The sequence below is a fragment of the Chlamydia caviae GPIC genome, from assembly GCF_000007605.1.
Lineage (GTDB): Bacteria > Chlamydiota > Chlamydiia > Chlamydiales > Chlamydiaceae > Chlamydia > Chlamydia caviae.
Genome location: NC_003361.3, coordinates 286453 through 344123 on the forward strand (window position 1 = coordinate 286453; position 57671 = coordinate 344123).

Consider the following 57671-nt stretch of genomic DNA (forward strand, 5'->3'; position numbering starts at 1 on the left):
AGTAAATTCTTCTAAGGTTTCTTTAGGAGAAAGTATGGAGATAAAAGCAGGAACTACGTATTTATGGGATTGTTTCCATAAATAAGATAGTTTTCTGATGGTCGAGAGGATTATAAACTCTGAAGATATTTCCTTGCTGATTTCCGGAAGGCAGAGTAATCCTCATAAGTTTTTAGGGATTATTTCTGAAAGTTCTTCACAAGATAGAATTATTCTTTTTCGGCCCGGGGCTCATTTTGTAGCTATAGAACTTCAGGGAAACATCGCGCAGGCGACACACCATCATTCAGGAATATTTTCTCTAGTCACCCCTAAGGGGACTCTCCCTCATGATTACCGCATTTATCACCAAAACGGCTTATTAGCTCACGATCCCTATGCTTTTTCTCCTTTGTGGGGAGAGATGGACTCTTTTTTATTTCATCAGGGGACACACTATAAAATTTATGAGCGTATGGGAGCCATTCCCTGTGATGTTGGGGGCATTTTAGGAGTCCTTTTTGTTGTTTGGGCTCCCCACGCGCAACGTGTTTCTGTAGTTGGAGATTTTAACTATTGGAATGGTTTAGTTAATCCTTTGCGTAAGGTTTCTGATTCTGGAGTGTGGGAGTTGTTTATTCCTGGTCTTGATGAGGGAACGCTATACAAGTGGGAACTCGTTACGGCTTCAGGAGAGGTCCTTATCAAAACCGACCCTTACGGGAAAGGTTTTGATATTCCTCCTCAAGTGACATCGCGAGTTATAAATAGCGATCGCTATACATGGCATGATCAAAAATGGATGGAAAATCGTAAGAATACAAAAGATCAACCCTTAGCTATTTATGAGGTGCATGTTGGCTCTTGGCAATGGGATAATGGTCGCCCTTTAGGTTATCGAGAACTAGCGAAGAGACTAGCGCAATATTGTAAGGAACTCCACTATACGCATGTAGAACTTTTACCGATCACAGAGCATCCTTTAAATGAATCTTGGGGGTATCAGGTAACAGGATATTACGCACCTACATGGCGGTATGGGTCTTTCCAAGATTTTCAGTTTTTTGTAGATCATCTCCACTGTGAAGGCATTGGAGTGATTTTAGATTGGGTGCCGGGTCATTTCCCTACAGATTCTTTTGCTTTAGCATCTTTTGATGGAGAGGCTCTTTATGAGTCTGTAGACCATAAAGACCCTTTACATCCCCATTGGCATACCTATACTTTTGATTATCGCTGTAGTGAGGTTGTCAATTTTCTTATAGGAAGCGCTCTATTTTGGCTAGATAAAATGCATATTGATGGTTTGCGTGTGGATGCTGTGACCTCAATGCTATATTTAGACTATGGGAGAAAAGCAGGTGAGTGGTCCCCAAATATTTACGGGGGAAATGAAAATCTCGATGCTATTGAATTTATCAAACATTTTAACTCTGTAGTACATAGAGAATTTCCCGCAGTATTGACATTCGCAGAAGAGTCTACAGATTTCCCAAAGGTTACAGAGTCTGTAGATTCTGGAGGGTTGGGGTTTGATTATAAATGGAACTTAGGATGGATGCACGATACCTTTCGTTATATCAAAGTCGATCCTATATTCCGTTCTTATCATCATAATGATCTCACGTTCAGCCTGTGGTACGCTTTCAATGAAAGGTACCTGCTCCCTCTTTCTCATGATGAGGTTGTTCATGGTAAAGGCAGCCTATTACAAAAAATTCCCGGAGATACCTGGACGAAATTTGCCCATATGCGTCTGTTACTGAGCTATCAGATATGTCAGCCTGGGAAAAAACTCGTATTTATGGGAGGGGAATTTGCTCAATGGAAAGAGTGGTCTCCAGACAACTCTTTAGATTGGCATTTACTAGACAATCCTTATCACGCTTCTTTGCACAAATGCGTTGCGAAGATGAACGCTTTATATTGCGAGCTACCCTATTTTTGGAAAGGAGATCATAAACAAGAGTCTTTCCTTTGGGTAGATTTTAAAGATACCAAAAATAATGTCATTTCCTATTACAGATTTTCAGGAGAAGATCGTAGTAGCGCCTTACTCTGTATTCATCATTTTAGTTCGGAATATTTTCCTTCTTATGTTCTACATTGCCAAGGCATTAAAACATGTGAGCTGCTCTTTAACAGCGATGATATCTCCTTTGGCGGCTCAGGAAAAGGGAACCGCTTACCCATACTCTGTGTAGATCATAACATCCCCTGGGGAATCGCTATCGAGCTTCCCCCTCTAGCAACTCTAATTTTTCAAGTTAGCTTCTAAAAATAAGACACTTTTATTTCCTTAATTATATTTAAATAATTTTTATTGATTTTGTTGCGTTTTATTTAATTAATTGATCGATGTTTGATATCCGAATTTATGATTATAATTAATTAACAACGAATTTTATTTTTTGTTTTTTAATTTATGTCAGTTTCTAAAATTCCAGGCGATGGTCATAAGCCTTCGGGGGTTGTAAGAGCGGAAGTTCCCTCTCAAGTCTCTCAGGGCAATACTATAGGGGCGCATGTACAACGTCCTGTGTGTATTGAAGATGCGGCTATGGATAAGAGAAGGTTTTCTCATTCTGTAGGGTTGCTTGCGGGATTGATTGTGTTTGCTTTAGCTATGATTATCGTTGTTGTGGCTTTGACGTGTATAGCTCCTGGAGTGCCTCAAAGTATTGTATTGGCGTTAGCTTTATCTGGGATATCTCTCGGTGGCTTTGCCGTGATGAAAAATCTTGTCAATAAGTGTAGGGATCTTTTTGCTCCTAAGATGTCGGAAAAGCAGAGGTTAAAAAGTGCTGCAGGTATAGGACTGGGATTTACAGGATTAGGATTGGCTATGAAGGTGGGGGCAAGTTTTGTTCCCGGAGGGTATGGAGGTGTTGTTGGGAACTTAGGGGGAGTTACGTATTCTAAGGGTAGCCAATCAGGCTTTGCAAGCCTCACGCACTATATATATGTAAAGTTCGCCCGTTCTGAAAAAGCTGCTTCTGGAGAACCTCTATCGCGTATAGAGATTATGCAAGAGGCTGCAAAGCTAGAGCGTATTAGCTTAAGTCTTTTAGCTGTAGGGGGAGGTTTTGTAATTTTAGGAGTTACCCTTGCGATTGTCGGTACTGTTGTTTTAGGAGGAGCGCCTGCTGCGGTTATGATAGTTCTTGCTCCTCCTTTTGTTTCTATAGGGGTGGGATTAATTCTTCAGACGCTATTGCATAGCAGTATTGGCAAGTGGAAGGGCTTTTTAGAAGCGCAAAAAGGTCAGATGCTTTTTGCTGATCCGGGGTTAAAAAACATTCGTAATGAAGATATTGCAGCAAAAGAGCTTGTTGAAGAGCCGTTAACAGTGATCTCTAAGAAAGAAGAAGAGGGACTCTCTAACTCGGGGAATTCTGAAGAGATTTTCGAATATAAAAGAATCTCTTCTGAGGAAATTGATACACGTTTATCTTTAACCCCTAAGCAGAAGGTGATTTTTGCTTTATCTGTCTTACTTGTACTTGCAGGAGTGGCTGCTGTCGTTGCCGCAGGGTTTGCAGGATTGCCGGCATTGCACGTGCTTCTTATTGCTGCTGTAGGCTCTTCGGTTTCTTCTACAGTTTTGCCTATGGCCTCTTCAGGTTTGGTTTATAATGTATTTCAGTGTAAGTCCCGATTAAGCATTGCCAAAATGCGTTGGAAAGAGGCCAGGGCAAAAGCAGAATTTACAAAACATATTATCAATGCTTCTGATCTTTCTAAGGCAGCTATTGATAAAGCCTGGTTGTGTGTTGGTAAAGATACGATTCTTGAAACCGATCGTGCTATTCGTGAAGAAATCGCAGATTTTGAAAAAGGCCGTGGTGTTAACAGCGTGATCACTGCAGGAATTTTTATCGCTGCAGGCGTCAGTGTGATGCTCCTTACCCTCGTTCCTGTTTTAGCTCCGATCATGGCTGGAGTTTTGGCAATAGGCTCCACGTTGTTCACTATCGGCGCTGCTATGTATTTACAAAAGCTCACCGCTTGGCTCTACAATCAGCTGGTTATGCTAAGGGAGCGTTTGCGTTCACGAAGATCCTATTTAAACGATATCTCTGAAAAATTACAAATCCCCACGGAAGATCTCATTGTGGATGCGAGTTTCGATGTTTGGGATGTTGAAGAAGATGATGGCATCTTCGCTGACGCCTTTGAAGACTAAGTCTCTGGATGTCTGCAGTTTGCAGCAAAGCTCCCCAAAGCCTCTCTTGAATTTCTCATTATCATTATAGATAGATGATCCTTTTGACTTTGTTGCTTTTAAAAAATAAATTCTATCTCTTTGTTTTGTTAATTCTTAAAAAGTTGATAAAATTAAAATTATTAATGATGAAATTTTTATATTTAATATAAAAGAGGCACAGATATGGCTGGGGTAAGCGGAATTGGAGGTGGCGGTGGGCCAGGGAAACTCCCTCCTCATGGAAATGATGATGATAAACAATCTAAATCAGCCAGTTTCGGAGGCCATGATATAGTTTTTGGAGATGGGGAGCGCTCTAGATCCGGTAGTGTGAGTAGTGAACACTCAATAGAGGAGAGAACCCGGACGTTAATGGAGGAGGGTTTTCAAGTACGCACTCCTGAAGAGGTAGAGGAAACTCGAAGAGCGTCTATTTCCCCAGAGGAAGCATCTAACCCAGGATTCTTTTCTCGTATATGGTCATCTGTTAAGGGAATATTCACAGGTGGGAAAAAGAGTGATAGAGCTCAAGGACCAGAAATTTCCTCTCCTATCATTGCGGGATATAAACGTCATGGCGTGCGTCTTCCTGATGCGCGCGCTATGCAGGCACATTTGCAAAGTCAAAGTCTCCAAGAGATTTCTGCATCAGACGTTTCAGAAATAGGAGATTTAGATTCTGGGGATACAGATATCACGGATATTTCTGATGAAAGTTCGCTACAGTCGATAGATTTGGATACAGACGATAGAGCCGAAGCTTCTACATCTTCAGGGAGAGGTGTTGGTGGATTGGCGGCTCGTGTTCGTGGTTTGTGGGATTTTGCTACTAGGCAGCAAGAAACTCCTGTTGATGGATTTACGGGGATGACTTTTTCTGAGTTGGTCGATACGGTCCAATTGTATGATCAGATGATTTTAGATGCGGACAATGAGACTGAGCGGCAGGAACTCTTAAAGTATCGCGATATGTATCAAAGCTATGTTAATACGATGTTAGGTGAGGGCAATACCTCACCTACAGATCAGTTCGATGTGAGTGCTTCTGCTGGTATCCCAGGGGCTTCTTCTAGAAGATATAGCGATGGCGTTGGAGAAGCGAGATTTTTAGACATAGATGACGATTTATCCAGTGTGTCGGAAAGTGAGCTTTTAGATGCTATAGAAAGTGGAGAGTATGCCGATCATGTCTTAGAAGAGATCAGCCCTGAAGTAAGAAGAGTTTTAGATGAAGCTAATAACTTGCGTTTACAGTTTGATATGGAAGTTTCTGCAAGTGTAACACCTTCATTAAGAGAGCGTATTCAATTTGCTCTTGTGAGGTTGGAAAGAGGGATTATCCGTATACTTACTTTGATTAGACGTAACCTAGTCGCTCTAGCACGTTTAGTAAGAAGAGGTCTTCGATCCCTTGGGGAGCTTGTAAGACGTTGTTGCGTGCGTGAGAGAGGTGTTTACAGATTTCTTGGTAGAGATCGGGCTTATGCTAGGGAGGCCGAAAGATTTATTCAAAGGCATACCAACTCAGAGAATTTTTACAGTCCAGGAACTCTTACGGTTCCCTATGAGGTTGTAAACGCTTGGGTAAATGGAAGACCTGATGTTGTCTATGTTTCTGATGTTAGAGGTATGTTTGGTCATGAAGTTGTGAGACTTCACGTTGATGATCGTGAGGGTACATATGAGATAATTGGCTCTAGCTGGATTCCTTATGAAAGTGATGGTGGGGATACACCCCCACCTTTACCGGGAAATCATCCTAGTTTAGATTACGCAGATATTAACGATGACTCTGAAGATCTTCCCACAACAGGGGATAGGGATGCTGAGCCGCTATATGCTCAGATGAGACCCCGCCCTCGTGGAAGAGATGAGGGACCGATTTACGATGTCCCAAGTCCTCAAAGTAGAAGGCCCAGAGCAGGTGATGATAGGGATACACCTCCGCCTTTACCGGGAAATCATCCCGGTTTAGATTCTACAGATCTTCCCACAACAGGGGGTAGAGATCCTGAGCTACTATATGCTCAGATGAGACGTCGCCCTCGTGGAAGAGATGAGGGAACGATTTACGATGTTCCAAGTTCTCAAAATAGAAGGCCCGGAACAGGTGATGCTAGGGATTCTATTTACGACACGCCAAGACCTGTCTCTGATGGTATTTACGACGTCCCCAGATCTCCTTCCGAAGATATTTATAATGTGCCAAGATCTGGCCCTCAACTATTTACTGTGCTTCCTGAGGATGGGTATAGGCTTCCAAATCTATCAGGATCTGCTCTTGGAGTGACTCCAGGATTTGGAAATGGTGTTGGGGCAGCTTCTATGGCAGAAGAAATTGATAGGTTTATTGAAGAAACCCATGAAAGAAGAGAGTCGGCAGCGGCAGCGCGTCGTCCTTTACCCCCTCTTCCTCCGTTGCAAACTCCTCCGGAAAGTCCTTATGGAAGTAATCGGATGATGCGGTTGTTGAGACTCATGAACGATAGGGTACAGGAGTACAAAGAGCGTCGTAAGGATAAGCAATAAGATGTTAATTAAGGCTATAAATCTCTTTATAGCCTTATTTCTTTTAAAAGGTGAGTGTACTTCCTGCTTTTAGGTAATGAGAGAAGAAGGAAGAAGAGCCTTCTCCTTGATAGTTTAAGAAGATATTCACGTAAGATAAGATTTGCGTTTCATTTCCTATTTTAAAGGAAAAAGCATTGCGTGCGATTGGCGTTCCTGATGAGTGCCAAGTTCCACTACTTGCCAGTAGTGTTGTCGCTACCTTAGGGTAGTGTCTATAGATAACGGGGTGGTAGGCAAGTTGTATTTGCCAGGTTGTTGGCAAGTGCCCATCATATGCCCATTGTACGATCATTCCCACGGGTAATGCGAGGTTTTGTAAGTGCTTATGCATTGTGAATTTCCGTGCAAAATCTCCTTGTTCTGTAAAACCGGAGAGCATTGCTCTAAAGGCTACAGCCTCTATAAATGGTGCTATAAACGCATTGTTTATTGGGCTGCGATTTAGCGTGAAATTCAGACAGGCTCCGAATGTATGGCTATGGAAATTCCCTTCAGAATCCTTGTTATCTTCTGTATAGAAATGCTTCGCTGTGTGGTCTCCATAATTATAGGCTAGTGATGCTGTTAACCAAGGCAGGCGTAGTTGTACACTTCCGAAGAAGTTTTTCGAAGAGACTTTGTTCGATGTCGTATGTTCTTTTATGTGAGACATTTGCTGAGAAAATGCAAAGGAGATCTTACGATCTATCTTTGTTGCAGCCGATGAGGTGAGTGCATAACCTGAGGATTCCATGCGAAATCCACGAATTCCAGAGCGATTGTGCTGACGAACACCTAGGAGGACTCCCTGACTGCTGAGTTCGAAATGATCGGGATTAGCTACTGGAGAAGGTAGCGTGCGCATTCCTGATAGTGTAGTGTAGACGGATCCCCATAGAGCATTGGCGATGAGAGGAGTTTTGTACTTGGGATTAGGAATATAACCTGTTGGGGTCCAATCTGCATAGAGCAGGCGATGGGAAGTATTTGCTGTTAGCACTGAAGTTGGGTTGGTTATGGTCGTGTATTCTTCCCAATAGGGAGACCAAACCCCTTGATAGCCATAATGGAGATGATCATTAATGGCTTCAACATTTAGAGCATCGATGTTAATTTTCTTTGTGGCGTTATCACAAAGATATAAGAAAGGCACACGTGTAATCCCATGAGAGAGATTTAAAGAGTCGTAGGGATCGTCATTGTAATTATCAAGTAGTTTTAGGGGTCCGGAAATAGTGATGGTCGGGTTGGGATCTTCAGTGTAGTTATTGTTACTTCCTGCGGGATAGACCCAGATTTTAGGAGCTTCAGCACCTTTAGCTAAAATAGAAGGAAGATTTAAAGCGAGTTTAGAGAGTGCCAGCGTGCAGCCATCTGTTGTCTGTGGGGAAGCATTTTGTATAGTAGTAATGACGGCGCCATTTCCTAGGCGTAGAGTTCCTTCAGTTTGTGTAATTTGATAAGCAGCTAATGCTGCGCGATCCTCAATAGCAAGAACGCCGTTATGGATAGTTAGAGGATTTCTTATATAGCTCATGAAGTTATCGTTTAGTTTGAATGAGGGAGGCACGAACACCGAGGAAAATAAAATTGTTCCTTGGTGATAATCTTCATGATTAAATGCTATTAATGGAGATGAGTAAGTGCATTGGATAGGATCATAGAATTTCACACAGCGATTTTTCTTGGCACCAATTTTTAAAGTTGTTCCTGCTGTGCAATGCATAGCATTTCTATACAATTGGTCACTCTTTATTCCACAATTACTATCAAAAATAATGTCCCCATTATCTGCGGATAGCTCACAGGAGCCATTATTTTTAATGAGGAGGGCGCCTCCCCATTTACTTCGGTTATTGATAAATTGGACGAGCCCATTATTTTTAATAGTTAATGTTGAGAACCATAGGGCGCCGCCATTGCGATCCACAATATTATTATCGAAGCAAATGGGCCCAGAATTGTTCTCTATGTTTATCATTGGTGCGGAGATCGCCCCTCCGGAGCTTGTCGCTCCAACGGGTTGATCGCATACACCGGAGTTATTCGAAAATAAAATCAAATTGGAATTATTTTTAATTGCGACGCTGGAAGTAGCGAGGCAACCCCCTCCAATAGGAGAACAGTTAGAAGTGATGCATATAGGTCCAGAATTGTTTGCAATCTCACAATCTCGACAATAAATAGCCCCACCTTGTTCTTTTAAGGCTAAATTGTTCGTGAACAAAATAGGATGCGTATTCTCTCTGATCTTACAATAGGTCTCTGATGCGATAGCGCCACCGCGCTGTCTTGCCACATTATAAGCAAAACAAATAGTCGCACGATTCTTAGATAATTCAAAATCTCCTCTGCAATAGACAACTCCGCCATAGTATGAGGAGTTTGCCGTAGATGCAGAAGCATTAGACTCGTTGCTAATGTAGTATTGTTTTCCTAGGTTTTGAGTAATGGTACAGTTGCCTGGAGTATGGATGACACCGCCTTTTTGCGTTGTTATGTTTGAGATGAACTTTATGTCATTTTGAATGTTTTGTATTGTTACCGAAGCAGCATCGAAAACCCCACCAGGTGTAATAGAGATTTGCTGAGAGCAGATAATATTCTTATAGTTTTCAACAGTAATCCCCCCTGTTGAACGTGTAAGCCCTTCAAGGGTGTTTTGTTCTTCAAGAATATCAAAGAAGAATTCCGGCTTAAGAAGTTGTTCGTATCCAAAAGTTTTCCATGAGTATGGAGCTTCTTTTTCGGAGGCATGCAGGGAAAGAGGTAAACAAGCAAATAAAGATGTCAGAAGATAAGTGCTGAAGAGAGTAGAGAGCTGTATTTCCATAGAAGGTACTTATTTTCTCAGTCTAAAAATTGATTTCACTCGTGATGTTTAGAAAGTTACACAGTGTAGATTTTGAGAAATCTCCACGGTAGTTAATGCTCAGGCTCATCCTATTTAAAGTTGTGGTATTTTTTGCCGAGATGGAGACGGCATGATGATCCACAGGTGTTCCTGATGTGATCCACCTACCTTTACTTACAAGTCTTGTCGTGATGATCTTAGGTTTTTTTCTGTAGATAGTCGGCGTATAGGCAAGCTGCATTTCCCAGCAGGTCTTTAGATGCATTTCGTGTTCTGTATAGCCATAGACTCCTACAGGTAAAGTGACATTAATGAAGGGATCTTTTGCTTGAAAATAGCGGCTGTTTTTTCCGGTTTCTGTGAAGCTTTCTTGAATCGCATGAATACCCAAAGCTTTAATGAAAGGACGGAATTGTACATTCGAGACAGTACCTTCGGGGAACCTACAGAAAAGCTCACTTCCTAACGTATGGCTGTGGAAGTCTCCTTCGGATAAGGCGTTTGTAGTGTGATGTTTTGTTTTTACATGGTTATGAGAATAGGCATAACCCAAAGATGCTGATGTGAGGAGATTTTCATCAAACCAAGGAATGTGTATTTGTGCGCCTGCAAAGTAAGTATTGGCAGAAACTTTGTCTTGCGACTTCGCCTCTTTGATTTCGCTGTAGAATTGAGAGAAGCTTAATGCAAAATGATGATTTGTCTCTGTGGAACGCGAGGCTTGCGTAGAGTAGCCTCTAGAGAATAGTTCAAACCCTGGTTTGGCATTGCGAGTCTTCTGTAAAACATAGGCTACTGACCCTCTTCCAGCCACTCCTAAAGAAGTTCGGGGGGGGGGGGTGCTATGTAAACCTGTGATTGTGTTATATGCGGCTTGCCAGAGGGCATTAGCGACGAGATCGCCACGATACTCTGGATTAGGAATATAACCTGTTGGGGTCCAATCTGCATAGAGCAGGCGATGGGAAGTATTTGCTGTTAGCACTGAAGTTGGGTTGGTTATGGTCGTGTATTCTTCCCAATAGGGAGACCAAATCCCTTGATAGCCATAATGAGCGTTTTGGTTGATTGCCTCGATATTTAGAGCATCAATGTTAATTTTCTTTGTGGCGTTATCACAAAGATATAGGAAAGGCACACGTGTAATCCCTCTAGAGAGATTTAAAGAGTCGTAGGGATCTTCGTTATCATCGTTTAATAGAGATAAATTTCCAGAAAGAGTGATGGTTGGGTTGGGATCTTCGGTGTAGTTATTGCCACTTTCTGTGGGATAGACCCAGATTTTAGGAGCTTCAGCACCTTTAGCTAAAATAGAAGGAAGATTTAAAGCGAGTTTAGAGAGTGCTAGCGTACAGCCAGCTGTTGTCTGTGGGCTAGAAGCATTTTGTATAGTAGTAATGACGGCGCCATTTCCTAGGCGTAGAGTTCCTTCATCTTGTGTGATTTTATATATAGCTAATACGGCTCTATCTTCAACAGCGAGTACACCATGAGCAATTTTTGATACGTTTCTCATTTTGCTCCGGAGATTATTAATATCAGTATTATTTGTAGATACATCAGCACCAGAAAATAATACAGTTCCTAGATGATAGCTTTCTGGATTAAATGTAAGAACAGAGGATAATGGATGTTCATTTTCAATAGGGTCATAAAATTTAATACTATAGCCTTGCCGTGCTCCTATTTGTAGATTTAAGTTAGGCGTCGAGTGGAGCGCATTTCTAGTATATCCCCAAGATTTAATACAAAAGTTCCTTTTAAATACGATGTCTCCATAGTCAGCGGATAGATAAAATTGTCCCCTATCATGATTTTGAAGAGCTCCTCCCCATGTCGCAGAGTTGTTTATAAATAAAATGGGTCCATTATCTTTGATAGTGAGATTTTGAGCAAAGATTACGCCTGCATCACGTTTTGCCGAATTATTCTGAAAAATCAAGCCTTTAGGATTATTCGTAATCGAGCAAGAAGAGCAGTAAATAACTCCTCCTCCAGCTCTCCAGTTACTTGAAGAGTCATATAATTGATCTAAACTACAGTTATTTAAGAATGTTATAGTTTCGGAATTATAAGAGATCGTGCACGTTCTTGTTGCATAGATAGCACCACCACCACCGGATTGATTACTTATAAAGTTTATGGGAGCGTGATTGGAGGTAATAGAGCAGTTCGTACTATGTAGAGCTCCTCCTAGGCTCCGATCTTTTAAACATTTGTTATTCCTTAAAATTATGTCGCCGTAGTTATGAGTAATATTGATGTCATTGTCAGCTAAAATAGCTCCTCCCGATAGAGAAGCTGTATTGTTTAAAAATTGACAACGTCCGACATTATTAGAAATTACAAGGTTGGCACTTTTAATGGCGCCACCAGAGCGAGATGCGAGCAAATCGATAATGACATTGGCCATGTTGTTAACGAAACAGCAGTCTTGTTTATTGTATGTGATGTTGCAATTTGTTGAGAAAATAGCTCCACCGTTGTCATTAGAGACATTTTCTCTAAACACTATAGGTCCAAGGTTCTTCGTGATGTTCAGAGATCTAACAGTAAAGGCTCCTCCGTTCTCTCTATAATATTGATTGTTAATGCAAAGATACTTTCTTCCGGTAATGTCTACATCGGCATTTTGATTATGAAGCTCTCCAGTATAGAAGTTTGACTCTGTGCAAGCAGAACCACTTTCAGGAATTTTATGGAAAGAATAGGGTTTCTTTTCTTTGGCGAAACAGTCGAGTGGCTGTGCGCAAATACTCAGGCTAATTAAACATACTAATGGATAGGCGTAGGGATGCATACTGGGATAACAAAGATCTGAGATCACACTAGCTGCCCCTATACGTGAAGTACTCTGGGATTGTCTAGATTTTTATAAAACAAAGATAGGCAGAGTTGCTAGGTAATGTGTTTTTTTAATTCTAGGACTTAGAGGAGATAGTCAATAAGTCCTATTGTTTGAAAAACATCACCTTACGTATTTTCTCAGTCTAAAATTTGATTTCACCTGTGATATTTAGAAAGTTACACAGTGTAGATTTTGAAAAGTCTCCGTGGTAGTTGATACTTAGGCTCATCCTATTTAAACTTGTCGTATTTTTTATCGAGATAGAGAAAGCATGACGATTAACAGGAGTCCCTGATGTGATCCACGAGCCGTTGCTTACAATGCGTGTTGTGTTGATCTTAGGTTTTTGTCTGTAGATAGTCGGCGTATAGGCAAGTTGCATTTCCCAACTCGTTTTTAAATATACCTCGTGTTCCGCGTAGCCATAGATTCCCAAGGGCAAAGTCATATTGATGAGAGGATCTTTTGTTTTAAAATTGCGGCTGTTTTTTCCTGTTTCTGTGAAGCTTCCTTGAGTAGACCGTACCCACAAAGTTTTGATGAAAGGACGGAATTGTAAATTCAAAATAGCTCGTTCACGGAACATACAGCGAAGCTCACTTCCTAGAGTATGGCTGTGGAAATCTCCTTCGGATAAGGCGTTTGTTGTTTGATTTTTTGTTTTTACATGGTTTTGAGAATACGCATAACCCAAAGATGCTGACGTAAGGAGATTTTCATAAAACCAAGGGATTTGCAGCTGTGCTCCAGCAAAGTAACAATTTGCAGAGACTTTGTCTTTTGACTCTGACTCTTTGATTTCACTATAGAACTGAGAGAAGCTTAATGCGAAGCTACGGTTTGTTTCTGTAGAACGTGAAGCTTGAGTAGCATAGCCTTTAGAAAATAGCTCAAATCCAGGTTTTGCATTGCGAGTTTTCTGCGAGACATAGGCTCCTGACCCACCACCAGCCACTTCTAGAGAGCTTCTGTTGGGGGGGGGGGTGAAGCCATGTAAACCCGTGATTGTGTTATATGCGGCTTGCCAGAGGGCATTAGCGACGAGATCGCCACGATACTCTGGATTAGGAATATAACCTGTTGGGGTCCAGTCTGCATAGAGTACGCGATGGGAAGTATTTGCTGTGAGTGCTGAAGTCGTATCGGGTGTGGTTGTATATTCTTCCCAATAAGGAGACCAAACCCCTTGATAGCCATAATGGAGATGATCATTGATGGCTTCAATATTTAAAGAAGCAACATCAATGACTTTTGTAGCGTTATCGCAAAGATATAGGAAAGGTACACGTGTAATCCCACGAGAGAGATTTACATCATCATAGGGACTATGGCCTTCTTCGTTTGTGAGTATCAGGTCGCCAGAAACAGTGATGGATGCGAGGGTATTTTCTTGAAAAGTATTTCCTGTTGCGGATGGGTAGATCCACAATTTTGCTGTTTCTGCTTTACTTGTAATTAATTGAGGGAGAATTAATCCAAGATTAGTTAATTGAAGAGTGGAATTTTTATTATTGTCCTTTTCTCTTGTTGTTAGTGTCCCTCCCGATCCTAAACAAACCAGGCCTCCAGTTTGTATAAATTTATAAGTGGCAAGCCCCGCATCATTTTCAATGGCTAATACACCGTTTTTAAGTTCGATGGTGTTTTTGCATTTTGAGAATAGGTTATTCTCTGTCTTTAAGTGGCTATCGACAGTAGCTCCTGAAAAGATCACACAACCGTGATCCTCAACATCGGGATTGATGAGCATAGGATTTGTTGCGTTGTGATCATGTTCAATAGGATCATAAAAAAGGATATGTTGTCCTAATTTAGCTCCGACAACAAAATCAGCGTCGCTTGCTATGCAGACAGCATTCCTGTAGATTTTATTTGGGGATATGGATAGGTTGTTATTGAAAACAATATTTCCCTTATCTGCAGATAGTGTGAGGCTACAACCCCCGCCTGCTATCAGTATAGCGCCTCCCTCCTGAGCAGAGTTATTTGTGAAGAAAATATCGTTATTATTGTAAATCGTGCATACCGCGCCTTTAATAGCTCCTCCTCGATATGAGGAAGAGTTATTGTGGAACGATATGATTCCTTTATTATTTGCTATAGCGGTATTTTTTGCATCGATAGCTCCACCATTACCATCGTGCATAGACATGGTTCTATTATTTTTAAAGATGAGGTTTCCCTGATTCTCTGAGAATAGACATGTAGTATTTACAGAGAGAGCCCCGCCACTTTTGGATTGATTGTTGTTGAATACGATATCTCCTAAGTTGTTGATGCAGTTGAAGTCTTGGGCTCGTAAGGCTCCTCCTTGACTATCAACAGCTAAGGTTGCGTTGTCGCAAAAAATACAAGAGGACTTATTGCCGGATAAATCAAATCTCTCTCCTGACATGATCGCGCCACCTTTTGAATAGGCGGCGTTTCTAAGGAAATATATCGGAGCGTTATTATTTTTGATATCGAGAAATCGGGAGTTTATAGTGCCGCCATCAAGTGAACGATTTTGGTCAAGTGCTGTGCTGCGCGCGAGATTATTTGAGAAAACAATCACTTGATTGCTATTGGAAATCTCTAAATCACGATTAGTGTAGATTCCCGTTCCTGAACGTGGTGATATATTGCCTATCAGGATAATGTGACCTTGCGTATCTTGAATGTATAAGTTACTACATTTTACACTTGCTCCTTCTGAATCAGTAGTCATTTGGGAAATAGCAAATATATCTTCGTAATTCTTTAGTGATAACGATTCTGAAGATTGCGTTTGTCCTGTCAAGTTAGTTTTCTGTAAGAGAAACTCTAGAGATTGAGGGATGTAGAGGGAATTCTCAGAAGGTAGGGGAGCCAGAAGAACTACTTCTCTAGCATCTATATTATAAAAATAGGCTAAGGATATTGAGAAAATAAGATTGTAAATAAACTTATGTTTCATGTGAGTTTTCTCAATTTATAATTTTATTAAAATACCACGCGACTTCCAGCATTTATATAATGAGACGTTGTAGATGAAGAGAGGTCCAGATGGTAGTTCAAGAAAGCAACTATATTATGAAATAGATAAGCAGAGTTTCTTCCTTCAACGTGTAAATTATGTCGTGCTACAGCAGTTCCCGAAGATATCCAAGATCCATTGCTTGCCAGCAGTGTTATTAGGACTTTGGGTTTTTGTTCATACACTAAAGGTTGGTAGGCAAGTTCGAATTCCCAGACACTGGGTACGTAGGAGTCTGCATGCCAAGAAGCCAGAATTCCTACGGGCAAGGTGAGAGAAACCAACGGATGTTGGTTAGAGAATTTTCTAGAAAAATCTCCAGTTTCATTGATTTGCGTTTGTTTTGCCCGTACCCCAGCCAATTGAATGAAGGGTGTAACGTGGTGATTCAAAAGAGGAAGTTTTGTATAACAGCCTATACGTGCGCTTAGGACATGGTCGCTAAATTGTGTTTCTGATGTTTTATTTTGTGCATAAAAACTTTGCATATGATGGTCCCCATAACCATAGCCTAAGGAGGCTGTAGTTATAAGATAGTCGTTAAACTGGGGTGTTTGCAAAGTTGCACCTAACAGGTAGCTATGTGAGCTAACTTTATTGTTAGATGTATGTTCTTTTATTTTCCCAATGAGTTGTGAGAATGTGAGTAAGAACTTGTGCTGAGTTTTTGAGGAGAAAAGACATTCTCCGCCATAGCCTAAAGATCGTGAAGAAAATCCTAAAATTTCATTTTGATTTCTTTGACGGGTATGTGATGCTAATCCGTTACCCTCTAGGTAAAAAGACGTAGAGTCGTTTATCAATGCTGGGTAAAAAGCCATGGCATTGCGAGCAGTTTGTCTGAGGGTATTGGCAACAAGGTCTCCACGATGTTGAGGGTTGACTACATAGCCTGTAGGCGTCCAGTTAGCATAAAGGTAGCGATGTTTTGAGTTTGTTGTCTCTAACGATGAGGTTATCGAAGGTGAGGAGACCTCTTCCCAATAAGGAGTCCAAATGCCTTGATGGCCATAATGCTTATGCGCATTTATTGCCTGAACATCGAAATCATCAATGGTTACAGAGTTATTTGCTGGTTCAGAGAGGTGTAAGAGGGGAATTCTATCTATGGGTTGGGAAAGGTCTACACTATCATAGGGATCGCTATAATTTTTATTCCATAAAGATAGGGATCCCGATATCGAAATCCTTGCGTCAGTATTTTCAGTATAGTTGCCTCCGGAGCCTCCTGGGTAAATCCAAACAGTAGGTGGGCTACTATCAGGTTTTAAAATGTCTGTAAGGAGAATGGCAACATTTTTTAATTGTAAGTTACTGTCTTTTTGCGAACTGCTGTTTTCTTGGGTTTGCATGATCGCACGACTTCCTAAACAGAGATGCGTATTATCTTCGGGAGTGAATTTATATAGCCATAGTATAGCGCCATCTTCTACAGAGACAATGCCGTGTTTAATTGTGAGTTCACCCTTATAGCTAATTTGAAGATTTTTGATGCTCTGATTAGCTAGCTTTAATTGAGTGCTCGCTGCTGAGAATACTACCGCTCCTGTATGTTTATCTTCAGGATTAATGATAAAAGAGGATAGACCGCCAGTGTTCATTCTATCAAAGAGATAGATATGTTGGTTGCTGGAAGCCCCTAAAGATAGGGAGTGGTTCGAGCTGAAATGCATAGCGGATCTCCAAACCCCCATTCTATCTATCGCAATATTGTTATCAAAAATTACATCGCCATAATCTGCAGATATGGTGGTAGTTCCGTTATTTGTTTGTCCATAACATGCAGCTCCCCAGCAAGAAGTATTATTTAGAAAGTAGACAGGCCCGTTATTTTGGATAGTGAGGTGTTGATAGGAGAGAGCGCCTCCAGCATGAGCCGAGGAGTTTCCAGAAAATAGCACAGGTTGTTTATTGTTTTCGATGACAATAGTTGGGCTATTAATTGCTCCCCCATTTCCTTGGTTACTGGTGTTAGAAGCAACATTATGAGAAAAGGTGATAGGCGCCTGATTATCAACAATTCTTGTCGAGGTTGTAGAACAAATCGCCCCGCCTTTTCCAGATTTATTCTCACTAAATGTAATTTTTCCACGATTGCGGGCAAATTCACAAGAGACTGCAGAAATCGCTCCTCCAAAGCTGTCTGCATTGGTAGTTCTATTATTATCGAAGTGTATGGATGCAGAATTATTAAAGAACCTGCACATTTCCGTAGAGGCAATGGCTCCTCCTTTTACTTTAGTTAAATTGGAGGAAAAAAGTGTCTCTTTGTTAAGGGAAGCTTCAAAATTTTTCGCTTGTATAGCACCGCCAGTACCACTAGAGCTATTTGTTTGATTGAGAGTGGTGTTTTGATAAAAAATGATACGAGAGTTTTTTGATAGGATTACGCTTTCAGCAGAATAGATTGCTCCACCACACAAGGTTGATTTGTTATCTCCAAAGAAAATAGGTTGGGTATTGTTTATAAGACTACAAGAGCGACAATTGATCACACCGCCATCGGTTGTATTCAATTTGCATATAAACATTTTAGGTTGCTTATCGTTGGCGATAACAATATTTTGAGCGGCGTTGTGCAGTAATCCGTAGTTCTTCTCGAAATCATCTTGATTTACGCGTGTTAATGGAAAATCAAGAGCAGAAAGTAGCTTAGAGATCTCTTCAGGGATTTTAATGTCTTCACTATAGATAATGCTTTGAACACAAGCAGATAGGATCAGAGAGCAGAGAAGAGACCTAGGGAACATATTTAAAAAATGTAGTTGTGATATGATTTTTTCCCCTATAAAGGACTTCTTCTATCTTTGTCTAGAAGTTATAGACGCTGATCTTTAAGAGTGCGTGATAAATGAAAAAGGTTTGTTTTGAATAAAACAAACCTTTTAGGGTGATGTATTTTAAAGAGTTAAAAATACACTGCGAGATTGAGAACCTCCTAAAACCTATCTTAGTGATTTTAGAAAGAGAGTTTTCCTCCAGCGAGCAGGTAATGGCTGCGTGTAGATGAGGATAAATCACATTGATAGTCTACATGCATGTTGAGATATTTGAGTACTTGTGTTTCGTTTCTAAGATTTACAGAAACAGCACGGCGGCTCACATTTGTAGGGGTAGAAACCCAAGTTCCATCATCTGCAACTAATTTGGAACTTACTACAGGGAGTTGACGTTGAGTTGAAGGCTTATAGGCAACTTCTAATTCCCAAATTGATGGGAAACGTCCGTGAAAAGCTAACTGACTATGCAATCCGAAAGGCAGGCTAGTATCAAGAAACTCATCGAATTTTGGAGAGCCTGAGAAAGTGCGTACACGAGCGCCTTGTTCTGTGAATGGATCATGTCTTGAAAGAACAGCCTGAAGGCGGAAAAATGGCATGACAGTTAGACGATCATTTTTAATAGCTTTTAAGGGGAAGTAAAAGGAAAGAGCACTTCCTATTGTTTGACTTTCGAATGAAGCACAGCAAGCTCCTAAAAGTTTGCGGTGCGTATGGTTTAAATAATGCAAACCACGAGAATAGAGACCGTTTCCTGCTAGGATAAATTTCCCTTTAAAGAGATGGACTTCCCAGTAACTTCCGAAGGATAGGTAATCTGATGCTACTTCGTCATGACCGATATTGGCCTTAGCATTGGTTTTTTGCGAAGCAAACTTAAAACCAAGTTTATAAAAGGAAGGCGACCCGACAGAGAGCTCTGTGTAGTATCCCGCACCATCCATATGGAAGCCTGCTTTCTCGGCCATATTTTTTTGATAAAGGCAGAGGCCTAAAGCACCACCTTCAATATCAAAATAGAAAGAGTTATTATTTAAAGAGTCCAAACATACTCTAGATATATTCATTCCAGATGTTGTAGCGTAGGCAGATTGCCAAAAGATATTCGCTACAAAATCACCTTTGCGATCTGTCTTAGTTTCAGGTTTTTCTGTCTGAGTTTCGACTTTTATATCGGCTTGAGTATCGATTTTTGTATCGGTTTCTTTAGTTGTTGGATGTGTCGTTATTGGAGTTGCATCATCAGCATATACATTGCCAAATAATGCAAGAGTAAGACTTACAGAGGTTAAGTATTTCGTTAATTTAGATCCCATATCATTCTCTCGGTACTTATGTAGATTATGAACATAACCCCCGTAGTATTTCGAGTTTCGTATAATCAGGATGGGGGATTTATCTAAACAATCTACAGATAATCCAACATTTTGGGAATACATAGATTATATTTTATTCATTATTGAATGCGTTTTTATTTTATGAAATAGATCACTATGTTGTTTTGAAATTTTAGAAGATAATAACTTTTACAATTGTTTGGATCTTTGTTCAGAGGCTGCTGAGGGTGTTTATTTTGCTAGCAATAGGTTGGAGGAAAATAGCCAGTTTTTCTGATATTTTTAGTAGCTTATAAATGAAAAAAGTAGCGAATGGAGAAGAAAAAAAAGAGAGAGAAATTTCCCTAGGGCAAAGAAAATTTCTCTCAACAGGCGTTTAAAATCTCCCTTGCAATCCTGTCGTTATGCGATGGCTTGCGTAGGATCTTTTTGAATCAAATACATAATCAACGAACCCTGTAGCATGTCGTGAGAGTTCTACACTGTCATGCACTTGTAGGTAGAATCCATGACGAGGGATTTGTGCTCCTGTGATAGGAGTTTTTTCTCCGTTTGCTAAGATCGTGACTACGTTATGAGGGTTTACTCTATAAACATCAGGTTTATAGGCAAGTTTCAATGTAAGCATTGAAGGTGCCTTTTTAAATGGTGTGCCCCATTCAGAAGTAAATCCTATAGGTAGAGTAATGTTATGTCCTCGGCCTCTAGAAAAACCACGTGGTAGCGCACCTTGTTCAGAAAAGGCATTTTGCCATCCACCCATAAACTCTGCAGATATAAATCCTGACAGCTCAAGATCATGGGCAATGTTACGTGTAAGCATGCACCATGTTAAGAACGGATGTTCTACAGATACGGAAGCATAGTAGGTATTGTTATGCCAACGTCCTTTCGACTGTCGCGTTTTTTGCGTGATAGCGTTTAGGTAATTTGTTTTCATACGGTTTACTGCATAACCGTAGGAGGCTTCCCAGGAGATGTTCGTTACAGTATTTTCTGTAGCAATAGGGAATTTCCCGAAGAAAGCAACTAAGCTGATTTGCTCTGTGCTTTGTGCATCGTAAGGTTTGCTCTCTACTTGTCCGTATAGCTGACCGAAAGCTAAGCCTACAGAAGCATCATCAGGATAATGGATACCAAGAGAGGCTTGATAACCTCCGAATTGCCCTTTAAATCCTTCATGAGTCTTTTTCATAGGATGACGGACATAACTGCCGAGAGCTTTTGCAGAAATAAGAACTCCTTCTTGTTCAGAAAGGAAAGTTTCTTCTAACGCTTCTGCAAAAGTCTGCGTTGCTAAGAAGGAGGTCCATAGGGTGTTGGATACGAGTTCTCCGCGACGTTCAGGAGCTAAAACATAGGGAGCACGATACGCAGGATCTGGTCTCCATGCAACATAGAGAGTACGGTTATTTGTTCCTGAAGGGATCCCTCCGTTAGGTGTAGGAGCTAATAGGGGTATTGTCCATGTGGAAGACCATACGCCTTGATAGCCGTAATGTTTGGAGACAGCAAGATCACCAGTAGTAAAGCTAGTTGTCGTTGGATTACCATTATTACTGGTGAAAGTCGCTATAGGAATAGATAGTGCATTCACCAATAGGGGATTATCATAGAGCTCTTCATTATCCTCAGAAACAAGATCTAAAGGACCTTCTAATGTAATCGTCTTAGTATTAGTCGTTGTGACAGTAGCTGTAGCGTAATTGGGATTTAGGTAAGACTTAACATCAAAACCTAATTTTTTAATGACGAAGTTTTCTGAAGGAGGCTGATTGTTTGTAGTTGTTAGCATCCCAATAGCGGCTCCGGAACCTAAAGTTAGCCTTCCGGTCTCTGCAGTCAAGCCAAGAACATTGACTTTGGCTTTATTGGTGACAACAAGCTGACCATCTTCAATAACAACTTTTCCAAATAGGGAAGTTGTGGAGTTATCAGGATTTAACTGTTCTGATATGGATAGCGTCTCTGATGTGAATTTTACTGATCCAGAACATCCCGAAGAATTGATCGTGATGGTATCTAAAGTTGTAACAGTTGTAGGACCTGGGTTTGCAATAGGATCATGGAAGATAATGCTCGATAATCCCGTAGCGTTTAGGGAAGTGATTTTACCATCGCCTTCAATTTGGATAGCATTACGTGTTCCTGGGCGGCTATCGAGCATATTGCCGACAAACACCATATCTCCAGAACTTGTGGATAAGCTTAACGTTGAATCTGGGCCTGCTGTAGTATCTCCAACAGTAGAGGCAACGTAAATCGCTCCACCTTTTTCAGCTCTGTTGCTGACGAATATGGTAGGGCCATGAGCATTTATTGTGAGAGCTTTTGCGCAAATTGCTCCGCCATATCTTGTGGCAGCATTTTTATTGAAATATGTAGGAGCATGCGTTGCAAGATCGCATGTTGTTGTATAAATTGCCCCGCCGTCTTGTTCAGCAAGGTTATAACTTATATTGCAAATGCCAGAATTATTAGCGAAGGTTACCGACTTTGTGGGTGCGCAAATTGCGCCTCCACAACCTGCAGCGATAACTACATTAGGATTGGGAGTAGTTGTTAGCAATCCATTTGCTGCGGTGTTTCCTTCTAGGGTAATGCGCCCTGAGTTATTCTTAATGCTGATCGTTCCGTCATAAATAGCGCCTCCACCGCAAGCAGCAAAGTTTTGACAGAAAGAGATCGCTGCAGCGTTGTTTTCAATAGTACATGTAGCATCTGTTTTATTGAGGAGGGCAGCTCCGAAGTTTGCCGAGTTGCTATTGAAGGAGATGTTATCTCGAATTTTCGTAATGTTTAAGTTAGTTTCTGTATGAATAGCAGAACCGCAAAAACAGTTTACTGTAGTTGAGGCAGTAGGTGTAGTCACGCTAGTGACTACAGGAGTATAGGGAGCTCTGTTATTTGTAATTACCAGGGATTTTGAGGAAGTAATTGCGATATTTTTCCCTGAGATAAGACCATTCTTTCCTGTAGAGATGTTTTCATTAAGAACAAGCTTAGAAAGATCTGTTAATTTCAGACTATCTACAGCAGAGATTAACGCTGCCCCTTCTTTTACAGGAGCATGACTTTGCACAAAGATTAACGAGCGATTTCTTCCAAATACCGTGAAGTTTGTGCTCGATCCTAAGAAAGATGTGGGGAACTTTGCTCCGTAGGTATCTTCAAAGAAACAATTCGAAGTCAGGTAGAAAGCTTCTCCTATATCATATAAAGGAGGCTTAAGCTTCGCTTGATTTATGGTTTGGGCAGAAACCCCCGAGCTGCATAAGCAAGCCAAAAAGCAAAAAGAAGAAGATCTTAAAGAAAGAGGCATGCCTCAACCCTATCGTTAGTAGTATTTAGAATCGAATTTTACTTCCTACATTTATATTGTAGTTGCGTGAGGAGCTACGTAATTCGCAACTACCATGGCTAAAGATCTCAATATTACTGAGCACAGCTGTATGTGTGGATCCTTGCATCAATAAACCATGTCTATTTAGATTAGTTGCTGGCGTTTTCCAACGGACTCCATTTGCGAGCAATAAAGTGTTACATCCTGGATTCCTTCGCCATACATCGGGAATGTAGGATATAGCTAGGCTGTAAAAATCCGGATGGGAGTGGGAACGCCTATCAATTTTAAATCCAACAGGAACCGCTAAGTTAATCAAACGAGAAGAACAGAAGGAGCGTGCTTCTGCAAGTTTTTCTTTAAACGATCCATGCTCAGCATAGCCAAGCTGAACATTCATAAAAGGAATGATTTGATTTAGATGTAATTTAGTAATTTGTAAAACAATAGGTAAGCTTCCGCCTATTTCTCCTAACCAGCAGTTATTATCCCAATTGCCATCTTTTTCAGGAATGAAGGTATAGCGTGTTTTCATATCCTCGTTAGTATGGCTGTAGTTAATTCTTGCAGCGAAGGATGAGAATATCGTGTTGCTTAACTGACGTTTTACCGATAGGTAAGCGCTACCTGCTATAGCTTGTGATTTTGCTGAGGAGACAACATAGTCTTTAGACTTAGCAAATATCTGGGAGAAGGCCACTCCAAATACAGAATCCGTTACTGTTTGTGAATTGGCTCCAATAACATAACCACCGCTAATACGACGGAAACCATGGGATACGCTATTGCGATCATGGTGGAAGATATTGGAAATCCCAGCTACCCACAATCCCTTACCATAACCGAAGCCGTCACAGCTTGCTGTCGCTAAGGCATTCATAGAACGTAGGTCGATGAATGCTCCCCATAAGCTATTAGGAACTAAAGATGCTTGACGCTCAGGATTAGGAGTGAATCCTGTTTTTGTCCATGTAGCTTTTAGGATTTTCTGTTTATTGGCATCAGCTCCATTTTCCCAAGCCAGTTGCCATGATCCTTGGTAACCGTATTGAGGTTCTGCGTCTCCTCTAAGAGTGAGGTCCAAACCATTGATCGTCGTTTTACTATCTCCTGCTGTAGAAAGAGAAAGCAGATTTATCGTGACGGTATCTTTATTGAAAAGATCGTGATTCTCGTAAGCAGTTCCTGAAACATCGTCTAAGGATACATGCCCAGTTAAAGTTATCGTCCCATCTGTATTTTTTGTTTCAAGTTTCGCCCCCTCACCTTGTTCCGTAAGCGAGCTGATATTGACATGAAGATTTGTTAAGGAAATAACTCCATCAGTATTGGCTTCCTGAGTGGGGGTTCCTCCGCCTCCGCCACCCCCACCAGCTGCTGGTGTTTGATGGGAATGCTCTGTAATTGCTAGAGTAGTTCCATTATCCATTAAAAGAATAGAATCTGTTTCCTGAGTAAAGGAAGCTACAGATAGGCTGGCTTTATCTGCTAGAACAAGCTTCCCGCCACCTAAGATGACTTTTTGATAGATAGTGGATTCAAAATTCGCTGTAGTGCTAGCGCTTTGGCTATCTACATAAGCTCCTGAAAATAGGAGGGTTCCAATATAGTTAGTAAAAGGGGTGGAGGATGTTTTATCTTGGTTGATCGTTAGAGTCTTGTCATTAGTAGGAGCTGTTTCTGGAAGTGTAGTCACAATAGGATCGTAGAAACAGAGTTTATGATCCCCAGAAGCTGCTAGTAACTTAATCGTTGCTCCTTTTGCTAAGGTAACAGCGTTTCTTGTGACAGTAGCGTCATCTTTTTTTAGATTTTCATAGAAAATCATATCGCCGTAGTCAGCAGATAAGGTGAGCTCTCCATTTTCAGGAATGTAGATAGCTCCGCCATCTTTAGCGATGTTGTTTGTAAACATCGTTTTCCCTGAGGAGGTAATGCTGACCTTTTCTCCATAAATCGCTCCGCCTGCAGTTGCGGCAAAGTTATTTGCAAAGAGGATATCTTTTTGATTGGTTATAGTTAATCCTGAGAAGACAGGATTCGTTGTAGGTGGTGGTGGCGGCGGCGGTTGAGTAGGAGTCTGTTGTACACAGAAAATCGCCCCACCTTGTCCTAATACTTCATTAGTATTAGCGACTTCAGGAGATGCGGAGTTATTCTGTATCAGCAATTGCGCATTATTTGAGAAATCGACGTTCCCTTTCGAATAAATCGCTCCGCCAGATTTCGCATTATTGGCATCAAATTGTACTGAGCCATTTTCGGAGAATCTGACGGCAGTATTTACTTGATTTGTTGTTGCAGGATCAACAGCTTGGATAGCTCCTCCGAGTTTCTCAGCAGAGTTAGATCTGAAGAGAATCGAAGGACATTGCGTAACATCTAGGCTTTTAGACGCGTTGATAGCGCCACCGTTGGCTCCGACGTTGCTAAGGAACTGCATGGATTTTTTGATATTGCTAATCCCAGCTGTTTCTACCCATAGGCCACCGCCGCTATCAGCAGCCCTGTTATTTTTAAATAGCACATTCTGAATATTCTCTAGAAATACAGGAGCTTTGGAGTAGAACGCCCCTCCGTTTGGATTTACAGGAGTTGTCGTATTTGGCGCCGTTGTTGTGCGGGCCATTAGGGCTAGGCAGTTAGAAAAGGAGAGGGTGTTCACTCCTTTAATCGTATAAGGGAACGATTCAGGAGTTGTTGTAGGAATAGAGCTTAGGGCAGCACCGTTTGCCGACGTGCGAAGGTTTGTAAAGGTTAGATTGTGGTTTCTCCCCACAATTGTCATGGATCCTGCAGAGTTGAAAAAGCAACTTGAAGGCGTTGCTACCATGGAGTTATCAAGATTTAAAAGATTTAAATTTCCTGACAGTATTGCCGTTGTTCCTTCAGGATTGGATGTAATCGTATAGGGGAACGTTTCTCTAAGGTTCCCATCATAAGTTCCATTAGGGACTACGACTTCCAAAGAAAAGGCTTGGAATGAGTATGGAAGTGTTAGCGTTGTTGAAATTAGAAACTTACGAAGAGACGCTTTCATTTGCTGAAGAGGATGCAACAAGATGATTTAGCTAATAAATAAAAAGTATTAAAAGAGCAATAGGTTACGAAAGCATTTGCATGAAACGCCTAGCATTAAAAGCTTTATCTTATTTGATAGTTTCCCGTATAAATAAGACTTTTTTCCTCTAAAGATAGGACAATCAAGACTCGAAGAAATTCAGAAATTTTTTTTTAAAAATATTTTCTGAATTTCTTAAGAAAGCCATGTTTTTTAGATCGTATCTCTTAAAATAAGAACTGACTGCCGATATCTCCTGAATAGTACTGTGAGGATTTACGTATCTCTGCGCAGCATTTTGAAAATAGCGTGATGTTCTCTAAAATAGCACAATGCATCGATAGTTGTGCTGCTAGTGCTTGTCTTTCTAGGTTTGTTCCTGAGGTTTCCCATATAGCGAAAGGTTCATAAGTAGCAGTAATTGTAGAACAGGGATTTTGACGGTATAGATCTGCAATGAACGCTACAGAGGTTGCATAGAAAATCGGCCATTGTGAGGTATGTCCTTCCAAACGTATGCCCACAGGGAGGGAGATATTTCCTAATTTACTGCTGGTAATTTCATGTTTTTTCTCTCCTTCTTCTTTAAATTTCCTTTGATAAGCATAGACTCCTTGGAGATTCATAAAGGGGAGGATATGATGAAAGATATTATGTTCTTCATAGAAATCAAAGGATAAAGAAGATCCTAATTCAGCACCTATACAATGGGTATTCCAATATCCATGGGTAATTTCTGAAGATTTTCGTGATATTGTGAGTTTGTTTTTACTATGGCTGTAGGTGGCTTGAATATTTAAAATTAGAGGGATATCTGAGGAAATCTTTGATAAAAATTCAGGACGAACCCATAGGTTCCCTAGAGACCAATTTAAAATGGGTTGAACAGGGATGCTATGTTGGGCATATACGGATCCTGCCAGGATATGTTCATGATTTTTTGCTAGGGAGGCATCTTTAGAAACCCCGAACATTTGGAAAAAGCCTAGGCTAAAAATATCTTTAGAGGGAGTTTGTTGTGAGAGTCCTAAAGCATAGCCGCCACTAGTATGACGGAATCCGCGGTTATCTTTATGGTGGTCTTTATGGAAATAGTTAGAGACTTCTGCAGCCCATAGGCCATTGTGGTATAAGCTGCCGTCAGAGACAGTATCCATAAGGTTGTGGATACCACGAATATCTACAAAAGCATTCCATAAGCTATTGGGAACTAAAGAATTCCCTTGAGTGTCAATAAGACGGGGGCGGTAGTGTTTAGGCGTCCATATCAGCTGGGCCGTTTTCTCAGCATTATTTGCTAAGCGCGTGCTTATCTGTTGCGAGGGGGTGTCTAGCCATTGAAGATCCCAGGATCCTTGATAGCCATAAGGATTCGTGGGAACATGTAGATGATCAATTTTAATACGTATATCTTCTAATTCTCGAGCTTCAATATGAATTAAGGGAACTTTTACAGGATTAGCTAGCTCTAGATTTTCATAAAAATCTTCATCTTCAAAATCGATATTTATAGATCCTGATAGGGAAAATATTTTATCTTGTGAGAGGAGGATAATTTGCCCAGGCTGACGAGAGGACAACGAATTATATTTCCGTTTAGATTCCTTGGGACGCAAAACTAAAGTTTGGAGTTTTACAGGAATGGTCATATTTAATATGTGCGCATTTTCTTGCAATCTCAGCATGGTGCTTTGATCTATAACAAACGTAGTATTAGGATGTTGCGTAATACTGTTTGTTGTGAGAATCACACCTGAATTTAAATTTAGAGAGCCTCCTGCTAATATAATATCTTGAGCAATCCTAGACATATTCGTAGAAATTAAGGACGAGCATGACGCTACACAGTCTTTCGCAGAAAGGACAACGCTGCCTTTATGCGTTGTCCCATCGGTAAGTTGGTTAATAAGTAGGGGAACTGTAGAGGCATTTGTAGAGGTAATCGCATCGTAGAAGGTGACAGACCTCCCTTCTTTTGCTGTTATGTAGCTGATATAAGCATCATTTTCTAAATGGATGGCATTTTTCTCGAAATGTCTCCCTCTAGATGTGAGATTTCCTGAAAAGGTAATATCCCCATCTTCTGCAAATAGAGATAACTCTCCATCTTTAGCGATGGCGATAGCTCCGCCCCCAGGTCGAGAATTTACATCTCCTGAAGACATGTTATTAGTAAAGAGGGTAGGACCCGCGGCTATTATACGCAGGTGTTGTGTATAGATCGCTCCCCCACCATTTACGGATGTATTATTAGAGAATGTTACTTTTCTGTTGCGTGAAAATGTTAGTGAGGAGTTGCGTGCTGATCCAGGAGATGGCATACAGCATATAGCGCCACCTTTATCTGAAGAGTAACATCCATCAAAGAGCAACTCCTTATTTGTTCGAAACATTAAGGTGCCTTTAGAGACTACGATACTTTTCCCTTTTCTTGAGCTTACAGGCTCTAAGAACTGTAGTTTGGAAAAGCAGGACATAGAAAGGAAAGTTTCCGAGGAATTTAAAATGGCTTTTCCTTCAACGGCTGTAGTGATGTTATTGAAGGTCAAGCTACGATTGTTTCCGTTAAATATAAGATTCCCTTTTGTATTTTTAAAACAGCTACTGTTTCTAGGATTTGTAGCCGCGACATTTTGTATTACAATATCGTTGGAGAGAATGTAGTTCGTTCCTTCATCACTATCAGAAGTTTTCGTAGGGAAAGCTGCGTTATTTATGCCGTCAAAATTATCGGTTGCGGTGAGTGTTTTTAACACAGCAGCATATGCTGGTGAAAAACACAAACAAGACAGAGCACAGCAGCAAAAAATCCATGGATTCGGTCTTTGCGTCATAGAGTATTTCAAAAGTATGTTTTCAGAATGTTTTTTTTGCTTGGGGGAGGGGAGGGAGAAAAAGCCTTTCCTTGTATAAGAAAGTTATGGAAATTAATCAAGATCAATAAGGGGCGTTTTCCTGAAGGTGTTTACACCTAAGGATTAGAGAAAAATAGATTTTTCATACAATCGCTCTTGTTGTATTTTGACGATCACTATCATGCATAGGTTGTGGGGAGTTTATGAGGAGGCGTGTTTGGGGGAAGTCCCCCTGCTCTTAAAGAGCAGGGAGTGAGGGAAATCTAGAAATGTATTTTCGCACCAAAATCATAGTTATAGCTATGAGATGAGGAGCGTAGTTCACAGTTACCTTCTGCGAAAACTTCAATATTCGATCTAACGGCAAATCTTCCAGAACCTTGAACAACTATAGCTTTGGTGGCTAGGTTATTGGCGTGTGTAGTCCAAGGGGCTAAGCCTCCAATGAGAAATAGTGTCATAGTTTCAGGATCGATACGAAATACATCATGAACATACATAGCAGATAGATCATAGGCAAATAGTTCTCTAGGACATACACCATGGATTTTAATCCCTAAGGGGAGAGCAAGATTCGCTAGATAGGTACTTGAGAATAAGCAACGACGAAGTCCTTCTTCAGAGAATTTCCTTTGTTCAGAATATACCCCTTGGAGTTTAACAAATGGAGAGACGTTTTTCAGTATGGAGGGGCATTTGCTTAATGTGTAGACAAATGTGGATCCTAATTCTGCAGCTAAGGAGTAGTTAGACCACATTCCTGTTGTTTTCGTTGTATCTTCATGATGTATAGTCAGGTGGTTATTGCTGTGGCTATAGCTTAGCTGAGCATTGACAATAACGGGGATAGATGGCGATGCTTGAAGTTCAGGAGGGCAATTTTTAGATCCCCCACAAAGGAAGCGCAGCATAGGTAATGAGCCTACGTGATGAGCATAAAAAGATCCTGAAAGTGTTTGATGGTCTACATGACCATTAGCATGGTCTCTATCCTTACCAAAGAGTTGGGAAAAAGCCGCAGAAAATACATTTTCTGACAACGTATGTTTATTCATACCAATGGCATAGCCGGCATTATGATGTTGGAAAACATAGTTTTCAGCAGGGCTATTGGAATAGAGGTAATTTTTAATTCCCGCAGCCCAGAAGCCTTCAGAGCATAGAGAATTGACAGCTAGGGATTCTACAGTTCTTTCTAAATTACGGATATCTGAGAAATTTCCCCATAGAGTGTTGACTACTAAAGGCGTGGTAATTTCTTGAGAACCTCCAAAAGGAATGTATCCTGTAGGTCTCCAATGTACAGTTGCTGTTTTCGTTCCGAGAGTTGTCACTCCTGCATTTGTAGATCCTGGAACCGTTTTCCAATCTATGGACCATTTCCCTTGGTACCCACTATGGGAATCAAGATTTTTCCTAACCGCTTGGGGGATATCTACTAAGGAGATTTTTGTGATGTCTTTATCAGCAAGTTGTAGGAATTCTTGATCTATGCTGTAGGCAAGAGCATGATTGTCATAGAAAGTTTCTTGATCTGTAAAAACCCCTAAAGGTCCTTTAATAGTAATGGTATGGGCATTCCCTGATGTAGAGATACAAGTTGCTGTAGGTGTGTTAAAATCATCAAGCCGTAGCCACAGCTCTTTTATATCTATATTTTCTTTTGTTTCTATACTGGATGTTTGATCTAGAATAACTTTAGATCCTGCAGTCTGTGTTAGAGATTTAGCTTTTAAATGTGCCCCTTTCTCTAATACCAAAGATCCTGAGGATAGCGTGAGGGGTTGTGTGAATGTAGAAACGTGTTTCATCCTTTTATGAGGACTTTCTATGTATCTTCCTGAAAAGATTATAGATCCCGTATAGGAGGTTCCACCATCAGCTTTGTTAATTTCTAAATTACTATCCGCTGTACCTTCAGCAACTACGGGATCATAAAATAGGATAGACTGCGATTCTTTAGCTTCTAGCTTTGCAAATTTTCCATTTGTCCCTACATGAATTCCATTGCTTACTTTATTTCCAGCGTCGGTAATAGTATTGCCTTTAAAGATAATACTTCCGTCATCTGCAGATAGACTAATTTCCCCAGATCCTGCAATGGAAATAGCTCCTCCTTTTTGCGTAGCGTGGTTATTTTCAAATAGGGTGGTGCCTCCGGCTTTAAGAATGAATTTCTCTGCATGAATCGCTCCTCCTGTAGTTGCTGAGGAGTTATTTCTAAAGAGCATAGATGCATTTTGTTGCAACGTTAGCACGGCTTCGGTTGCTCCTGTTTTTGCGCAATGGATAGCGCCTCCTGCTGCTGTAGAGTGGTTCTTACCAAAGATTAATTTCTTATTTTCTTTGATTGTTGTTGTCCCTATAGCATAGACAGCAGCATTTCCCGTGGTTGCCTGTGGCGCAGCAACAAAAGCTAGGGTATTGAATCCTGACATTTTCAGGGTTTTAGCATCAGTATTTGCACTGATCGCAGCTCCTTGAGCTGTAGAGATAATATCTTCAAATATTAAGGAGTGGTTCGCTCCTGTAAAGGTGAGATTCCCCCCGCTATTTTTAAAACAGCTTGTATTGGCAGGCGATGTTGTTTTGACATGGGTGATGGTGACATCACCGGTCAGTGTATAGGTAGTGCCTCCTGCGTCAGTAGATTGTTTTGAGGTAAATTGCCCAGCTCCTGTAGAACCATCAAAGCTTTCTGAAGAAGCTAGGTTGTCAGCGTTTACATGACTATGAAACGCTATAGATGCGGTAAAAGATGAAAAGATTAAAAACCCATAAAGAGAGTTTTTCATATAGTACATTCCCTGTTGTGTTATAGGAAAAAATATTTTCTGCTTTTTAGGAGTGGGCATAACCTTAAAGGTTATGCCTACTCGAAAAAGCAGATAGGTTCGGTATCCCAGGGTGCTTATGCGTAAGCTCCCTGCAAGCAGGGAGTTACACTGTTAAAAATGCACCCTACTGCCAGCGTCCATGGCGTAGCTATAGGAGGAACGACGAAATTCTACAGTTCCTTGAGCAAAGATATTGATGTGTGATGTGAGAGAGAGGTTTCCCGAGCCTTGCAACAGAGCTGCTTGCTTACCAAGATTTGCCGCTGTTGTTGTCCAGGGAAGTAGGCCTCCGGAGATTAATGAAGTCACACTCTCAGGATTGCAACGATAGAGATCGGCAATATACATCCCAGTGAGTTCATAAGAAAGATGATGTAGTGATTGACCTTGGATTTTAAGGCCTATGGGCAACGAGAGATTTTTTAAATTGCTATTATTAAAAGAGCGCCGTTTTATTCCTTGTTCTTGAAATTGTACTTGATGAGCATAAATCCAATGCAATTTGACAAATGGAGATACATACTGGAAAAATGTATGGGAAACATCCAAAGCACACGGTAAGGAACTTCCGATCTGTGCGCTATAGCCGTAGGTATTCCATGAGCTAGTTGTTTGTGAGTGATCTGCGTATTTCACCTTCATATGATTTCTCCCATAGCTATAACTGATGAGAGCATCAAAGTTAATAGGGAAGTCTTTAGGGATTCTGGATAAGAACCTAGGTTGGGATCTTGATGTCCCTGCTAGGAAACGCGTAATAGGCAGGAGGTAGCGTGAATGGTGAGCATAGAGAGAGCCCGAGAAGGCTTTATCTTTAGATTTTGCAGATCCAAAATCTTTGGATCTTCCAAATAACTGGCATATGCCTACACTAAAGATATCATCTTGAAGGGTTTGAAATTTCCCTCCAGCGACATATCCTGAACTTTTATGACGGAAGCCGTGGTTATTCTCAGTAGAGCCTTTGCGGAAGGAATTCGTGAGAGATGAAATCCAAATCCCATTCCCTGGTGATTGCGCATTTGTTTCTATAGCTTGTTGAGCAAAGCGTGTGTCTAAAAAGAGATTCCATAGGCTATTAGGAACTAAAGATGTGGTAAACTCTCCGGTGCCTCCTACAAAAGGAATATAGCCAGAGGGATTCCAGACCAAAGACATCTTTTTATTAGGTTGTGTAGAGACATTACCAAAGATCATCTCATGCTCTTCTTCCCAAGAGACTGTCCATTTACCTTGATAACCGCGATGGGTTTCCATCGTGGTTATCGGGATTAGAGGAACATCATCGACAGTGATGTTGTCTAAATGTGGCGCGCGAACATGCAAGCATTCGAAAGATAACGAATCTGCTAATGCTTCCTGATTATAAAATATCTCATCATCAACATGCATAACCATAGGACCGCAAATCTCTATAGCAGCAGCATCGGCAGTTGCTGCTATCTCTACGGCAGTTGCTGCTATCTTACTCAGGTCTAGATGAAGATTTTTTATAGATAGATTATTGGTTGTTTGTAGCCTTGTTCCCGGATGCATGAATAATAGGGATTTTTGATTTTGCTCGAAAGATTTCGCTTTTATCAATACGTCGTCTTTTAAGATTAAAGATCCCGCGGCTAGTGTGAGATCTTGAGAAAATGAGTAGAGTTTAGAAAGAGGCGAGTTTACATAAGATACTCCGCTGGCAAAGACAATTGTCCCTTCATAGGGAGTCGCTCCGTTAGCAGCATTGAGAGTCAAACGATCGGCGACATTTCCTGTGGTTGTAATCGGATCATGGAAGTAGATAGATCTGTCTTTAGCAGCACGCAACTGTAGAAATTTAGCACCATCTTCTAAATGAATAGCATTGCGGATAGTTTCATTATTTTCGATGATGATATTTCTTTCAAAAGTCAGATCTCCGCCATCTGCAGATAGGCTAATTTCTCCATTAGCAGCAATGGCAATAGCCCCACCTTTTTCTTGAGTGACGTTAGCTTGAAATACTGTATTTCCTCCTGCAGATAAGAGCATTTTTTCAGCATAGATAGCTCCTCCTGAGGATGCTGATAAATTTGCTAATACCTTAAACTCGCCGTTATTTTGTATTGTCAGTGTGGGAGATGTCGCTCCGGCACTTGTACTTTTCTCACAAAGAATAACACTTCCTTTCCCTGCAGATTTATTATAGCCGAAACTAACATCGCTATTTTGCTGAATCAGCATGGAGCTATTTGAATAAATAGCTCCATTTCCTATGTCTTCTTTAGGAGACATATAAAAAATCAGACTCAGACATCCCGATAATGTCAGGGTCTTAGCATCTGCTGTGGTGCTGATAGCCGCGCCTTTTGCTGAGGATGTGATGTTATTAAAATAGAGAAGGCGTCGGCTTCCCGTGAAGGTAAGATCTCCCGCGGAATTGGCAAAACAGCTGGTGTCTGCCTGATCGAACTTGTTTATATTTGCAAAGGAAACAGCACCTGTTAAAGTATAGGTGGTTCCCTCAACATTATTTGTTTGTTTGACATTGAAAGTTTCACTAGAGGAGCCGTTGAATCCAGCTGCAAGATTGACAGTATCGGCATCTGCAAGAAGTTCGGTAGCAATGGACAAGGCAAAAGAGGAAAACAGCAAAACTCCATAAATAGAGTTTTTCATTAGTATTCCCTGCATATTTTGCGGCTCTACATGACATAAGAAAAATCAGAAAATAAAGCAAGAGTTGCTGTATATTGATGTAGAAAATAAGGAGAAGACTCCCTGTGTAAATTCAGCAGGGAGTCTACAAAAATCTTAGAAGAGGATTTTTCCACCAAGATCGAAGTTGTAGCTATATGCAGATCCGCGAAGTTCGAATCCACCGTGTCCAAATAACTCTATGTGTTCTGAATAGGTAAAGTTATTTGCAGCACGAACTACAAATGCATGACGAGCTAGGTTGGTAGCCTTTGTTTCCCAAGCAGCTCCTGTAACAACTAAAGAAGTCGCACAGTGGGGATTACTTCTATAGACATCTGGAGAATAGACAAGTGTAAGATCGAAAGTATCTTTGTTATTTGAGGAGATATTTTCAAACTTCACTCCGATAGGTAAAGCTAAATTCACAAGATGGCTATTTTCAAAAGAACGTCCTTCACTTGTAGGTTCTTGGAAGCTCTCCTGTTCACCGTAGATCATCTGTACCTTCATGAAAGGAACAAATCTCTCAAACATGTAGGAATCAGAAAGTTCTATAGGGAAACTTGTGCTAATCTCCCCACCGAAGCAATTTGTTCCCCAGCTACCTGTGACTTCTGGATAGGTGACCGGTTTAGGAGAATAACGCTTGGTATAGCGTGTTTTCATATCATTTTCAGCATGGCTGTAGCTAAACAGTATGTTGAGAATCATAGGAACATTTTCAGGAAGGTTAGCTAAGAACGCAGGAGGGAATTTCGATCCTACTTTCAAGTAATTTTGAGGATGCAGCATATGGAAATGTTCAAAGAACAAAGAACCTGCATACACATGTGTACGGTTTTTAGAGACTACAAAATCCTTATCATTGTTAAAGAACTGACAAAAGGCTAAAGAAAATAGATCTTCTGTTGGCATGTGTACGCTAGCACCCACAGCATAGCCAACACCGACGTGACGGTATTTCTTGCTTGTTGAAGTCTTTTTTCTCTGTAGGAAGTCTGTAATTGCAGCTCCCCAGAGGCCGCGTTCTTGCTCTAAATCTGTAGCACTTACGCTCATTAACTGATGTAGTGCGCGCATATCCGTGAAAGCTCCCCATAATGTATTAGGAACTAGTTGGGCTTGGCGTTCAGGATTAGGGATGTAGCCTGTTCCTGTCCAGGTTAGGGTCGCTTTTTGTTCATGAGTTCCGGCAGTGCCTTGCGCCCAAGCAATTGTCCAATTACCTTGGTAGCCGTAGTGAGCTGAAGGTGTATCGGGAGTGGTGGGGATCGCTGGTGCAGTGACGGTGGTTCCTGTGGCGGCTTCTAATAGTATAGAATCTGCGAAATCACGAGTTTTAGAAAATACGGGATACTCATAACCGTTGCCATCGTCGTCGATGAAACTTACAGCAGTGACTGTGAGGGCTTGATTGGCTGTTTGAGAGTGGACTTTAGCAGGCGAAGAGGTACCCCCCTCCCCCCCAAACGAGGCGACGTTGATGGTGAGATCTGGTAAGGTGATGGTCTCTCCATCAGTAGAAGGAGTTTGTAATGTCGTGCCTGCGTCCATAACCACAGCAGAGCCAGCTGTTTGCGTGATTTTTTTCGCTTCTACTGTTACGCCATCTTTAAGGATAAGGGAGCCTGCAGACAGAGTAACAGGTTGTTTAAATATGGATTTTAAGTTGTCTGCTTCTGTTTTCTCTGTTGCAGATAGGGTTTCTCCTGAGAAGACAACTCTTCCATTGTAGGTTGTCGCATTTTCTGGCGCGTTAATATTGAGAGCAGCATTGGCATCTCCATTGTCGGCAATGGGATCATAGAAATAAATTCCGAAACCATCTTTAGCTCTTAATTGTGTGAATTTTCCACTAGTGTTTAAGTCTATAGAATTTCTTTTTGTTGTTGTGTTACCGCCACTTGTGATTACTTTATTTCCATCGAAGATGATATTTCCTAAATCTGCTGACAGGCTACACTCACCACTAGTTGTATCTAAACAAATTGCCCCACCCATAGGGTTAGCATTGGTTACAGTGTTGTTAGCAAATACAGTAGTTCCACCTGAGGAAATTGTGAGCTTATTGCTATAAAGAGCTCCACCACTCACTTGAGATGAGTTTTCTAGGAAGAGTAATTGTGCGTTTCCTTCGAATTTTAATTCAGGTGCTGCATTGTCCTTGCAGCAGATAGCTCCTCCTGAAGAATCCGCAGTTCCCGTAGTTGTGTTTTTTGAAAATTCTACCCTGTGGTTATTGGCAATGGTGACCGCTGAATTTGAATGGATTGCTCCGCCATGTTTTGCAGAAGTATTTCCTGAAAAGCTGATAACTCCTGAGTTATTTTCAATAGAACTAGCCCCAGAGGCTTCTATTGCGCCACCATTATCTGTAGATTTATTTTCTATAAAATTAGCAATCCCAGAAGTCCCTTTTAATGTGAGCCCCTTACAATTGATCGCTCCACCAGCTGCTGTAGAGCAATTTTTTTTAAATAGGACGCTAAAATCATTTTCAAAAGTGGCTGTGCCTCCAGACTTAATAGCCCCTTGTCCAGTAGTTCCTGGAGGACAGTCGGAACATGAAAACAAAGAAAATCCAGAGATTGATAATGTCTTATCAGCAGCGCTTACTTCAATAGCAGCTGGTTTAGCTGTTGTATTAATGTTATCGAAGCAAAGAGAATAGCCCCTTCCTAGAAAGGTAAGATTTTCTGTAGTCTCCGTGAAACAACTCTTTGTTAATGCAGTCCCTTTCCCTGCATAAGTAATACAGACGTTCCCTTCGCAAGTATATTCAGCGCCTGCTTGTGTTTCTTTAGTCTGGAATGCACTTGTTGCTGTGTTTCCATTATAACTATCAGAGGAATTTAGAGTCTCTTGAACTGTTGCTGCAAAGCTCAAGGAGGTTGAAGCGAGCAGCCCCGAAGACACTAAGAACCAGTAAACTGGATGTTTCATGTTTTATGCTCTTGGGTGATTTGAGATACTCTTAAACGATCACAAAAATACTTAAAAGTCAAGGGGATTGACAGGGAGCCCCTGCCCCGGATGGGGCAGGGGAGGTGGTTGGAATTAGAACTGGATCTTAGATCCGAGGTCTACGTTATAGGTTCTAGAAGAGCCTCTGAGCTCGAAACCAAACTGGCTAAAGATTTCAAAGTTAGAAGATAAGGAAAGATAATTTCCTGCTTTTACAATGAAAGCATGTCTAGCTAGGTTTGTTGCTTTAGTTAACCAAACAGCTGTGGTTGGGCTAACGAGCAGAGACGTTTTACAATCAGGGTTGCTTCTTACAAGATCCGGAGCATAAGCCAAAGTTACATTGTAGGAAGCTATGTCATTGTCAGAGAATCTCTCAAACTTCACGCCGATAGGCATGGAGAGGTTTGTGAGATCGCTGCTTTCAAAGTATCTTCCTTCAGTGCTGTTATTTTCTTTAAAGTCCTCTTGGTGAGCATAAACCAATTGGAATCTTAAGAAAGGAGAGTACATATCAAATAAGGAAGAATAGGGAGATTCAATAGGCACAGTAGCACCGAGTTCCACTCCGAAGCAGTCGTTACCCCAATCACCCTTGATCTCTGGGTAGACGACGCCTTGTGGAGCGTATTTAGTCGTCATATTTGTCTTCATGTCGTTAGACGTGTGACTATACGTTAACTGTGCATTGAGTACTAACGGAGCTTGCGCGCCGAGAGTAGATTGTAGCAGGTTATCCCAAGCATCCCAGAAGGAGGTATGCTGATAATAAATAGATCCTGCGTAGATATTAGAATTATTCTTAGAGACTAAGTAATCTTTATCCCTTCCAAAGAGTTGGCAGAAAGCGGCGCTGAAGACATCATCGGAAAGTGTTTTGGCATACGCTCCCAATACATATCCAGCACTATGGTGACGAAACTTGCGTTTTGTCTCCGTTCCGCTTTTCTGTAAGAAGTTAGCTAATCCCGATGCCCAGAGGCCTCTTTGATAGTCAGCACCATTGACACTAATATCCATGAGGTTTTGAATGGCGCGTACATCTGAGAACGATCCCCATAAGGTATTAGGGACTAGAGGTCCTTGACGTTCAGGGTTAGGGTTATAGCCAGTTTGTTGCCAAGCTAAAGTAGCTAGTTGTGAGGTTGTGGCTGTGCCTTGTGCCCAGGATGTTGTCCAGAGACCTTGATAGCCATAATGAGCGGCTGGAGCATGGTCAGTTAGATGAGTTGTTGGGATTGTAGGTGTTCCTGTACCATTAGCTTTAGCTTCTATAATAGAAGGAAATTCTCGTGTTGTGGAGAAGACTGGATATTCGTAGCCGTTTCCGTCGGCATCGACTAAATTAAGAGAGGAGATTGTAACACTTTTGTTGGTTCCTTCAGCTGAGATTTGTGCTGCCAGAGGTACCCCCCCCCCCCCCAATGAGGCGGTATTGATAACCAGATTGCTTAGGGAAATATCTTCTGTGGTTGAGGTTAGATTGGTCCCCGCATCCATCTCAATAGCGCCGCCGGATTGGGTGATTTGCTTTGCTGACACTGTTACGCCATTTTTAAGTACAAAAGATCCAGATCCTACTGTGAGGGGTTGTTTGAAAAAGGATTTCAAATTGTCTGTAACTTGTTTTTCATCTTCTGTGAGCTTTTCTCCAGAAAAGACAATACGACCGGAATAGGTTGCAGCTCCGTCAGCTTTATTGATTTCTAATGTATCAGTGTCGCTGCCATTATTGGCGATTGGATCGTAAAAGAAAACGCCAAAACCATCTCTAGCTCTTAACTGAGAGAACTTCCCTCCAGAGCCTAAATCGATAGAGTTTCTTTTCGTTGAAGGAGTGCCCGTGGTTATTATTTTATTTCCATCAAAAATAATATCCCCATTTTCGGCAGTTAAGCTACATTCGCTGTCTGCATCAGCTATGCAAATAGCCCCGCCTTTAGGGTCAGCAGCTTTAGAGGTTGAATTATTAGAGAATAGGGTTGGCCCTCCAGAGATGATGGAGAGTTTTTTCGCATAAATAGCCCCACCTTCTTCTTTGGAAGTGTTTTCAGAGAAAAGCATCTGATCATTATTTTCTAATTGGAGATTCTCGTCACTACAGTAAATAGCTCCACCCTTTTTATCGGATGAATTCTTTATAAAATTTGCGCATACGGAGGAATTTTTAAGTGTTAGACTTTTGCAGTTAATTGCGCCGCCTTCTTCTGATGAGCAATTGCTCTTGAAAAGTAGTTTAGAGTTGTTGTCGAAGGTAGCAGTTCCTCCAGACTTAATAGCCCCTTGTCCGGTAGTTCCTGGAGGACAATAAGAACATGAAAACAAAGAAAATCCAGAGATTGATAATGTCTTATCAGCGGCGCTTACTTCAATAGCTGCTGGCTTAGCTGTAGCAGTAATATTATCAAAGCAAAGAGAATAGCCCTGTCCTATAAAAGTAAGATTTTCTGTAGTCTCTGTGAAACAGCTCTTTGTTAAAGGTGTTGTTTTCCCTGCATAAGTAATGCAGACGTTACCTTCGCAAGTATATTCAGCACCTGTTGTTGTTTCTTTAGTTTGGAACGCATCTGTTGTTGCATTTCCATTATAACTATCAGAGGAATTTAGAGTCTCTTGAACTGCTGCTGCAAAGCTCAAGGAGGTTGAAGCGAGCAGCCCCGAAGACACTAAGAACCAGTAAACTGGATGTTTCATGTTTTATGCTCTTGGGCAATTTGATATTACGTCAACCCGATCACAAAAATAATTAAAAGTCAAGGGGATTAGAGCTTCTGAAAAGAAGAAGCCCTGCTCTGGGATGAGCAGGGGGGTGCTTGTTAGAAAGAGACCTTAGCTCCAAGATCTACGTTGTAATTTCTTGAAGAGCTTCGTAATTCGAAACCAAATTGACTGAACATCTCAAATCCAGATGTTACGGCAATATGGTTGCCAGCACGAATTATGAAAGCTTGTCTAGCAAGATTCGTTGCTGTTGTTAACCAAGTAACATCATTAATAGCGAATCCTGTTATGCAGTTTGGATTATGACGGTACACATCAGGAACATACATCAATGTAAGATCATAAGCAGTTTTTTCTCCGTAGACGAGTTTCTCAAACTTCACGCCTATAGGGACGGAAACATTGAGAAGATCGCTACTTTCAAAGGTACGGCCTTCTCTTGTAGGTTCTTTAAAATCCTCTTGATGAGCATAGACAACTTGCAACTTTGCAAATGGAGCGTAGCTATCAAAGAAAGCATGGGTAAATATAGGAATAGGCACGCTAGTAGATAATGCGACACCCACAGTATCATTACCCCAAGAGCCTTTAACTTCAGGATAATCTGTATAGGTCGTTGTCATGTTGTTGTTGGTATGGCAATAGGTAACTTGCGCATCTAAGAAAATAGGAATCTCTTTGGAGAATCCTGAACAACAGGTGTTTGGTCCGTTAAATAATCGTGTGAGATCATCAAACTTACTTACGTGTTGATAATAGATAGATCCTGCATAGACATTTGCAGCATTTTTCGCTACAAGGTAGTCCTTGTCTTTCCCAAATAGCTGACAGAAAGCTACGCTAAGCGTATCTTCTTGAGAGGTATTTGTTGTTGCTCCTAATACATATCCCGAACTGATATGACGGAATTTGCGATTTTCTGCGCTGGGATCTTTATGCAAGAAATTCCCCACTCCAGAAACCCAAAGGCCACGACGTGTCTCTAATAGTGTATCTACGCTACGTTCCATGACATCCTGAATAGAACGTATATCCATAAAGGATCCCCAAAGACTATTTAATACTAGGGGAGCACGACGTTCAGGATTAGGATTGTATCCCGTTTTATTCCAGTTAAAGACAGCTGTTTGTGTTTTAGGATCTGAGCCGTTATCTGTAATCCAAGAGAGCGACCAGTTTCCTTGATACCCATAATGTTGTGCAGGAGAACGTGTCGTTGTGCTAGGCACATCTGTCGTTGTTATGCTTCCTTTTGCAGAAAATTGAATTCCTCCTAAAGCTAATGTTTCATTTAGCTTATGGTCTTCATAAAATTTTCCTGTAGGGTCGATAATACCAATAGCTCCTGTTACAGTGACATTCTTGGCATTCGCTACGGCGGCAATAACAGCGATTTTTGTTCCATCTAAAGAATTAGGATTGATCGCCAGGTTGGTTAGCGTGACATCTTCTGTTTTCGCAGACAGCTTTGTTCCTGCATCAATCAAAATTAGAGAGCCCGCTGTTTGCGAAACAGCTTTTGCCTCTACTTCCACACCGTTTCTTAAGATAAGCTCTCCAGCTGCTAATGCGATAGGCTGCGTGAATACTGTCTTTAAGTTGTCGGCATCGGCAGTTTGGTCTTCTGTGAGCTTTTCTCCAGAAAAGATAATTCTCCCATTGTAGACTTTAGTCCCTTCAGCTTGGTTTAAAGTGAGAAGATCTGCAGCAGTACCCCCAACAACTATAGGATCGTAAAAGGTAAGAGTGTTTCCAGAAGCCGCGCGTAAATTTACGAATTTCCCATTGCCTTCAATGTTAATCGCATTTCTCTTTACTGTAGCGTTATTTGCTGTAGCTATGAGGTTGTTTTCAAAAGTGATATCCCCGTGTTCCGCTGTTATGCTACATTCTCCATTGGCAGCAATACCGATTGCCCCACCTTTAGGAGCGGCGTTGGTCGCTTTGTTCCCTACGAATACCGTAGGTCCACCAGAAGTTAGATAGAGTTTATCCGCATAAATAGCCCCGCCTTTTGCTGCAGAAGTATTTTCCTTAAAAAGCAAGACTTTGTTATCTCTTATAGTAAGGACCGGTGTCGCACCTGTTTTGCTACAATGGATAGCACCACCGCAACCATCTGTTGTTCCAGTAACAGCATTGTTGTTAAAAACAACAGCGCTGTTTCCTGCAATAGTCGTATTCGCTTCTGCATATACTGCTCCTCCAGAATTCACGGCAGTATTTCCAGAAAATATGACTTTTCCTTGGTTGTCTGAAAGGTTAGCAACTCCTGTAGCAGCAATCGCTCCACCTTTTTTCGTGCTTGTGTTGGTGGTGAAGCTAATTTCCTTGCTCGAGCCGGTTAGAGAAAAAGCTTTGCAAGAAATGGCGCCACCATCTTCAGCGGAATGGTTCTGATTAAAAAGAATGCTAGCATTATTCGCTAAGTTTAATGCTCCTCCAGATTTCACTGCTCCTTTACCCGTATTCACGGTATGCTTAGGACATTTCTTGAAGCTCAATGTAGAAAAGTCTGTCAGAGTAAGAGTCTTATCCGCAGCAGAAACATAAATAGCTCCGGGATTAGCTCCAGAGTTTACGTTTTCTATCGCTAGGCTACGACCATTGCCTTTGAACGTTAGATCGTCTGCAGTTTGAACAAAGGCTGCAGAAACCATCGCCGCTGCTTGCCCTGCATCTACAATAGAAATATCACTCTCAACGTTGTAGGTAGTTCCTCCCGCAGTGCTTGTAGATTGCGGACTGAATGCTCCATTTGCATCGAGAACAGATTCTTGAGTTAAAGCCACTTCCGCATGCACCTGCGAGAAGTGAAAAGATAATGGTATCGTCAAAGTCGACGATATTAAAATCTTATATAAAGAAGGCCTCATTTTATACACTTGTGGTGAAATGAAAAAAACAGTTTCGTTAAATACTCATTAGTACAAAAGAAAGCAAGTCTAATACAGAAAAGACTTGACATGTTTTATTCATTTCTGGTAGGAGGCCCGGTTGTTTCAGAGAGAGCGGGGTTTTAGAATTTGTACTTTCCTCCTAGGTCAAAGTTGTAATTTCTAGAAGATCCGCGTAGCTCGAAGGCTCCATGACTGTAGAGTTCGAAGCTCTTTGTTAGATGGTGATGAGTAGAGCCATCGATGATTACCCCTTGTCTAGCTAAGTTTGTTGCTTCTGTAGCCCATGTAGCATCTACGGAAGGTAGGAACACTTTAGATTTTGGAGCATCACGATAGATGTCAAGCTGATAGATAAGGTTGGCATTGTAAATGCCGTACTTACCTGTTTTCTCCAGCTTCATACCGATAGGGAGGGAAACATTTACAAAGTTTGCACTTTGGAATACCCTATTTGCATCTCCGCCTTTAGTTTCTTTGAAGTTTTGTTGTTGTACGAAGACAATATGAAGTTTCGTGAATGGAGAAAACTCATCAATTATTGGATTCTCGATAATCATAGGAAGGTAGCCACCCAGTTCTCCAGCTACGCAATGGTTATTCCATTTGCCTCTTGACGAAGGATCGGGAGTGTGTTTTGTTGTCATGGAGTTGCGAGTGAAGCTGTAGCTAAGCTGACTATCTAAAATTATCGGCATTTGCTCAGGAAGTTTAGTAAGGATAGCGCCTTTCTTTTTCGAGAGCTCATAGCGGTGGACTAGCTTTTCACGTTTTGTATGGATAGATAACGCATAGATATGCTCTATAGCATCTGCAAAGCGATAATCTTTAGATTTACCAAATAGCTGACAGAAGGCAACATCCACAACCTTATCGGTGATAGGTTGTGCGCTTGCACCTATAACGTAGCCAAAGCTTCTATGACGGAAGCCTTCCTGTGCTTTCGTAGAGCTTCTATGGAAGAAGTTAGAGAGTCCCGAAATCCATATACCTTTAGAGAAGTCTTCACTTCGCGTGCTCGCTTCAACAAGTTGTTGAATAGCTTGAATATCATTAGCAGCGAACCATAAGCTATTAGGAACTAAAGTGGCACGTCGATTAGGAGAGGGAGTGTACCCCAGGGATATCCATTGCAGTTCAAAGGAGACTTTGCCACTAGCATCTTTAACTTCTTTGACCTCCCATTTTCCTTGATAACCAGAATTAGAGCTTGTCGATCCTTGAGGAATCATATTGAAACCAGAAGTATCTACTTTCCCGGTACCAGCTGCAGAAATAGAGAAGAGATTAGCAGAGAAGTTTTTGTTTAACATTGGATTATCGTAGAAATTCTGACTGCTATCTTGGAACTTCAAATCTCCGGTTATGGAGACGTTGCCGTTTCCTGTCGCAGAAAGAGTAATCACTTGTCCTCCACCTAGAGAGTCTAAGTTGACGGCAAGATTGTTAATTACGATGGATCCATCTGGGTTGGTTACTTGTGAGTTAGATACAATAGGAGCTGCTGCGGAAGGTCTTCTTTGTTTAAAGTTCATTAAAGAGCGGGCGACTAACTCAGATATCACCTTAGGGTTCTTAGATTGGGTTAATGCTTTTATAACAGGAAGAGCCACAGCTGGTGCTGCAGGAGCTGGTGCTGCGTTCGGAGCAGAAGTGGAAGTAGTAGGGTCGTGGGTGACTATAGATGTTCCACCATCCATAATAATTAAAGAACCCTCTTGCTGGATAAAGGAATCTACAACTAGACCTGCGCCACTTTTTAAAATAAGAGTTCCTGCTTCAAGAGAGACGCCGGTGTTAAAAACACTTATCGCATTCAATGGATTTGCAGCCTCTTCTGAGGATAACTTCTCTCCCGAAAAGACAATTGTCCCATCATACACAGTAGTTTTGCTTGTGTCGGCAGCATTGATTTTTATTGGAGTTTTAGGAGTTGCTGCGTTCGTAGATGCAGCAACAGCGGCCGCTCTTATTAAAGAAGTTGTGGGAGGAGTAGGAGCAGGAGATGGCGTTACTGCAGTTGCTTGGGCCATGGTAATAGGATCATAGAAAAAGATCGTTTGGCCTGTTCCTGCACGTAAATGGGAAATTTTAGCCCCACTATCTAAATGAATAGCGTTGTGCGTAGGCTTTTGATCAGCGCTCGTTTGTTGAGCACTAGCTGTAGATGCTCTTAAGGAAAGAGCAGCCTGAGGTAGCGCGCTACTTGTGCTTCCATTAGATCCCGGAGTTTTACTAGGAAGGGTAATGGTATCGGCAGCTGTAACAGTATTTCCTTGGAAGGTAATGGATCCTGTTTCAGCTGTGATGCTGATATCTCCACCCTCAGCAATGAAAATCGCTCCACCTTTTCCTGATGAGTTATCAGAGAAGGAGATATCTCCACCAGAAGATAGAACTAATTTTTTAGCATGAATAGCTCCACCACTGACAGTCGAGGAGTTATTCGTAAATGTCACTGAGATGTTGCCAGAGATCGTTAAACACGGATCCTTAGCAGACTCTGGTGCCGATTGTAATGTTTTTTGTACAGGAGCTGTTGGGCTATTTGCTAATAACGCTATATATGCAGAAGGAGCTACATCTGAACTAGCAGGAGAATCTCCAGAGGTTCCAGCACCTGCAGCCCCAGATGGACTACTATCTGAACCGCTAGAGGGACTAGCAGCAGGAGAACCAGAAGGGGAGCCAGTAGAAGGCTGGTTAGTGCTTCCTCCAGATGCAGGAGCAGCTAAACAATGGATAGCTCCACCAGTTCCCGTTGTGACTGTTTGACTCGCTGCGCTTCTAGTGTCTTGCGCTGCAGCGGGAACTACTTGAGCTTTGTTTCCAGAAAAGACAACAGCTGCGTTTCCTGTAATGTCGAAATTCCCAGTAACAGATATCGCCCCGCCTTGCTCTTTAGCGTTGTTGTTAGAGAAGGTACATGTTCCAGTGTTGTTTTCTATTTTTCCTGTGCCGCCATCAATATGAATAGCTCCGCCAGCTTTCTTAGAGGCGTTGTTCTCAAATGTAATATTAACGTTTTCTTTGAAAACAATGCTTGGGGCGCCGGTAGTGTCAGCAGAACTTGCATCTTTTACGTCGGAAACTTGAAGTGTTGAATCGTCAGAGGCTTTGCTCACATCAGCAGTTGCCCTAGAGGGTAGATTCCAGAGGCTCGCTGAAGCTGCAGGGTCTGTAGGGGCTGAAGATCCCCCACCACTAACTGTGGAGTCTGTTCCTGAGTCTCCAGTTTGAGAGCCTCCAGAGCTCCCTGCTTGATTTCCATCGTTAGATCCAGAATTTCCTGAATCTGAAGAATCTCCTGAACCATCAGGATTTTCTGGAGGTGTTGCAGTTTTAGGTCCTACATAGATAGAGCTGTCTGCTTGATCTTGAGTTTGGTTTGTGGCACTGGAGAAGGTTAAATCGCTAAATCCTGAAAATGTTAACTCAGATCCCGCGCTATTGTTAACGGCAGATCCTTTCCCTGTGACACTAACATTTCTAAAGGTTAAGGAATGGTTTTGGCCGGTAAAAGTTAAGGGGCCTACAGTATTTGAAAAACAACTTTTGTCTGTTTCCTGAGCTGTGGAAGAATTTTGATCTCCGCTGGATTGGCTTTGCGAAGCCTGAACTTGCGAATCCTGACCTTGAGGATTAGATGACGTGTCTTGTGATTCGGATATATTTTGAGAAGCTTCTTGGCCAGTAGAGTCGGCTTGGTTTGTAGTGCCGGCTTGGTCAGGAGAAGATGAGGAGGTACCCCCGCAGGTTCTGTATTCGCTCTAATTCTATGTGACGAAACAAGAGGAGTTTCGGCATTAGTATTCTTGTTTGGTTCTTCTGTAGCCTGCGCAGTATCAGTAGCCCCTTGATCAGTAGGTTCTGCAGTCGTTTCTGTCTTTGGGGTATTTTCATCAGAAACTGCATTTGCAGTAGGGGTAGAAGGTTCGGTGGGAGAGGGTTGTGCTGTCTCTGCCGTAGACTCTTGATTAGGACTCTCTGCATTAGGAGTGCTGTGATCAGAAGATGATTTTTCAGAAGTTTGATCCGAACTCGTGCTCTTATTCTCTGATGAAGCATCTGTTGGTTTTACATCTTTCGATTCTTTCTGAGTCTCGGAGGCAGAAGGTAGCTGCGTTTTACTTATGTTTGTAAAAGATACATCACTTTCCAGAGTGTAGGTGGTTCCTCCTTCAGTAGAAGACTCTTTACGTGTAAAGGGCGTATCTGTTTGAGAAGTCCCGTCGTAATTGTCGGTAGAACTTAAGGTTTGGTTTCCGTTTTGTTCTTGAGACTGAGCTTTGGAGAGGCTGGCCATTAGAAGAGGTTCGGCAGCCACTATAGATGATAATGGAAGTGTAATGGCAGAGGAGATTAACAACCAAGGAACAGAAGGCTTCATAATAGAGTGTTTTTGGTGATATGGAAGATTCTTCACGCAATAGAAGATGGAAATTAAAAAATCAAGAGACAACAGGAGAGGAAAATCGAGGAGAATTGCAAGAGTGGGAAACAAAAATACAAAAAGCCACATGAAATCATGTGGCTTTTGATGTTCTCGTCGATATCTATAAAACTAGGAGAATTATTTTATGAGGAAATCTCAGGTTTTGAGAAAAGAGAGTCTAATTTTTAGGATCACAGTGATGAGATGCATGACCTTTTGAACAGCAATCTCCCCCTCGACGCTTTTTGCAGCAACAATTACAAAAGCTTACTAAAGAAATCATTCCAGCGATTCCAATAATAATATAGGTAATTTGTGTTGCTGTTGCGCTTGCGCCCCCGCACAGTCGAGCAATAAGGTTTACTTTATGATGAGTTAATCCTATAATTCCTACGTTCAATGCAGAAAGAACAACAATAAGAGAGGATAATCCCCGAACGAGTTTGCCTAGCATTGCTTTTCTCCTAAGTGATGTATACTTAATTCCATCTTTTAATCTTTTTTATAATTTAATAAAGTTTTTTTTTGTTCTCAGGCGTCGGGGGAGATGTTGACTTTTTGCATACAAGGAGTTAAGTTGTGCAAGAAGTTTTTTCGTGAAAACTCAAAATGGACATTAGCTTCGTCAGAATAAACTATCGGGATTTAGGAAATGACACAACCCTACATAACTAGAGAAGAAATTTTACTTTTAGCGAAGAGCTCAGCTTTGGAATTAAGCGAAGAGCTGATTCAAGAATACGAATCTTCGTTAAACGATGTCATCGGCATCATGAAAGCATCTATTGCCTTGGATGTGGCCGATGTAATTGTTGAGGTTGGTCTATCCCACACTGTTGGACCTGAAGATTTGCGAGAAGATGTCGTCGCCTCAAGTTTCTCTCGTGAGGAGTTTCTTACCAATGTCCCCGAGTCTTTAGGGGGATTAGTGAAAGTACCCACAGTAATTAAGTAGCGATCGTGGTTTTAGGAATATGTATCAAAAGAGTGCCTTAGAGTTAAGAAATGCTGTAGTTAGCGGAGAATCTTCAGCTACAGCGATAGCAGAGTATTTTTATAATAGAATAGCAACAGAAGATAGCCGCATAGGTGCATTTCTTTCTCTTTGCCAGGAAAGAGCTTATGAAAAAGCTGCTAGTATAGATGCAAAACGTGCGAGGGGAGAACTTTTAGGGAAACTCGCAGGTGTCCCCATCGGGATAAAAGATAATATCCATATTATGGGATTGCGTACGACCTGCGCTTCTAAGATGTTAGAAAATTATGTAGCCCCTTTTGATGCTACTGTCGTTGAACGTATAGAAGCTGAAGATGGGATTATTCTAGGCAAACTCAATATGGATGAGTTCGCCATGGGATCTACCACCCATTACTCTGCTTTCCATCCAACAAAAAATCCTTGGGATTTATCCTGTGTCCCTGGGGGATCTTCCGGAGGATCTGCAGCTGCTGTTTCTGCAAGATTTTGCCCTATAGCTTTAGGTTCTGATACTGGAGGCTCTATACGTCAGCCTGCAGCATTTTGTGGTGTTGTTGGATTTAAACCTTCCTATGGTGCTGTCTCTCGTTACGGTTTAGTCGCTTTTGGCTCTTCATTAGATCAGATAGGTCCTTTAGCCACTGTTGTTGAGGATGTTGCTTTAGCTATGGACGTTTTCTCCGGTAAGGATGAAAAAGACGCCACCTCGCAGAAGTTTTTTTCAGGATCTTTCCAAGATGCCTTATCTTTAGAAGTCCCTAGATTGATTGGCGTGCCTATGGGATTTTTAGAAGGTTTGAGAGATGATGTTAAAGAGAACTTCTTCGCATCATTAAATATTTTAGAACGTCAGGGCAGCCGGATCGTTGATATAGATCTCAATATTTTACATCATGCTGTTTCTGTATACTATATAGTAGCTTCTGCTGAGGCTACGACAAATCTCGCGAGATTTGACGGTATCCGCTATGGATACCGCTCTCCAGACGCCCATAGTATGGAAGATGTCTATACTCTTTCTCGCGTTCAAAGGTTTTGGTAAGGAAGTTATGCGTAGGATCCTTTTAGGGAACTACGTGCTATCTGCAGAGCGTCAGAGCGTATACTATAAACAAGGTACAGCAATCCGCGCAAAAATCATTCAAGCTTTCCAAGCAGCGTATGAAAAATGTGATGTCATTGCTATGCCGGTATGTTCTTGCCCAGCATTTGCTGATGGAGATATTCTCGATCCGATCTCTTTATATCTACAAGATATCTACACTGTTGCTGTGAATCTCGCCTACTTACCTGCTATCGCCGTGCCTTCAGGATTTTCTCGAGAAGGCTTGCCTTTAGGATTTCAGGTGATTGGCCAGAAAGGTAAAGACCAGCAGGTCTGTCAGGCAGGCTATAGCTTCCAAGAACACGCAGGAATTAAGAATTTATACCCTAAGGGATGTAAGAAACTTTTTGATGGAGAGGTGAAGTAATGAGCGATGTTTATGCTGATTGGGAATCCGTCATAGGTCTTGAGGTCCACGTAGAATTAAATACCAAATCAAAGTTATTTAGTTGTGCACGAAATCGTTTTGGTGATGAGCCTAATACCAATATCTCTCCTGTATGTACAGGAATGCCAGGATCTTTGCCTGTATTAAATAAAGAAGCTGTAAGAAAAGCGATTTTATTTGGTTGTGCGGTTCAAGGAGAGGTTGCTTTATTAAGCCGTTTCGATAGAAAGTCCTACTTTTATCCCGATAGCCCTAGGAATTTTCAAATTACACAGTTTGAACATCCTATAGTGCGTGGGGGACGTGTAAAAGCTATTGTCCAAGGCGAAGAGCGTTATTTTGAACTTGCCCAAGCGCATATTGAAGATGATGCAGGAATGTTAAAACATTTTGGGGAGTTTGCCGGGGTTGACTACAACCGGGCCGGTGTACCTTTAATAGAGATTGTCTCTAAGCCTTGTATGTTTTGTGCAGATGATGCTGTTGCTTACGCCACAGCTCTTGTCTCCTTATTAGATTACATTGGAATTTCTGATTGTAATATGGAAGAAGGGTCCGTACGTTTCGATGTAAACGTTTCTGTACGTCCTCGCGGTAGTGACGAACTACGCAATAAGGTAGAGATTAAAAACATGAACTCATTTGCTTTTATGGCGCAAGCTTTAGAAGCAGAACGCTGCCGACAGATAGAGGCTTATTTAGAAAATCCTAATAAAGATCCAAAGACTGTCATTCCTGGAGCCACATACCGTTGGGATCCTGAAAAGAAAAAAACGGTATTGATGCGTCTTAAAGAACGAGCTGAAGATTACAAATATTTTATAGAGCCTGATCTTCCTGTATTGCAATTAACGGAAGCGTATATCAATGAAATCCGTGATACGCTTCCTGAGCTTCCTTATGACAAATACCAAAGGTATTTGCATGATTATGCGCTTGCTGAGGATATCGCTGCTATTTTAATCAGCGATAAGCATATTGCGCACTTCTTTGAGCTAGCTGCTGCAGAATGTAAAAACTACAGAGCTCTTTCTAATTGGGTGACTGTAGAGTTTGCAGGACGTTGTAAAACGCAAGGTAAGAACCTTGCCTTTTCAGGGATTCTTCCTAGCAGCGTAGCTCAGCTTGTCAATTTTATTGATAAGGGAGTGATTACTGGAAAGATCGCTAAAGATCTTGCCGATATGATGATGGAATCTCCAGAAAAGAGCCCCGAAGCTATTCTTAATGAACATCCTGAGATGTTGCCAATGACAGACGAAAGTGCTTTAGTGGCGATTATTTCTGAAGTGCTAGCTGCTAACGCACAATCTGTCATCGATTATAAGAATGGCAAGACCAAAGCTTTAGGATTTTTAGTTGGTCAAATTATGAAGCGCACTCAAGGAAAAGCACCTCCAAACAGAGTGAATGAGCTTTTACTTGCTGAATTAGATAAATAGTAGTTGAAAAATCTAAAGATTTTTTGTAAGTTATTGAGAATCTAAGGGAAAAAATGGCTCTTTTGAAGTTGAAAAACATCAAAAGAGCCTTTTTATTTCTATCTAGATTTCTTTTAGAGGAAAAGCCTAGCTTTTCTTTCTTTTCCTTCTTCTGTTTGGCTTACGTTGTAAGTCTGGAGATTCTAAATTTGAAGATTCATCATCAGCTTGATTTCGATCTCTTTCTCGTCTTTCTTCATCCTCCTCTCTATTTTTAGATCGCGAGGATCCTATAGCTCCTACGCGAGATACTCTGCGTGGTGTTGATGTAACAGGACCTGTTCTTATAGTGTCTCCGAGAATAGGTGAACCTAAGGGGATATTTTGCGCAGAAGACGATGATTCTTCTGGAGATTTAGGCGGTAGATAGCCGTGCGTAAAGGGATTATAAGCCTCATGTAAAGAAGAGAAGTCGTATTGTACAAAGGGGTTAGATCCCTCTTGCGAATGATCAAGATCAGCTTGTTCAACGTCTACTTGGTTTTGCGCTCTATGCTGAAGGACTCCCTGAGAGCTTCTAGAAATACGTTGATGACGTGTATGCGTACGTGCTTCTCGATCTTCATGCTCACGTCTCGCCTCCGAAGCAAGATCTCTCTTTCTCTCTTGAGAAACACGCTTTGCGTCTTTTTCATGAAGAGTATCCGGAGGTATTGATTCCTCAGAAGCTTTAATCACTTTTTGCTGAGCTTTTATCAAAGCTTCAGTTTTAAAATGCTGGAACGTGACCTTACTCAAAGAGATTAAAGCCACACCTATGGTCATAAAGCCCATAAGGAATTGCGGATTCGCAAAAATAAGAGTGCTTCCCCCAGCGGTAAAATATGCTGATGCAATTAATGCTGAGGCTATTCCTAAAATAATAAGTGGTAAAAGAACAGCAGTGACGGTGTCGGCGATTTTTTGAGCTTTTGGTGTATCTGCAATATCAGAAATAAGAAGAGTCACTCCCAACGCACCAACAATGAATCCAGGGATTAATCCAAATAGCAGCAATCCAGATCCCTGAGAGGCAACAAGAATACCAACAATAGAAATCACAGCGATGGCAATAATCGCGATATCAAAGATATAGCGCATCTTAGGATTGCGATCGGGAAGGGAGAGAAGTCTCCCGAAAAATCCTGTGGAAGAAGTGCGCATACGATGCCCGATACCCATCTGAGGCGCAGGTAGCTGATTACGAGGAACTGGTCGATGTGATTGATCTAAAGGATCTATAGGATTACTCATTACGTAGCTCCACCTTTCTATATTATTTTAAATATGAAAATAAACCGTTTAAAAACTGTTGTTTCATAACCGCTTGATTATATTATAAAAGTTGTTGTTTAGTTGTGATAGTTTTGTATTTTAATTGTGTTAATTTTTGGTAAAGACGCAGCTATTTACAGACACTCTGGACCCGGATTTCCTAAGAAAAAGTAGAGTTGGAAGGAGTGAAAATTAGGAACTTCCGTTTTCTAGAGTTGTGTCCATGTCGTGGTTCCTAATTTCAGAAGAACCTTTCCGCCTAAGGGAGGCGAGCACTAGGGCTGGGAGAAGGGGAAGATCGAGTTTCGTCAGAAACTTCTTTGATCTCTTGAGTTTGTAAAGATCTTAAAGAAAATAATTCCCTATGGATGTGCAATAGTGTTGCACTAGCTCCCAAGGCTCCGCAGACACCAATCATAAAGAAGACAGCTTCCGGAGCAATCATAACTAAGCCGAAAATCGCAGCAATAATAAGAGCAGAAACTAATAAGCTGATGAACCAAGCGCCTAAATACGCAAGGAAATGGGAGCAGCTTCTTGAAGAAATACCTTTTAATGCGCAGGCAATGGGGAGCAACCCTATAGATGAAAATGTCGCTAAGGGGAAGGTAATAATTTTGAGGGTGCCGAGAATAACAGCAGCAAGTACCTCAATAGCCATCGCTGTTTTGGGATAGAGTTTCGCTTTACCTTGGCAGCGCCGCGCTATAACCCTCTCAGGAAAAGTGCTATCTAAATAAATCTCGGAGCTTTTTCTATAAACTTCACAACAATGCATTTCGTCTTTAAAAAATGAACTTATACACTAGAACGTGAAAAGTTTAAGGAGTTGTAAAATTTAGCGCAATCGAAATTAGAATTAGAGTGAATTGTTTACGCAATAAAGATACAAAACCTTTTTTGATTTAGAAGGAAAGCGCAGCAGATCCACCAAAGAATGTCGAAGATTTGAAAGGATAATTTGTCAGGTTATTGTTATGGCTATCTGCTAGTGAGATATCGCTGCCTATAGACCATCCGTAAAATAGCTTGATAAAACTGCCTGGCCAGGGGATGAGTTTAACACTGCCTTCAATTTCTCGGCCTTGATATTCAAAAATCCCTTTGGAGGAGGAAAGGTTATTGGCGTGGAGTTTCTTTCTGAATCGGGTTAGGCGGTAGGCAGCTCCAAAATCACACACAGAAGTGCAACTATACTCTACAGAGAAGTTTATAGGATAAATACAGTTGATGGTGAGCTTGTCATTAGGCTTATAGGTAGCACCTAATAAAGGCCAGGCTTTTTCTTGATGCAATCCCGTTTCATTAATCATTCCAAAAATTACGGATAACTGCGGGGTCGCTTGGTATTTTCCAGAAAGTATAGCTTGATATAGCCCATAACCTGCTTCTACGTTTTCTGGATCAAGGAGAGCAGAGAACACCACAGACCATTGCCAATTTTTTAACGACAAGGTGTAAAAACCCGTGGATAACAGTACATAGCTATAGTAGGACTTATCATCGAATGTATAGTATCCTAGGGAATTTTGGTCTCCAACAACGGGCTGTGTATTATTCCAAAGGATATTTGCTCCCACATAACCTGTGGAGAAGAGCATTCCTGATTGTGGGGTTATAGGAAGCGTACAAAGGCAAGTCGTATCGAATTGACGGTAACCAATAGATTGGTTCGGTAATTTCTTAAAGTCGGCGTTTTCTACTTGCAAATACTGCGTTTGTAGAGAAAAGGGGAGTTGTTTAGGGCGAGTGTCCAACGTTTCTTTATCGATGTCACAAGCATCATAAACAATATAGATGGGAGTGGAGAGCAGATGACCAGCAAGAGTCATCACGTGAAATAACAACTTCAACATATCTCTATTTACAACTCCAGCAGGATAAGATCCCCTCGGTGATATAGTCTTAAATGGGGAGGGGCATCACCCTGTTTTCTAGGAAAAGAGTTTTAGCGATTTTGACCTATCTTAATAAAAATTAGACTATACTTTCATGGGATAGATTACCACTTATTTTCATGAGAATTAGCAAGAACACCGGTTTTTATTTCAAAAACCCCTGGGAGGTGTTCTTGCTATTTTTAAGCAGAAGCAGAGTCGCAAATTTCATTGAATGTTTTAAAGTGTGTTTTGCAAATAAGAGATAAAACCTCTTTTCCCCGGCTATTTAAAATAGATTTCCCTACAGATTTTACCTGCGCAGAGGCTCCTTTAGGTAGCTTTAAGGAGAAGCGTTGTTCTAATTTTGTCATTGCTGTGATAAAGGCTTCTCTAGCTAATATAGATGCTGCAGCGACAACGATATCTTGTTCTGCACGTACTTTTTGAATGACCGAAATATCGGTATTTTTCTTCCTTAAAGCGTTGAGTAAAACGCTTTCTGAGGAAGCGAATTGATCGGAAATAGCAAAAACCTCTCCAGAAGGACGTGGAGCGAGTTGATCAATGATTGTTGCGTGTGCCCACGCTAGAAGAATATTGAGATTATGAAATTTCCCATAAAGCTCATTATATTTTTCTGGATAAAGAATCATAACATCGCAGCTACAGGAAGCACGGATGGTTTTTGCTAAGGAGAGAATCTGCGCATCATTGAGTAGCTTTGAATCTTGAATTTTTGTTTTGTAGAGATTTTTCAGAGTCTCTTCATCTTTAGCATAGACTCCAGCAATACATAAAGGACCGAAAAAATCTCCCTTTCCAGATTCATCCACACCTAGGCGAGGACGAAGATCTTCTTCTACACGGTTATGGGTAAATGTGAGCAGAATCTCAGGCTCTAAGAAAAATTTGATAAACTCTTTAGATCCCTTCCCTTGAACAACAAGCTTTCCTGAGGAATAGAGAACGCACGTTACCGAGGGAGAGCGCGCTTGGAAAATCGTGTATTGCGGTTGTGTTAAAATAAAGCCTTTTTCCTCAAGGCGGTCTTTAAGCAGCCCATGTAAAGAAGGTGAGAGCGTGGTTACAAACGGTGTAGACATAAAAAAAATAACGAATTATCTTGGCGTACTAAGGATAGAAAATTTCTGTATTTCTATGCACATGTATCGTTATACCCTACATAGTATAAGGATATCTAGTGTATATGTGGATTTCGAAATACAAATTAAACGTGAATTCCGTATATTCCCGTAGTTAGGCAAGACCTGAACATAAGGAGAAATTTTTCTCCCAGGTTGAGGTTGGGAAGTCTTTAGAAAATCCAGAATTTTTTATTTCAGTGACCTTGTAAAAGGGATCTCTATGGCAGAACAAATTCATAAAGAGTTAATCCATTTAGGAGAGGTTTTTCGCACAAAACGCGAAGAACAGCTTCTATCATTAAAAGATGTAGAAGCCGCAACATCGATACGCTATTCCTGCCTAGAAGCTATAGAAAACGGCTGTTTGGGAAAGCTAATTTCTCCAATTTACGCTCAGGGATTTATAAAAAAGTACGCCGCATATTTGGGAATGGACGGTGAGCGTATTCTGCAAGAATATCCTTATGTAATGAGAATCTTTAAAGAGTTTTCAGAACAGAATATGGAAATGCTACTCGATTTAGAGTCAATGGGAGGAAGAAACTCTCCAGAAAAAGCTATCCGTACTTGGTCCAATCTTTGGTGGGTAGCTCTTATCACCATTAGCGGTATGGCGATTTGGTGGCTGGGATCTTTGCTTTCTATTTTTTAATTGTAACCCGAGATGCATGTAGAGAAGGCAAAGCTTGACCTTCTCTACTTCCTAAGTTTCTCGAAAAAATTATCCTAGTATTATAGAGAAAATATTCTCTGTTTTCCCCGATAGGGATAGTAATCTTTCTTGCTGCTCAGGTGAGAACCAGGAGCGAGTATTCACTGGTGGTCTCGAGTCTGAAAGTGGGCAGGCCTCTGGAGCCGGACGTGACCCTGAAGCAGAATCATCTTCTGACTCAAGATCTGAAGAAGGGCCATCTGTTACATGCATGCCGTCTATTTGAATATCAGGGTCTAGAGGGCGAGGACCTCTTTTCTTTGGTCCAAGAGGTTTTAGCCCATCGCGTCTTAAAAATTGCGATAATTCGGCTAACTGTGCCCAGGGTGTTGGAGGGTCAAATTCCTTGTCTGTAGGGACATAACCTGCAGCTAAAAGAGACAGAAGAATCAACTGTAGCAGATTGTCATGATTGAAGGTTAAACCATACGTTTTGTCTGGAGATTCGAAACATGCTGCTCCAGAAGAGAGACAATATATGGCGTTTTTTAGTAGAGAACATACTGTTTCCGCTTCTCTTCCTAGAGGATAGACTCCACCATTTGCAATAGGGATAACCTCTAGATGTGCCAGTTGGGTCATGAGCTTGTCAAAATCTAAGAGCTTAGCTTGATGAATTTTTCCTCCAGCCCCTTTCTGCTTTGTTTCTTCAGTTCTAGCGGAGTGACTAATCCAACATGTAGGGGGATTATGTTTGTGTCCATGTTTAAAGTCCGTAAACCCACGTTGGGCCATTAGGGCATTGAAACTCTCTTTACTGGGAATCTTCTCAGGGTCATCAGCTATGTTAAACAAAGCCGTTTGGATTCCTCCCATGAGCTTCTCTACAAAGAGTTTGCCAAAGCTAGAGCAGAGACTTTCAAAATCTGTTTTCTCATTTTCATTCAAGGTTTTCCCTTCAGCCATGCGCAAGCCGCAATCATGACCTCCTTGCTGTAAAACTAGTCCTAAAACAACAGGGCCGTACTTTGTTCTCATGGATTGTAAAAAAGCTGTAAGATCTCGACTTTCTCTTGAAGGACCTGGTTCATCTATCACGCAAGCACAAAGACATTGGAAACAATGCGAGAGCCAATTAGGACAGTGGGAGTCGCACCATGGACCGCAATGTTCCTGACAATACGTGGCCCCACGTTGTGTTCTTGGGCTGCTTAACATAGTTTCTACAAGATGACCAGCTTTTGCGACGGTATCAAGGAGATCTTCATCCCCTATCTTAAGTTCTAAGGTAGTTTGTCTCCCTGGTTGTGTCATTATGGGTCGCGAGGCCTCATGATTGTCACGACCTTCGTGACCACCTCGACTATTTTCTTCTGTATAGCACTTGCAACTACAAGAGCCTATGGGTCCACACATCTTTTTCTCCGTTATGGCAATCTTTAAACTATTTCCTTTATCCG

General features: G+C 41.3%; 29 protein-coding genes and 1 pseudogene (1 of these 30 running past the window's edge). 9 read left to right on the top strand and 21 right to left on the bottom strand.

What is annotated here, in order from left to right:
* From CCA_RS01360 to CCA_RS01375, 4 genes are all read left to right on the top strand, one after another.
* Positions 1–85: the 3' end of a hypothetical protein gene (locus tag CCA_RS01360; RefSeq protein ID WP_011006236.1), read on the top strand. The gene continues 914 nt to the left of window position 1, outside the view; the window shows 85 of its 999 coding nt (coding positions 915–999); the start codon falls outside the window, past its left edge; the stop codon is at positions 83–85.
* A gap of 12 nt (positions 86–97) precedes the next feature.
* Positions 98–2257, top strand: a complete 2160-nt coding sequence (glgB, locus tag CCA_RS01365) for a 1,4-alpha-glucan branching protein GlgB (RefSeq protein ID WP_011006237.1) — start codon at positions 98–100, stop codon at positions 2255–2257.
* A 147-nt stretch (positions 2258–2404) separates the two neighbouring features.
* Positions 2405–4165, top strand: coding sequence for a hypothetical protein (locus CCA_RS01370; RefSeq protein ID WP_011006238.1), 1761 nt, complete (start codon positions 2405–2407; stop codon positions 4163–4165).
* Positions 4166–4369: 204 nt separating this feature from the next.
* The gene (locus CCA_RS01375; RefSeq protein ID WP_011006239.1) at positions 4370–6715 is read left to right on the top strand and encodes a hypothetical protein; all 2346 of its coding nucleotides are present in this window, start codon (positions 4370–4372) and stop codon (positions 6713–6715) included.
* A gap of 43 nt (positions 6716–6758) precedes the next feature.
* Here CCA_RS01375 and CCA_RS01380 read toward each other — a convergent pair whose 3' ends face one another.
* From CCA_RS01380 to CCA_RS01445, 14 genes are all read right to left on the bottom strand, one after another.
* Entirely contained in the window at positions 6759–9569 is a 2811-nt protein-coding gene (locus CCA_RS01380) for a polymorphic outer membrane protein middle domain-containing protein (protein ID WP_011006240.1), read from the bottom strand.
* A gap of 22 nt (positions 9570–9591) precedes the next feature.
* Positions 9592–12417 carry a polymorphic outer membrane protein middle domain-containing protein gene (locus CCA_RS01385; protein ID WP_011006241.1) on the bottom strand — a complete coding sequence of 942 codons (2826 nt, stop codon included), beginning with the start codon at positions 12415–12417 and terminating at the stop codon, positions 9592–9594.
* 163 nt (positions 12418–12580) lie between these two features.
* The gene (locus CCA_RS01390) at positions 12581–15373 is read right to left on the bottom strand and encodes a polymorphic outer membrane protein middle domain-containing protein (protein ID WP_011006242.1); all 2793 of its coding nucleotides are present in this window, start codon (positions 15371–15373) and stop codon (positions 12581–12583) included.
* Between the two features lie 26 nt (positions 15374–15399).
* Complete coding sequence (locus CCA_RS01395; RefSeq protein ID WP_011006243.1) at positions 15400–18183, bottom strand: polymorphic outer membrane protein middle domain-containing protein; 2784 nt, start codon at positions 18181–18183, stop codon at positions 15400–15402.
* A gap of 209 nt (positions 18184–18392) precedes the next feature.
* Positions 18393–19529, bottom strand: a complete 1137-nt coding sequence (locus CCA_RS01400) for an autotransporter outer membrane beta-barrel domain-containing protein (RefSeq protein WP_011006244.1) — start codon at positions 19527–19529, stop codon at positions 18393–18395.
* A 397-nt stretch (positions 19530–19926) separates the two neighbouring features.
* Complete coding sequence (locus tag CCA_RS01405) at positions 19927–22872, bottom strand: polymorphic outer membrane protein middle domain-containing protein (protein WP_011006246.1); 2946 nt, start codon at positions 22870–22872, stop codon at positions 19927–19929.
* Between the two features lie 25 nt (positions 22873–22897).
* Positions 22898–25933, bottom strand: coding sequence for a polymorphic outer membrane protein middle domain-containing protein (locus tag CCA_RS01410; protein ID WP_011006247.1), 3036 nt, complete (start codon positions 25931–25933; stop codon positions 22898–22900).
* Positions 25934–26181: 248 nt separating this feature from the next.
* Positions 26182–28788, bottom strand: a complete 2607-nt coding sequence (locus CCA_RS01415; protein WP_011006248.1) for a polymorphic outer membrane protein middle domain-containing protein — start codon at positions 28786–28788, stop codon at positions 26182–26184.
* A 284-nt stretch (positions 28789–29072) separates the two neighbouring features.
* Positions 29073–31604: a polymorphic outer membrane protein middle domain-containing protein gene (locus tag CCA_RS01420; protein WP_011006249.1), complete on the bottom strand. Its 2532-nt coding sequence runs from the start codon at positions 31602–31604 to the stop codon at positions 29073–29075.
* Positions 31605–31757: 153 nt separating this feature from the next.
* A complete protein-coding gene (locus tag CCA_RS01425) occupies positions 31758–34289 on the bottom strand; it encodes an autotransporter domain-containing protein (RefSeq protein ID WP_011006250.1) in 2532 nt (843 codons plus the stop codon).
* A gap of 135 nt (positions 34290–34424) precedes the next feature.
* Positions 34425–37253: a polymorphic outer membrane protein middle domain-containing protein gene (locus CCA_RS01430; protein WP_011006251.1), complete on the bottom strand. Its 2829-nt coding sequence runs from the start codon at positions 37251–37253 to the stop codon at positions 34425–34427.
* Between the two features lie 114 nt (positions 37254–37367).
* On the bottom strand, positions 37368–39968 hold the full coding sequence (locus CCA_RS01435) for an autotransporter domain-containing protein (protein ID WP_011006252.1): 2601 nt from the start codon (positions 39966–39968) through the stop codon (positions 37368–37370).
* Positions 39969–40090: 122 nt separating this feature from the next.
* The gene (locus tag CCA_RS01440; RefSeq protein ID WP_011006253.1) at positions 40091–42871 is read right to left on the bottom strand and encodes an autotransporter domain-containing protein; all 2781 of its coding nucleotides are present in this window, start codon (positions 42869–42871) and stop codon (positions 40091–40093) included.
* 143 nt (positions 42872–43014) lie between these two features.
* Positions 43015–46017, bottom strand: a complete 3003-nt coding sequence (locus CCA_RS01445) for a polymorphic outer membrane protein middle domain-containing protein (protein WP_370919293.1) — start codon at positions 46015–46017, stop codon at positions 43015–43017.
* On the opposite strand from CCA_RS01445, the gene CCA_RS05460 reads away from it, so the two are divergent.
* A complete protein-coding gene (locus CCA_RS05460; RefSeq protein WP_370919294.1) occupies positions 46010–46132 on the top strand; it encodes a hypothetical protein in 123 nt (40 codons plus the stop codon). The two genes, CCA_RS01445 and CCA_RS05460, sit on opposite strands and share 8 nt — an antisense overlap.
* 292 nt (positions 46133–46424) lie before the next feature.
* Here CCA_RS05460 and CCA_RS05465 read toward each other — a convergent pair whose 3' ends face one another.
* Entirely contained in the window at positions 46425–47282 is an 858-nt protein-coding gene (locus CCA_RS05465; RefSeq protein WP_050707691.1) for a hypothetical protein, read from the bottom strand.
* Between the two features lie 223 nt (positions 47283–47505).
* Positions 47506–47781: a DUF378 domain-containing protein gene (locus tag CCA_RS01460; protein ID WP_011006254.1), complete on the bottom strand. Its 276-nt coding sequence runs from the start codon at positions 47779–47781 to the stop codon at positions 47506–47508.
* A 198-nt stretch (positions 47782–47979) separates the two neighbouring features.
* Here CCA_RS01460 and gatC point away from each other — a divergent pair, with 198 nt between their 5' ends.
* The 3 genes and pseudogenes from gatC (at position 47980) to gatB (ending at position 51241) form a co-directional block, all read left to right on the top strand.
* Positions 47980–48282, top strand: coding sequence for an Asp-tRNA(Asn)/Glu-tRNA(Gln) amidotransferase subunit GatC (gatC, locus tag CCA_RS01465; RefSeq protein ID WP_011006255.1), 303 nt, complete (start codon positions 47980–47982; stop codon positions 48280–48282).
* 19 nt (positions 48283–48301) lie between these two features.
* Positions 48302–49778, top strand: a pseudogene (gene gatA / locus CCA_RS01470) (Asp-tRNA(Asn)/Glu-tRNA(Gln) amidotransferase subunit GatA).
* Entirely contained in the window at positions 49778–51241 is a 1464-nt protein-coding gene (gatB, locus tag CCA_RS01475) for an Asp-tRNA(Asn)/Glu-tRNA(Gln) amidotransferase subunit GatB (RefSeq protein WP_011006256.1), read from the top strand. The pseudogene gatA and the gene gatB overlap by 1 nt, the downstream one beginning before the upstream one ends.
* A gap of 126 nt (positions 51242–51367) precedes the next feature.
* On the opposite strand, the gene CCA_RS01480 is transcribed toward gatB, so the two are convergent.
* From CCA_RS01480 to rnhC, 4 genes are all read right to left on the bottom strand, one after another.
* On the bottom strand, positions 51368–52513 hold the full coding sequence (locus tag CCA_RS01480) for an IncV family inclusion membrane protein (protein WP_011006257.1): 1146 nt from the start codon (positions 52511–52513) through the stop codon (positions 51368–51370).
* 280 nt (positions 52514–52793) lie between these two features.
* Entirely contained in the window at positions 52794–53312 is a 519-nt protein-coding gene (locus CCA_RS01485; protein ID WP_011006258.1) for a DUF5422 family protein, read from the bottom strand.
* Positions 53313–53439: 127 nt separating this feature from the next.
* Entirely contained in the window at positions 53440–54390 is a 951-nt protein-coding gene (locus CCA_RS01490) for a hypothetical protein (protein ID WP_011006259.1), read from the bottom strand.
* Positions 54391–54614: 224 nt separating this feature from the next.
* A complete protein-coding gene (gene rnhC / locus CCA_RS01495; protein WP_011006260.1) occupies positions 54615–55517 on the bottom strand; it encodes a ribonuclease HIII in 903 nt (300 codons plus the stop codon).
* Positions 55518–55779: 262 nt separating this feature from the next.
* Here rnhC and CCA_RS01500 point away from each other — a divergent pair, with 262 nt between their 5' ends.
* Positions 55780–56211, top strand: coding sequence for a helix-turn-helix domain-containing protein (locus tag CCA_RS01500; RefSeq protein ID WP_011006262.1), 432 nt, complete (start codon positions 55780–55782; stop codon positions 56209–56211).
* 69 nt (positions 56212–56280) lie between these two features.
* Here the strand turns inward: CCA_RS01500 and CCA_RS01505 are convergent, their stop codons facing one another.
* On the bottom strand, positions 56281–57627 hold the full coding sequence (locus CCA_RS01505; RefSeq protein ID WP_011006263.1) for a hypothetical protein: 1347 nt from the start codon (positions 57625–57627) through the stop codon (positions 56281–56283).
* Positions 57628–57671 lie beyond the last annotated feature (44 nt).

Coding starts and splice junctions, on each gene's coding strand:
- CCA_RS01490 (WP_011006259.1), bottom strand. CDS start 54,390: ATGTTGAAGTTGTTATTTCACGTGATGACTCTTGCTGGTCATCTGCTC.
- CCA_RS05465 (WP_050707691.1), bottom strand. CDS start 47,282: ATGAAGCCTTCTGTTCCTTGGTTGTTAATCTCCTCTGCCATTACACTT.
- CCA_RS01410 (WP_011006247.1), bottom strand. CDS start 25,933: ATGAAAGCGTCTCTTCGTAAGTTTCTAATTTCAACAACGCTAACACTT.
- CCA_RS01505 (WP_011006263.1), bottom strand. CDS start 57,627: ATGTGTGGACCCATAGGCTCTTGTAGTTGCAAGTGCTATACAGAAGAA.
- CCA_RS01425 (WP_011006250.1), bottom strand. CDS start 34,289: ATGAAAAACTCTATTTATGGAGTTTTGCTGTTTTCCTCTTTTGCCTTG.
- CCA_RS01500 (WP_011006262.1), top strand. CDS start 55,780: ATGGCAGAACAAATTCATAAAGAGTTAATCCATTTAGGAGAGGTTTTT.
- CCA_RS01390 (WP_011006242.1), bottom strand. CDS start 15,373: ATGAAACATAAGTTTATTTACAATCTTATTTTCTCAATATCCTTAGCC.
- rnhC (WP_011006260.1), bottom strand. CDS start 55,517: ATGTCTACACCGTTTGTAACCACGCTCTCACCTTCTTTACATGGGCTG.
- CCA_RS01415 (WP_011006248.1), bottom strand. CDS start 28,788: ATGACGCAAAGACCGAATCCATGGATTTTTTGCTGCTGTGCTCTGTCT.
- glgB (WP_011006237.1), top strand. CDS start 98: ATGGTCGAGAGGATTATAAACTCTGAAGATATTTCCTTGCTGATTTCC.
- CCA_RS01430 (WP_011006251.1), bottom strand. CDS start 37,253: ATGAAACATCCAGTTTACTGGTTCTTAGTGTCTTCGGGGCTGCTCGCT.
- CCA_RS01375 (WP_011006239.1), top strand. CDS start 4,370: ATGGCTGGGGTAAGCGGAATTGGAGGTGGCGGTGGGCCAGGGAAACTC.
- CCA_RS01370 (WP_011006238.1), top strand. CDS start 2,405: ATGTCAGTTTCTAAAATTCCAGGCGATGGTCATAAGCCTTCGGGGGTT.
- CCA_RS01485 (WP_011006258.1), bottom strand. CDS start 53,312: ATGCATTGTTGTGAAGTTTATAGAAAAAGCTCCGAGATTTATTTAGAT.
- CCA_RS01420 (WP_011006249.1), bottom strand. CDS start 31,604: ATGAAAAACTCTCTTTATGGGTTTTTAATCTTTTCATCTTTTACCGCA.
- CCA_RS01380 (WP_011006240.1), bottom strand. CDS start 9,569: ATGGAAATACAGCTCTCTACTCTCTTCAGCACTTATCTTCTGACATCT.
- CCA_RS01440 (WP_011006253.1), bottom strand. CDS start 42,871: ATGAGGCCTTCTTTATATAAGATTTTAATATCGTCGACTTTGACGATA.
- CCA_RS01405 (WP_011006246.1), bottom strand. CDS start 22,872: ATGCCTCTTTCTTTAAGATCTTCTTCTTTTTGCTTTTTGGCTTGCTTA.
- CCA_RS01480 (WP_011006257.1), bottom strand. CDS start 52,513: ATGAGTAATCCTATAGATCCTTTAGATCAATCACATCGACCAGTTCCT.
- CCA_RS01435 (WP_011006252.1), bottom strand. CDS start 39,968: ATGAAACATCCAGTTTACTGGTTCTTAGTGTCTTCGGGGCTGCTCGCT.
- CCA_RS01395 (WP_011006243.1), bottom strand. CDS start 18,183: ATGTTCCCTAGGTCTCTTCTCTGCTCTCTGATCCTATCTGCTTGTGTT.
- CCA_RS01460 (WP_011006254.1), bottom strand. CDS start 47,781: ATGCTAGGCAAACTCGTTCGGGGATTATCCTCTCTTATTGTTGTTCTT.
- gatC (WP_011006255.1), top strand. CDS start 47,980: ATGACACAACCCTACATAACTAGAGAAGAAATTTTACTTTTAGCGAAG.
- gatB (WP_011006256.1), top strand. CDS start 49,778: ATGAGCGATGTTTATGCTGATTGGGAATCCGTCATAGGTCTTGAGGTC.
- CCA_RS01400 (WP_011006244.1), bottom strand. CDS start 19,529: ATGGGATCTAAATTAACGAAATACTTAACCTCTGTAAGTCTTACTCTT.